The 55,757-nt window shown below is 47.0% G+C and carries 61 protein-coding genes and 1 pseudogene (2 of these 62 running past the window's edge); 18 read left to right on the forward strand and 44 right to left on the reverse strand.

Annotated elements, in window-relative coordinates:
* A protein-coding gene (locus tag DWZ44_RS10615) for an ABC transporter ATP-binding protein (RefSeq protein WP_055219157.1) crosses the window boundary here: on the forward strand, positions 1-614 show its 3' end. Its footprint begins 1,189 nt before the window's first position; 614 of the gene's 1,803 nt are visible here — the last part of the coding sequence; the start codon falls outside the window, past its left edge; its stop codon occupies positions 612-614.
* The gene (locus DWZ44_RS10620) at positions 614-2,434 is read left to right on the forward strand and encodes an ABC transporter ATP-binding protein (protein WP_117804831.1); all 1,821 of its coding nucleotides are present in this window, start codon (positions 614-616) and stop codon (positions 2,432-2,434) included. Before DWZ44_RS10615 ends, DWZ44_RS10620 begins: the two co-directional genes overlap by 1 nt.
* Before the next feature lie 109 nt (positions 2,435-2,543).
* On the opposite strand, the gene DWZ44_RS10625 is transcribed toward DWZ44_RS10620, so the two are convergent.
* The 4 genes and pseudogenes from DWZ44_RS10625 to DWZ44_RS10640 form a co-directional block, all read right to left on the reverse strand.
* Positions 2,544-3,149, reverse strand: a complete 606-nt coding sequence (locus tag DWZ44_RS10625) for an NUDIX hydrolase (protein WP_055219153.1) — start codon at positions 3,147-3,149, stop codon at positions 2,544-2,546.
* 26 nt (positions 3,150-3,175) lie between these two features.
* Positions 3,176-3,433, reverse strand: a complete 258-nt coding sequence (locus tag DWZ44_RS10630) for a hypothetical protein (RefSeq protein ID WP_022461406.1) — start codon at positions 3,431-3,433, stop codon at positions 3,176-3,178.
* An 81-nt stretch (positions 3,434-3,514) separates the two neighbouring features.
* A pseudogene (locus tag DWZ44_RS10635) lies at positions 3,515-3,922 on the reverse strand (glycoside hydrolase family 3 N-terminal domain-containing protein); the annotation flags it as partial.
* Positions 3,923-3,952: 30 nt separating this feature from the next.
* Complete coding sequence (locus tag DWZ44_RS10640) at positions 3,953-4,591, reverse strand: bifunctional 4-hydroxy-2-oxoglutarate aldolase/2-dehydro-3-deoxy-phosphogluconate aldolase (RefSeq protein WP_117804832.1); 639 nt, start codon at positions 4,589-4,591, stop codon at positions 3,953-3,955.
* A 204-nt stretch (positions 4,592-4,795) separates the two neighbouring features.
* On the opposite strand from DWZ44_RS10640, the gene DWZ44_RS10645 reads away from it, so the two are divergent.
* From DWZ44_RS10645 to DWZ44_RS10660, 5 genes are all read left to right on the forward strand, one after another.
* Positions 4,796-5,671: an AraC family transcriptional regulator gene (locus tag DWZ44_RS10645; RefSeq protein WP_117802480.1), complete on the forward strand. Its 876-nt coding sequence runs from the start codon at positions 4,796-4,798 to the stop codon at positions 5,669-5,671.
* Positions 5,672-5,895: 224 nt separating this feature from the next.
* Complete coding sequence (locus DWZ44_RS10650; protein ID WP_117467743.1) at positions 5,896-6,420, forward strand: cysteine hydrolase family protein; 525 nt, start codon at positions 5,896-5,898, stop codon at positions 6,418-6,420.
* A 24-nt stretch (positions 6,421-6,444) separates the two neighbouring features.
* A complete protein-coding gene (locus DWZ44_RS18430; protein ID WP_165853157.1) occupies positions 6,445-6,609 on the forward strand; it encodes a hypothetical protein in 165 nt (54 codons plus the stop codon).
* 27 nt (positions 6,610-6,636) lie between these two features.
* Positions 6,637-6,810, forward strand: a complete 174-nt coding sequence (locus DWZ44_RS10655) for a DUF6440 family protein (protein ID WP_117467742.1) — start codon at positions 6,637-6,639, stop codon at positions 6,808-6,810.
* A 60-nt stretch (positions 6,811-6,870) separates the two neighbouring features.
* Positions 6,871-7,329, forward strand: a complete 459-nt coding sequence (locus DWZ44_RS10660; RefSeq protein WP_117467741.1) for a VOC family protein — start codon at positions 6,871-6,873, stop codon at positions 7,327-7,329.
* 146 nt (positions 7,330-7,475) lie between these two features.
* On the opposite strand, the gene DWZ44_RS10665 is transcribed toward DWZ44_RS10660, so the two are convergent.
* Positions 7,476-8,165 carry a helix-turn-helix domain-containing protein gene (locus tag DWZ44_RS10665; RefSeq protein WP_117467740.1) on the reverse strand — a complete coding sequence of 230 codons (690 nt, stop codon included), beginning with the start codon at positions 8,163-8,165 and terminating at the stop codon, positions 7,476-7,478.
* A 250-nt stretch (positions 8,166-8,415) separates the two neighbouring features.
* Between DWZ44_RS10665 and DWZ44_RS10670 the strand changes: the two genes are divergently transcribed.
* From DWZ44_RS10670 to DWZ44_RS10685, 5 genes are all read left to right on the forward strand, one after another.
* On the forward strand, positions 8,416-8,745 hold the full coding sequence (locus DWZ44_RS10670) for a hypothetical protein (RefSeq protein ID WP_117467739.1): 330 nt from the start codon (positions 8,416-8,418) through the stop codon (positions 8,743-8,745).
* Positions 8,746-8,809: 64 nt separating this feature from the next.
* Entirely contained in the window at positions 8,810-9,916 is a 1,107-nt protein-coding gene (locus DWZ44_RS10675; protein ID WP_173821263.1) for a replication initiation factor domain-containing protein, read from the forward strand.
* A 67-nt stretch (positions 9,917-9,983) separates the two neighbouring features.
* Positions 9,984-10,151: a hypothetical protein gene (locus tag DWZ44_RS18435; RefSeq protein ID WP_165853158.1), complete on the forward strand. Its 168-nt coding sequence runs from the start codon at positions 9,984-9,986 to the stop codon at positions 10,149-10,151.
* Positions 10,152-10,242: 91 nt separating this feature from the next.
* Positions 10,243-11,802, forward strand: coding sequence for a recombinase family protein (locus tag DWZ44_RS10680; protein ID WP_117804833.1), 1,560 nt, complete (start codon positions 10,243-10,245; stop codon positions 11,800-11,802).
* Position 11,803: 1 nt separating this feature from the next.
* Positions 11,804-12,067 (forward strand): hypothetical protein, encoded by a 264-nt coding sequence (locus DWZ44_RS10685; RefSeq protein ID WP_117804834.1) that lies wholly within the window; start codon positions 11,804-11,806, stop codon positions 12,065-12,067.
* 147 nt (positions 12,068-12,214) lie between these two features.
* Here the strand turns inward: DWZ44_RS10685 and DWZ44_RS10690 are convergent, their stop codons facing one another.
* The 3 genes from DWZ44_RS10690 to DWZ44_RS10705 form a co-directional block, all read right to left on the reverse strand.
* Positions 12,215-13,171, reverse strand: coding sequence for a D-2-hydroxyacid dehydrogenase (locus tag DWZ44_RS10690; protein WP_117804835.1), 957 nt, complete (start codon positions 13,169-13,171; stop codon positions 12,215-12,217).
* A gap of 175 nt (positions 13,172-13,346) precedes the next feature.
* Positions 13,347-14,132 (reverse strand): hypothetical protein, encoded by a 786-nt coding sequence (locus DWZ44_RS10695; RefSeq protein ID WP_117804836.1) that lies wholly within the window; start codon positions 14,130-14,132, stop codon positions 13,347-13,349.
* A gap of 340 nt (positions 14,133-14,472) precedes the next feature.
* Entirely contained in the window at positions 14,473-15,171 is a 699-nt protein-coding gene (locus DWZ44_RS10705; protein WP_117804838.1) for a 5'-methylthioadenosine/adenosylhomocysteine nucleosidase, read from the reverse strand.
* A gap of 304 nt (positions 15,172-15,475) precedes the next feature.
* On the opposite strand from DWZ44_RS10705, the gene DWZ44_RS10710 reads away from it, so the two are divergent.
* A complete protein-coding gene (locus DWZ44_RS10710) occupies positions 15,476-15,718 on the forward strand; it encodes a TIGR03905 family TSCPD domain-containing protein (protein ID WP_022461364.1) in 243 nt (80 codons plus the stop codon).
* 184 nt (positions 15,719-15,902) lie between these two features.
* Here the strand turns inward: DWZ44_RS10710 and DWZ44_RS10715 are convergent, their stop codons facing one another.
* The 3 genes from DWZ44_RS10715 to DWZ44_RS10725 form a co-directional block, all read right to left on the reverse strand.
* Positions 15,903-17,525, reverse strand: a complete 1,623-nt coding sequence (locus DWZ44_RS10715; protein ID WP_117804839.1) for an MBL fold metallo-hydrolase RNA specificity domain-containing protein — start codon at positions 17,523-17,525, stop codon at positions 15,903-15,905.
* Between the two features lie 652 nt (positions 17,526-18,177).
* A complete protein-coding gene (locus tag DWZ44_RS10720) occupies positions 18,178-18,675 on the reverse strand; it encodes a DUF6147 family protein (RefSeq protein WP_117509957.1) in 498 nt (165 codons plus the stop codon).
* Positions 18,676-18,733: 58 nt separating this feature from the next.
* A complete protein-coding gene (locus DWZ44_RS10725) occupies positions 18,734-19,660 on the reverse strand; it encodes a DUF4367 domain-containing protein (RefSeq protein ID WP_158565878.1) in 927 nt (308 codons plus the stop codon).
* A 110-nt stretch (positions 19,661-19,770) separates the two neighbouring features.
* Here DWZ44_RS10725 and DWZ44_RS10730 point away from each other — a divergent pair, with 110 nt between their 5' ends.
* Positions 19,771-20,838 carry an undecaprenyldiphospho-muramoylpentapeptide beta-N-acetylglucosaminyltransferase gene (locus DWZ44_RS10730; RefSeq protein WP_055219136.1) on the forward strand — a complete coding sequence of 356 codons (1,068 nt, stop codon included), beginning with the start codon at positions 19,771-19,773 and terminating at the stop codon, positions 20,836-20,838.
* Positions 20,839-20,841: 3 nt separating this feature from the next.
* Here DWZ44_RS10730 and DWZ44_RS10735 read toward each other — a convergent pair whose 3' ends face one another.
* Positions 20,842-21,366 (reverse strand): RNA polymerase sigma factor, encoded by a 525-nt coding sequence (locus DWZ44_RS10735; protein WP_158565880.1) that lies wholly within the window; start codon positions 21,364-21,366, stop codon positions 20,842-20,844.
* Positions 21,367-21,425: 59 nt separating this feature from the next.
* On the reverse strand, positions 21,426-21,842 hold the full coding sequence (locus DWZ44_RS10740) for an HIT family protein (protein WP_172680766.1): 417 nt from the start codon (positions 21,840-21,842) through the stop codon (positions 21,426-21,428).
* 203 nt (positions 21,843-22,045) lie between these two features.
* On the opposite strand from DWZ44_RS10740, the gene DWZ44_RS10745 reads away from it, so the two are divergent.
* A complete protein-coding gene (locus tag DWZ44_RS10745) occupies positions 22,046-22,729 on the forward strand; it encodes a two-component system sensor histidine kinase NtrB (protein ID WP_158565882.1) in 684 nt (227 codons plus the stop codon).
* Here DWZ44_RS10745 and DWZ44_RS10750 read toward each other — a convergent pair.
* The 16 genes from DWZ44_RS10750 to DWZ44_RS10825 all read right to left on the reverse strand — a co-directional run bounded on the left by DWZ44_RS10750 (position 22,704) and on the right by DWZ44_RS10825 (position 36,960).
* Positions 22,704-23,378, reverse strand: a complete 675-nt coding sequence (locus DWZ44_RS10750) for a rhomboid family intramembrane serine protease (RefSeq protein ID WP_243002061.1) — start codon at positions 23,376-23,378, stop codon at positions 22,704-22,706. The two genes, DWZ44_RS10745 and DWZ44_RS10750, sit on opposite strands and share 26 nt — an antisense overlap.
* A gap of 307 nt (positions 23,379-23,685) precedes the next feature.
* Positions 23,686-25,179: a DUF6382 domain-containing protein gene (locus tag DWZ44_RS10755; protein ID WP_117804843.1), complete on the reverse strand. Its 1,494-nt coding sequence runs from the start codon at positions 25,177-25,179 to the stop codon at positions 23,686-23,688.
* Positions 25,180-25,195: 16 nt separating this feature from the next.
* Positions 25,196-25,621 carry a TadE/TadG family type IV pilus assembly protein gene (locus tag DWZ44_RS10760; RefSeq protein ID WP_226906365.1) on the reverse strand — a complete coding sequence of 142 codons (426 nt, stop codon included), beginning with the start codon at positions 25,619-25,621 and terminating at the stop codon, positions 25,196-25,198.
* Between the two features lie 2 nt (positions 25,622-25,623).
* Positions 25,624-26,055, reverse strand: coding sequence for a prepilin peptidase (locus tag DWZ44_RS10765; RefSeq protein ID WP_022461943.1), 432 nt, complete (start codon positions 26,053-26,055; stop codon positions 25,624-25,626).
* Between the two features lie 100 nt (positions 26,056-26,155).
* Positions 26,156-27,106: a TadE/TadG family type IV pilus assembly protein gene (locus tag DWZ44_RS10770; protein ID WP_147342475.1), complete on the reverse strand. Its 951-nt coding sequence runs from the start codon at positions 27,104-27,106 to the stop codon at positions 26,156-26,158.
* Positions 27,060-28,592 (reverse strand): DUF5702 domain-containing protein, encoded by a 1,533-nt coding sequence (locus tag DWZ44_RS10775; RefSeq protein WP_117804845.1) that lies wholly within the window; start codon positions 28,590-28,592, stop codon positions 27,060-27,062. The genes DWZ44_RS10770 and DWZ44_RS10775 overlap by 47 nt, the downstream gene beginning before the upstream one ends.
* Before the next feature lie 156 nt (positions 28,593-28,748).
* Positions 28,749-28,916 carry a Flp1 family type IVb pilin gene (locus tag DWZ44_RS10780; RefSeq protein ID WP_022461946.1) on the reverse strand — a complete coding sequence of 56 codons (168 nt, stop codon included), beginning with the start codon at positions 28,914-28,916 and terminating at the stop codon, positions 28,749-28,751.
* A 50-nt stretch (positions 28,917-28,966) separates the two neighbouring features.
* Positions 28,967-30,265, reverse strand: coding sequence for a type II secretion system F family protein (locus DWZ44_RS10785; RefSeq protein ID WP_055219115.1), 1,299 nt, complete (start codon positions 30,263-30,265; stop codon positions 28,967-28,969).
* A gap of 71 nt (positions 30,266-30,336) precedes the next feature.
* On the reverse strand, positions 30,337-31,137 hold the full coding sequence (locus DWZ44_RS10790; RefSeq protein WP_022461948.1) for a type II secretion system F family protein: 801 nt from the start codon (positions 31,135-31,137) through the stop codon (positions 30,337-30,339).
* Complete coding sequence (locus DWZ44_RS10795; RefSeq protein ID WP_117804846.1) at positions 31,134-32,312, reverse strand: CpaF family protein; 1,179 nt, start codon at positions 32,310-32,312, stop codon at positions 31,134-31,136. The genes DWZ44_RS10790 and DWZ44_RS10795 overlap by 4 nt, the downstream gene beginning before the upstream one ends.
* A complete protein-coding gene (locus DWZ44_RS10800) occupies positions 32,309-33,346 on the reverse strand; it encodes a hypothetical protein (RefSeq protein WP_226906364.1) in 1,038 nt (345 codons plus the stop codon). The genes DWZ44_RS10795 and DWZ44_RS10800 overlap by 4 nt, the downstream gene beginning before the upstream one ends.
* Positions 33,343-34,011: an A24 family peptidase gene (locus DWZ44_RS10805; RefSeq protein ID WP_147341999.1), complete on the reverse strand. Its 669-nt coding sequence runs from the start codon at positions 34,009-34,011 to the stop codon at positions 33,343-33,345. Before DWZ44_RS10805 ends, DWZ44_RS10800 begins: the two co-directional genes overlap by 4 nt.
* A gap of 198 nt (positions 34,012-34,209) precedes the next feature.
* Positions 34,210-34,692, reverse strand: a complete 483-nt coding sequence (ybaK, locus tag DWZ44_RS10810) for a Cys-tRNA(Pro) deacylase (RefSeq protein WP_055219087.1) — start codon at positions 34,690-34,692, stop codon at positions 34,210-34,212.
* Positions 34,692-35,564: an alanyl-tRNA editing protein gene (locus tag DWZ44_RS10815; protein WP_117804847.1), complete on the reverse strand. Its 873-nt coding sequence runs from the start codon at positions 35,562-35,564 to the stop codon at positions 34,692-34,694. The genes ybaK and DWZ44_RS10815 overlap by 1 nt, the downstream gene beginning before the upstream one ends.
* Positions 35,565-35,583: 19 nt before the next feature.
* On the reverse strand, positions 35,584-36,111 hold the full coding sequence (locus DWZ44_RS10820; RefSeq protein WP_055219083.1) for a cysteine hydrolase family protein: 528 nt from the start codon (positions 36,109-36,111) through the stop codon (positions 35,584-35,586).
* 27 nt (positions 36,112-36,138) lie between these two features.
* Complete coding sequence (locus DWZ44_RS10825; protein ID WP_022461955.1) at positions 36,139-36,960, reverse strand: alpha/beta hydrolase; 822 nt, start codon at positions 36,958-36,960, stop codon at positions 36,139-36,141.
* A gap of 207 nt (positions 36,961-37,167) precedes the next feature.
* On the opposite strand from DWZ44_RS10825, the gene DWZ44_RS10830 reads away from it, so the two are divergent.
* Positions 37,168-37,428 carry a DUF1292 domain-containing protein gene (locus DWZ44_RS10830; RefSeq protein ID WP_022461956.1) on the forward strand — a complete coding sequence of 87 codons (261 nt, stop codon included), beginning with the start codon at positions 37,168-37,170 and terminating at the stop codon, positions 37,426-37,428.
* A gap of 321 nt (positions 37,429-37,749) precedes the next feature.
* Here the strand turns inward: DWZ44_RS10830 and DWZ44_RS10835 are convergent, their stop codons facing one another.
* Positions 37,750-38,202, reverse strand: coding sequence for a GNAT family N-acetyltransferase (locus DWZ44_RS10835; RefSeq protein WP_117761906.1), 453 nt, complete (start codon positions 38,200-38,202; stop codon positions 37,750-37,752).
* 16 nt (positions 38,203-38,218) lie between these two features.
* The gene (locus tag DWZ44_RS10840; protein ID WP_117804848.1) at positions 38,219-39,553 is read right to left on the reverse strand and encodes a carboxylesterase/lipase family protein; all 1,335 of its coding nucleotides are present in this window, start codon (positions 39,551-39,553) and stop codon (positions 38,219-38,221) included.
* Between the two features lie 326 nt (positions 39,554-39,879).
* Between DWZ44_RS10840 and DWZ44_RS10845 the strand changes: the two genes are divergently transcribed.
* Both DWZ44_RS10845 and DWZ44_RS10850 read left to right on the forward strand, forming a co-directional pair.
* Entirely contained in the window at positions 39,880-40,938 is a 1,059-nt protein-coding gene (locus DWZ44_RS10845; protein WP_055265516.1) for a benzoate/H(+) symporter BenE family transporter, read from the forward strand.
* 26 nt (positions 40,939-40,964) lie between these two features.
* On the forward strand, positions 40,965-41,534 hold the full coding sequence (locus DWZ44_RS10850; protein ID WP_055265514.1) for a phosphoribosyltransferase family protein: 570 nt from the start codon (positions 40,965-40,967) through the stop codon (positions 41,532-41,534).
* A gap of 87 nt (positions 41,535-41,621) precedes the next feature.
* Here the strand turns inward: DWZ44_RS10850 and DWZ44_RS10855 are convergent, their stop codons facing one another.
* From DWZ44_RS10855 to addA, 13 genes are all read right to left on the reverse strand, one after another.
* Positions 41,622-41,945: a branched-chain amino acid transporter permease gene (locus tag DWZ44_RS10855; RefSeq protein WP_055265512.1), complete on the reverse strand. Its 324-nt coding sequence runs from the start codon at positions 41,943-41,945 to the stop codon at positions 41,622-41,624.
* A complete protein-coding gene (locus DWZ44_RS10860; protein ID WP_055265510.1) occupies positions 41,900-42,478 on the reverse strand; it encodes an AzlC family ABC transporter permease in 579 nt (192 codons plus the stop codon). Before DWZ44_RS10860 ends, DWZ44_RS10855 begins: the two co-directional genes overlap by 46 nt.
* Positions 42,479-42,606: 128 nt before the next feature.
* A complete protein-coding gene (locus DWZ44_RS10865; RefSeq protein ID WP_117804849.1) occupies positions 42,607-44,301 on the reverse strand; it encodes an AAA family ATPase in 1,695 nt (564 codons plus the stop codon).
* Positions 44,302-44,368: 67 nt separating this feature from the next.
* Complete coding sequence (locus tag DWZ44_RS10870) at positions 44,369-44,887, reverse strand: VanZ family protein (RefSeq protein WP_055226594.1); 519 nt, start codon at positions 44,885-44,887, stop codon at positions 44,369-44,371.
* A 395-nt stretch (positions 44,888-45,282) separates the two neighbouring features.
* Positions 45,283-46,572 carry a glycoside hydrolase family 125 protein gene (locus DWZ44_RS10875; protein ID WP_055219311.1) on the reverse strand — a complete coding sequence of 430 codons (1,290 nt, stop codon included), beginning with the start codon at positions 46,570-46,572 and terminating at the stop codon, positions 45,283-45,285.
* A 111-nt stretch (positions 46,573-46,683) separates the two neighbouring features.
* Positions 46,684-48,135, reverse strand: a complete 1,452-nt coding sequence (locus tag DWZ44_RS10880) for an ABC transporter substrate-binding protein (protein ID WP_117509974.1) — start codon at positions 48,133-48,135, stop codon at positions 46,684-46,686.
* Between the two features lie 95 nt (positions 48,136-48,230).
* Positions 48,231-49,163 (reverse strand): carbohydrate ABC transporter permease, encoded by a 933-nt coding sequence (locus DWZ44_RS10885; protein WP_117509975.1) that lies wholly within the window; start codon positions 49,161-49,163, stop codon positions 48,231-48,233.
* A 12-nt stretch (positions 49,164-49,175) separates the two neighbouring features.
* Entirely contained in the window at positions 49,176-50,063 is an 888-nt protein-coding gene (locus tag DWZ44_RS10890) for an ABC transporter permease (protein WP_055265684.1), read from the reverse strand.
* A gap of 55 nt (positions 50,064-50,118) precedes the next feature.
* A complete protein-coding gene (locus DWZ44_RS10895; RefSeq protein ID WP_117804850.1) occupies positions 50,119-51,174 on the reverse strand; it encodes a LacI family DNA-binding transcriptional regulator in 1,056 nt (351 codons plus the stop codon).
* 390 nt (positions 51,175-51,564) lie between these two features.
* A complete protein-coding gene (locus tag DWZ44_RS10900) occupies positions 51,565-51,792 on the reverse strand; it encodes a hypothetical protein (RefSeq protein WP_117509977.1) in 228 nt (75 codons plus the stop codon).
* A 475-nt stretch (positions 51,793-52,267) separates the two neighbouring features.
* Complete coding sequence (locus DWZ44_RS10905; RefSeq protein ID WP_117804851.1) at positions 52,268-52,834, reverse strand: hypothetical protein; 567 nt, start codon at positions 52,832-52,834, stop codon at positions 52,268-52,270.
* A gap of 118 nt (positions 52,835-52,952) precedes the next feature.
* Positions 52,953-53,654 (reverse strand): ATP-binding protein, encoded by a 702-nt coding sequence (locus tag DWZ44_RS10910; RefSeq protein ID WP_117509979.1) that lies wholly within the window; start codon positions 53,652-53,654, stop codon positions 52,953-52,955.
* Positions 53,655-53,761: 107 nt separating this feature from the next.
* Positions 53,762-55,757, reverse strand: the 3' portion of a protein-coding gene (gene addA / locus DWZ44_RS10915) for a helicase-exonuclease AddAB subunit AddA (RefSeq protein WP_117804852.1). The gene runs 1,700 nt beyond the window's last position; only the last 1,996 of its 3,696 coding nucleotides appear in the window; its start codon lies beyond the right edge, outside the window — the gene reads right to left on this strand; it ends in the stop codon at positions 53,762-53,764.

Genomic DNA, 55,757 nt, shown 5'->3' on the forward strand with positions numbered 1-55,757 from the left:
GGCTATATCAGCCAACGGAAGGGAATATCACCATCAACGGCATTCCCCTTGGCAGTCTGAATCCGGCACAGTATTACAAAGCAATCGCGGCGGTCTTTCAGGACCCGTTTGCACTCTCGTTTTCGATTGCAGAAAATGTGAGCTGCTCCCCACTGGAAGAGACCGATCGTAACCGTTGCCGAGAAGCACTCATCCGCGCCGGACTCTGGGAAAAAATTGCAAGTCTGCCGCAGAAAGAAGAAACCTATCTTGGCAAGGATATGGCGGACGACGGCATTACGCTTTCCGGCGGTGAAATGCAAAAACTGATGATGGCGCGGGCACTCTATAAAAATTGCCATCTGCTCCTGCTCGATGAGCCGACGGCTGCGCTCGATGCAATCTCGGAAAATAAAATGTACGAAACCTACAGCACACTGCTGAAAAATAAGACTGCGCTTTTCATCTCGCACCGTCTTGCATCGACACGCTTCTGCGATACGATCCTGTTTCTCGAAAACGGAAAGATCAAAGAATGCGGAACCCACGATGAGCTGATTGCCCTTGGCGGATCGTATGCGCATATGTTTGAGGTGCAGAGCCAGTATTATCAGGAAACGGAGGAAGATATCTGATGAAAATGAAAGAACGGTTTCATGCCATCTGCCGCTTTTTAACTATGGTGAGCCAGGGCAATCACCGCGTGCTGTTCTGGCTTCTCGGAAGCGCTTTTGCAGCTGCAACGCTGCCGTATCTCTCCTTGTTTTTCTCGGCGCGAATTTTGAATTTACTGCTTGCAAAGTCGTACCGCGCCTGTCTGTATACTGTTGTCGTCTTTCTGCTTACGCAGTATGGGCTGGGATTGTTTGAAAAAATCTGCCGCCAGTATCTCAACGGCCAGAAGGAGCTCTGTCTTGCACGCACGGAACAGAAAATCACCGCAAAGGCGCTGGAGCTGGAGTTTGAGAAATTCGAAAAAACAGAGACGATGGATGCCATCCGGCGCACCAACGTCTCCTCCATGGGATCGGGAAATGTGGGTGACCAGCTCATTGTCATTCATACGCTGATCACTTCCCTGCTCTCGGTTCTCTATGCCCTGTTTTTCCTGCTCCGTCTGTTTCTTCTGTCCGACAGCAGCAGGAATAACTTTTTCACCTCGTCGTTTTCGATGCTTGCACTGCTCCTGCTCTGTGGTGTGCAGCTTGCACTTTCCTCCCGCATCAACCGCAGGAGTACGCAGAAAAAGATAGAGCTGAACCAGTGCAACGACCATTCCAACTCGGTTGCCAATTATCTCGTTAATGTGATGCTTGAAGAACGGCGCGCGGACGATATCCGCATCGGTCATCTCGATCATTTTCTCGACGTACAGTTTGGAAAAGCCATGGAACACTTTCTGCCGATGTACCTCGACTTCGCCCGCTTCTCCGCCATCACAGACGGAAAAAACGCGCTGCTTTCGCTCCTTTCCAATTTCGCTGCGTACCTTGTGATCGGCGCCAGGGCTCTGTACGGCGTTCTCCCCATTGGGGATGTTCTTCTGTATGCCGGTTCCGTGACACGCGCCATGAGTGATCTTCAGACATTTCTCGCAACCGGATCGGAGTTCGACTATATCAATTCCTATCTCTCGACCTATGAGGATTTCATTGCGCAGCCGTCTATGGCCTACGACGGTACACTGCCGATTGAGAAACGCGACGACGGCCAGTACGAATTTGCGTTCCACGATGTCTCATTCTCTTATCCCGGTACGAATATTCCGGTACTCGAACATGTGACACTGTCCTTTGCCGTCGGCGGAAAAACCGCCCTCGTTGGCCGTAACGGAGCCGGAAAGACAACACTCATCAAGCTGCTCTGCCGCCTGTATGAGCCAACTTCAGGTTACATCACCCTGAATGGCATTGACATCCGCAAATATAGCTACAAAGAGTACACGCAGGCATTCTCCGTCGTTTTCCAGGATTTCCACCTGTTTTCCCTCCCGCTCGACGAAAACATCGCCGCCGGAACCGAGATTGATGAAGCTGCTTTGCAATCCTCTCTTGCAAAAGTCGGTCTCACCGACCGTGTACAGCAACTCCCGCAGGGCGTCCGCACCCGCCTTTACAACAACAACGGCTCCGGTGTCGACCTTTCCGGCGGCGAGGCCCAGCGCACCGCCATCGCCCGCGCCCTCTACAAGGATGCCCCGTTCGTCATCCTCGACGAGCCGACCGCAGCCCTCGACCCGATCGCTGAGGCTGAAATCTACGAACAGTTCAGCCAGATGACCGCCGGCAAAACCGCTGTCTACATCTCCCACCGCATGAGCAGCTGCAAATTCTGCGACCGCATCATCGTCCTCGACCACGGCCGCATCGCCGAAGACGGAACCCACGACACCCTCCTCGCAAACCACGGCATCTACGCCAATCTTTACGAAACCCAGGCCCAATACTACACCTGAGTCCTCACCATCCCGTCCCCCACAACGTAAATGGGAGTCAGAAAAACACAACCCCTGGCAGTTCGTGCTAAGAACTTCCAGGGGTTGTGTTTTTCTGGCTCCCCTCCACTTATTTCAGGAATGCAAACGGCTCCTCATCATGAATAAAATGCATCAGATGATAAGAACACATAATTGCTACATTTTCTTCCTTTAAGATTCTCTTTGCCTCCTCGCGGTCAGCAAGGACAACTTCGATCACTTCGCTCTCTTCGAGGTATTTGCGGCTGATCTCGCCCTCGCACCAGCCGTAAACGGCAGAGCATGCTTCATCGGTCAGGCCGATTGTGGTGAAGAACGGTTTCTCGTAGCAGGGATCTACTTTCAACGGGTGAAACGTAAGACCGGTCTCCTCATGCATCTCGCGCACGGCAGCCTCATGGAACTCCTCGCCCGGTTCCACCAGGCCTGCCGGGAATTCGTAGATGTAGTCATCAATGGAAACGCGGTACTGGCGCACCAGGACAATTTTGTCGCGTTTTTCCCCGTACAGACTGTACATCAGCACACCGTCCGGCGTATTTTTCCTTGTTTTAATCTTCATCTGCTCGATGGATTTTGCGCGGGAAGCCACGTAATAGCGGAAGTGATGGTTTACTTTGTTTGTCCCTTCCACCAGGTAAAGATTTACGAACGGATTTTCCGTCTGTTTTGTGATTTTTTCAACATTCGGCATAAGTAACAACCTCTTTCTTTTCTCTTTTACTGGTCAAAATCAGCCTCAAACACGCCCTCCGGGGTGCGCATCGTCAGCACGCCGAGGTTGAATTCATCATCCATCACCGTGATGTGGTACTCGAAAATCACATCATCATCAAATTTCGATAATACCACATAGGAACCGTTCTCTTTTCCCTCGATCTGGTCGCAGATGTCATCGTAAACATCGCTTCCCGAAATCGGCCGCGGATAGCCGGATTCTTTGATTTTCTTTTCAATCATTTCATATAATTCGTTCATGTTCTGCCCTCGTTTTTCTTTTTATCGGTTATGTTTCATTGTACCACGAAAAGACCCGCGGGGACAATCCATTGCGGCGATTCACCGTGAACTTTTTTTATTTTCATACATCTTCTGGTCCGCCTGTTTCATGATGACGGATTCCGAGATTTCCATGTTTTCCCGAACCATTCCGCCGACGGTGCCGTTGATTCTGTTGTACGCCGTCATGATGCCCTCTGCGCCGCTCTCCTCAATACATCTGCGGAACGGCTCGAGATACAGCTCATATTTATTCCGCGGGTCAATCGAAGAGTTCTTCCAGCCGCGGCCGACCTCGGTGTTGTTTCCATAGAAGTGTTTCAGGGTTGATGCACAGCGCAGATATTTTGGATCGTCGCCCTGCATTCCCTCGATGTAAGCGCCGGCCATTTTTCCGGTCAGCACAGGGTCCTCGCCGTAGCACTCCTCGTTTCTTCCCCATCTCGGATCACGCTCGAGGTCAACGGTCGGTGCCCAGCGGCTGCGGGAAGGATGTCGTCACGTCCGGCTTTCCTTTACGATCTCAACCGCCTCTTTCACCAGCTCTTCAATGCGGTCGAATTCGTTGTTTTCAATTATCGTATTTTTTACCATCCAGCTTCCGCCGCATGCTGCGATGCGGTCGTATGCCAGGTATTCTCTTACATTCTGCGGGTTGATGCCGCCGGTCGGCATGAATTTCATCATGGTGTACGGTGCTGCGATGGCACGGATGTATTTCAGTCCGCCTGCCGGTTCTGCCGGGAAGAATTTCACCATGGTGAGCCCAAGACCGATCGCCTGCTCCATCTCAGTCGGGGTCACGATGCCCGGGATCACTGGTACTTCGTGTGCCTGACACCATTTTACTACCTCCGGGTTGAGACCCGGGCTGACGATAAATTTTGCTCCGGCTTTTACGGCGCGGTCCGCCTGCTCGGTTGTGAGCACAGTTCCGGCTCCCACCAGCATCTCCGGGAATTTTTCACTCATAATGCGGATGGATTCTTCTGCCGCATCGGTGCGGAAGGTCACCTCGGCGCAGGCAAGTCCGCCCTTGCAGAGAGCTTCGGCAAGCGGCTCTGCTTTTGCTGCATCCTGTAAAACGACAACCGGCACAATGCCGTATGTTCCAAGCTGTTCGAGAATCTGATTCATGATAGCTGTTCCTCCGTTTTGATCTTTATCTGAAATTTATTCTGCATTCTGTTTTTATTTTATTCCCTTGTATCGTAACTGGACAAGTTGTTTTTTTCTATTGTGCGGATTGCCGAATACATTGTAAAACTTGCTGTTTTGTGATATGCTGGGAATTGTTGTTATGGTTCAAAAATATCATTTTTTTGCAAGGATGCTTTTATTATGAAAGAAAAACTGCAGACGAAATTTGCCACCCGGCAGTACATGATTTCGGATACGTTTGAGTTATACTATTACAGCACCGACGATGTGCCCGGCGTAAAAGAACATACGCATACGCATTATGAGTTCTATCTCTTTCTCGAAGGGGCGATCTCACTGGAAATCGACGGAGTGCTCTACACACCGACGCCCGGCGATCTTCTTCTGATTCCGCCCGGCGTACCGCATCATCTGGTGATGCACGACCTGTCTGTGCCGTACCGCCGCTTTGTGTTCTGGGTCAGCACCTCTTTTGCAGAGCAGCTCCGCGCCCGTTCCGCCGACTACGTTTACCTGATGGAATACGCTGCCGAAAATCAGAAATATCTGTTCCCGCTCGATTCCGTCGAGTTCAACACGATCCAGTACCGCACCATCCGCCTGATCGAAGAAATGCGGTCCGATCATTTTGGAAAAGAGACGCAGATTTTTCTCTACGTCAGCGACCTGCTGATGCAGATCAACCGAACGGTGTATGAGCAGCATCACCCGCTCACCCGGAAAGCACAGCTCTCGCTGTATGAACAGCTCTGTTTCTATATTGATGAGCACCTGTCCGAGAATCTGTCGCTCGAACGGCTGGCGGCGGAACTTTTTGTGAGCAAATATCACATTGCACACGTTTTCAAGGATGAAATCGGCATGTCGATCCACCAGTACATTTCCAAAAAGCGGCTGGCAAGGTGCCGTGAAGCGCTGCTCGGCGATGTACCGGTCACAAAGGTGTATCTGCTGTTCGGATTTCACGACTATTCGAGTTTTTACCGCGCGTTTAAAAAAGAGTACGGGATCTCGCCGAAGGATTTTAAAGAACTGCATACCGTTACCAGCGATTAACACGGTCGTTCCAAATGCACTGTTCATATGGCAGTAACAAAATAGAAAGATTTCTGATCGAGATAATATAAGAGAAAAAATGGTCGTGTTGTGTAAGTACAATATGCCCGTTTTCATTATAAAAAATAGAACTAACAATGTACTTAGGACTAGTTGGCGTGCTAACGATTTGGTATAATGCAAATAAAGATAAATATTGGAATTTATTAAGGAGTAGTGGAAGAATGGTATTATTGGTTGTAGACACGCAAAAGGCACTTGTTAACGATGAATTATATAATTGTAATGAGTTTATTGACAATATTCAACTGCTAATTAAAAAAGCACGAGAAAACAATGTTGAAGTCATTTATGTTGTACATGATGATGGTGTTGGGAGCGGTTTAACAAAAGGTACTGATGGTTTTGAAATATTTGAAAAATTTAAGCCACTATCTAATGAAAAAGTATTTGTTAAAATCGTGAATAGTGCGTTTAAAGATACTGGTTTAGTTGAGTATTTAATGAAAAAAAATGAAAAAGATATAGTTGTTGTTGGACTTCAAACCGATAAATGTATCAATGCAACAGTAATAAGTGGATTTGAATATGGCTTTAATTTGATTGTACCTGCATTCGCAAATTCGACGGTAAACAATAATTATATGAATAACAAAAAAAGCTATCGGTATTATAACGAATTTATGTGGCATGAACGGTATGCTGAATGTATTTCTATAGAGGAAACTATAAAAAGAATGGAGGACTAAAATTTAGTTGATGAGGAGATTATTATGAAAGATAAAAGTATTTTAATCAGTATGGGAATTATTCTTTATATTATTATGGCTGGAGTGGATAGATTTGTTTATCGCATACCTAATATTGTTTATATTCCAGTAGCAATTTTAGGTATTGCTTTAATGTTGATTGGATTTTTCAAGAATAAATCAAAATAAAAAATTAAAAATCAGAGGTGATTTGAAATGAGTAAAAATAATAGGTTTGAAATAGTGTATCAAGAAACGGGTTTAAAAAGTGAGAAAACAATATATGTTGATAAAGAAACAGGAGTAAATTATCTTTTTATTGCAAATGGATTTGGAGGTGGTTTAACTCCATTATTAGATGTGGAGGGAAAACCTATTATTACGAAATGATCCATAATACTAAGAACTAATAGACGAATATATAAACTAGGACTTGTGGAGGTAATGGAAATGAAATTGAAAAATCCTATGCTAGTGGTAACAGATATAGAGAAATCAGTTGAGTTTTATAAAAAAGTTTTCGGGCTTCATGTGATTATGGATTTTGGAGCAAATAAAACTTTAACAGGCGGTTTGGCTTTGCAGACGGTTGAAACATATAAAGACTTTATCGGGAAAAGTGGTATTTCTTTTGGTGGCAATAACTTTGAAATTTATTTTGAAGAAGATAATTTCGATGAATTTGCGGATAAGCTGAAAGAATGTAATGTTGAATACGTCCACCCCATTGTAGAACATTCATGGGGACAGCGTGTTGTTCGTTTCTATGACCCAGATAAACATATTATTGAAGTTGGTGAGAACATGAAAATAGTATGTAAGCGTTTCTTAAATAGTGGAATGACACCAAAACAAGTATCAGAACGCATGGACGTACCTATGAAATTTGTCAATGCCTGTATGCGATAAATCCCAGTTTGCCTATACCTAGTGAGGTCAAGGAACAAGGCGAAGCCGATACGCCGTAGGGCAGTCCTTGACGGAACGGACACAGCCAACAGCACCATGATACAGCAGAGGACTTGTAAGGTCAGAAACCTTGCAAGTCCTCTTGTTTATTGTTGGTTGTGATATTTTAGGTATAGTGCTTCTTTTTCAATTTCTTTCTCAAATGCCTTTATATGGAATCCATATGGTTTAGTATTGATTTGAAAACAATCATCAGTTGGTGAATAGGAAAGCATGGTAACTTTCGGTTCAAACGTTTTTGTGTCAATTCCGTAATAATATATAGTAGCAGTTATCAGTACCATGTTGATACTTTCAAAATCTTTTGTAAAAATAGCGTGCCTGTCAGAGTGGAACAGGTCTGATGGACATTCGTAAAACTCGGAGCAGTCCTCTTTTAAAAACAAGGGGAGCAGGTGCATTGCATTGGAACTCCTGTCTACAAGAACATAGAAACGGGGAATCATGGCGGCATACTGGGGCATCATGGCAATATACATATCATCTAGCTTGTCAAGAAGATATTCCGAGCAGTCATTATTATAAAAGACATAAGGAAGTGCCTGTTCCTGCCCTTGTGAGCCAGTCTGCATGGGTACGTTCTCTCCGTAAAGCCACCGCAAGTCCACATCTAAAGAATCGGCAATCTGTTCCATTTTATCTGCTTTGGGATTGTACTGTCCTGAAAGATAGGAACTGAATGCTCCTTTGCTGATACCTGTATCTTTTACAATATCAATCTGTTTCTTATTTTTAGCTTTCATAGCAAATCGAATCCGTTCTGCGATGGTATTCATCTGAAAAAACCTCTCTTTCTATATCTCGTTATAACTTGTTATATCTTATCATCTAAATCCACTATACCACAGGTGCAGAAAAAAGAAAATAAAAAGTTCATAAAAAACTAAACTTTCTCTTGCGAACTGAAAATCTGTGTGCTATGATACAAATGGGTTCAGAAATAACTGAACTATATGACGTCATATCAAAGGAACTGGAAATAAAAGAAAGCTGTCCTATCGGCAGGACGGGGAGAAAGGAAGATGTATGCAGATTACATTGACAAAAGAACAGGTCAGAGAAGCCTTTGGAGAACTTCGATTTATGGGTGCAGACGCTTGTTACCATTATGATAGGGAGAACAAGAAGAAAACAGAGGAAGTGGAAGCCTTAAAACTTCATCTTGGAAGCATGAAGTTAGGAAACAGCGTGGATATTCGTCTGGAAGCAACGGAACTTCCGAAGATTGAGCCTTATGCGGTGGTAGAACTGGAAGAAGCAGTATACTCGCCTTATGTACAGAGAGGGAATTTCCCTGTGCTGGTGGAGAGGATTACCTGTAAAGGAATCCGCAGTATTTCAAGCAAACAGGTATAGGCAGTCAAAGTTCCTGTCCCCGTTCTGACGTACCAAACGGCAGGTTGGGGGCAGGGCAACGGCAATGCCGTTGCAGATAGGAGGTTTGATAAATTTGGAAGAAAGAAGCGGAAGTCTTCTTTCAGAACTCCCCTACACTAACAGGGGAGTAATACGGCAGAAAGAAGAATTAAGCGCGTTGATAGACTGGTGTCAGATAACCATTAAGGAAGTTCCATTAGAAGCAGTCATAGAAGATGTGCTGAGAATACCTTTGGAACTTATGACGGTCACAGGCTATGAAAAGGGGATTGCAGGACATGAGGTTGTAGCAATCTTCGATAATATCAAGGTGCTAAAGCCAACAGGAAACGCACAGTATCAAGGCTTTCAGATTTTAATGAGTGGGAAAGGCTGTCGCAACTATGAGATTTTTTTACAGCTCAATGAGGAAACATGGTTTGATTTCTTAAACAGAGTTTGCCAGTATCACATCAACTTTCCTCGGATTGATTTGGCGATAGATGATAGAAAACCATATTTGAGTATTCCCGATTTGATTGTAAGGACAAAAGAGGGATTGCTTTCCACAAAGTTACGGGAGATAGATTTTCACGATTCGGGAGAACTAAAAGAGGAAGTCTTTCAGAGTAAAGGTGGAAGTCTTTATCTCGGCAGTTCAGCCAGTAATTTAAGATTGGTATTTTATGAAAAAGGATATGAACAGAATAAAAAGTATGGAACGGAACTGGATGAAAATTGGAATCGATATGAATTGAGATTTCGACAGGAAATGGCAGTAAGTGTCGTACAGGAATTATTGAGATACAGAGATGTGGCAGGACTGGCAATGGAAGTATTGAACAGTAAAATACGATTTTTAGAAAAGCCGACAGACAGCATGACAACTCGAAAAAGACTTTATCCCACTTATCGCGCGTGGGCGGAACTGATGAAAGACATAGGTAAGGTGAAACTTACCATGCAACCACAGAAGAAAAGTCTGCAAAAGGTGTGGGAATGGCTGGAAAAATATGTTGCACCATCTTTAAAGCTGTTTGCAGAGGTGGGAAAGATAGAGCAGAGAGATTATATTGGGAATCTCATAGCAAATGGAGAAATGAATATCACACAGAAGCAGTTGTATGAGGACTACTTAAAATCCTTAAAGTTAAGTGAAAAGAGAAGTTAAGGTAAAAGGGAATAATCGTTCAGACTGGACATATAAATGCAGAAAGGACTTTTAGGAGTGAACATATTTGAAAAAGACGAAACTGAATATACGTTTTCATAATCCGAATACGGAGGAAGAAACCGTTCAGTACATAGCAAAGATTTTCGTAGCAGTAGGTGTCCAAAGATTAGAAAAAGAAGTAGAAAGTGCTATACAGAAGAAAGAGTATGAAGAAGTAATGAAAATAGTATAGTAAGTTGCAAATTCATCTTGAGAAACAGAAGTGACTATGATAAGATAAAGAAGTAACAGAAAGATGATTAGTAAATAGGTAGGTGTTGGAGATGAATATAGCCGCTTATTGTAGAGTATCAACAGATAAATCAGACCAGTTAAATAGTTTAGAAGCACAGAAAAAGTTTTTTGCAGAGTTTACAGAGCGTAATGGACATAATCTTGTAAGACTATATGCAGATGAGGGTATTTCGGGAACAAAGATTAAAAATCGAAAAGAATTTCAAAAACTCATGCGTGACGCAAAGCAGGGGTTATTTGATATGGTTGTTGTAAAGGATATTTCAAGATTTGCCCGTAATACCGTTGATTTCTTACAAAGTATTCGTGCATTGAAAGCACTAGGAATTGAAACAACATTTTTAACAGCGAATATGACAGTATTGGGGAACTCGGAATTTGTTCTAACCATTTTCGGAGCTTTGGCACAGGAAGAAAGTGCAAACACTTCTAAACGTGTGAAATTCGGAAAGAAAATGAACGCAGAAAAAGGACGAGTTCCTAATATTGTTTATGGGTATGATAAAACGATTGGAGATTATTTCAATCTTGAAATAAATAAAGAAGAAGCTAGAAATGTAAGGCAGATTTACAAATGGTATATTGACGAGGGATATGGTGCGGCTAAAATCGCAAATATGTTGAATGAACAAGGGATAAAAACAAAACGTAATTGTGCGTGGAGTCAAAATGCGATTTGCCGTATTCTTACAAATGAACTCTATACGGGAAAAATCATCAATGGAAAAGAGGAAGTTGAGGACTTTCTGACTGGGGTAAGAACCACAAAAGAAGAAAGCGAGTGGCTGATTACGGACAAGCCGGAACTTAGAATCATTGAACCGGAGATATTTGATAAGGCACAAGAAGTATTAAAAAGCAGGCATAAGGCATTTAAACTAAATAAAGAACGACAGAGTAACAAATATATTTTTAGTACCTTAATTAAGTGTAAAGAATGTGGCTGGTCTTTTAGAAGAACAGTCAGAACCTATAAAAATACTTATATTCGTTGGGTTTGTTCGGGACATAACGGAAAAGGGGTAGATAATTGCCCGAATGCAGTCACGATAGATGAAGCGGAACTCATACAGGCATTAGATGAATATTTTAAAGAGATTTTAAAGGATAAGAAGAATATCATAAATCGTATTGTAAAAGAGTTTAATCGGATATATAAGAAAAAGGAAGATAATGAACAATACGAAAATGAACTAATGACAGAACTTGCAAAGTTGAAAAAGACAAGAGAAAAGTATATGGATATGTACACAGATGATTTAATCAGCCGTGAGGAACTGAATGAAAAAATCGGAGGTATGAAGAAAAAGATTGAGAAACTGGAAAACGAGTTAAAACTGGTAGAGTATAATCTGAATAAGGGCGACCAGTTGGAAGAAATCGTACAGCATACGTTCAAAAACATTGAGGGCATTACTTCAGTTGCAGATATGACAAATGAGCAGTTGAAACAGATTATACAGAAGATTGAAGTAGATAAAGAGGGGAATGTGGACATTTACCTTAGAATATTTGGTGATTTAGGTTTAGATGATAGCGTTCTAATTAGTTACGACCATACACTTTGTACTTTTCAGGAGGATTTTTAATATGTTTCAGATGTGGGGAAAATTAGTGGAAAACAATCATATTCTTCAGGATCTTACCGTCTGCATCGACGATGAGGATACCAGAACGCACAAGGTCTTCCGTGCGCTCGATGAAATCTGTGATGCCTGGAATCTGGCGAAGCCGATCTGGCTCGATACGAATATTTCGGAGTTTAAACGGAGATCGAAAACGCAGTTCACACAGGATAATTTTATTGAATCGCTGGAGTTTGATTATCTGGAAATTCAGATTACAGAGGAATAATGTTCTCTCGTTTTTGCAGCGAATAAAGCAAATGTAAAAGCCGGGCATCCGGCGGAACTTGGGAGCGGCTGTTCTTACAGCCCCCTCTGCGGTTCCGTCGGATGTCCGGCTCTTTTTATGTATTTTGTCCCTGGCTTTGTATCCCTTTTATACCACGCGGTTTTCCATGCCGCCTTCCAGGTACGAAGCAATATTTTTCTGCACCAGTCCGATCAGGCGCGTGCGGGCTTCCTTCGATGCCCAGGCGATGTGCGGCGTGATGTACAGGCGGTCGTCGTCCGCCATTTTCAGCAACGGACTGTCACTGCGGATCGGCTCGCTGGAAAGTACATCGAGCGCTGCTCCGGCGATCAGGCCTTCGCGCAGGGCACAGCAGAGGTCACGCTCATTCACGATCGAGCCGCGGCCGACGTTGATCAGAATTGCGTTCCGCTTCATGTTGGCAAACGTTTCGATATTCATCAGGTTCTCGGTCGCCTCATTTAACGGGGCGTGGATGGAAACCACATCAGAATCCTTCAGCAGACGATAGAGATCGACCCGCTCGTAGTCCGGATCGTCGTGTGCACCAGAGGTGGAGTAATAGATCACACGGCAGCCGAATGCCTGTGCAATCGAAGCCACTTTTCTGCCGATCGCGCCAAGGCCGATGATGCCCCACGTCTTGCCCTCCAGCTCGGTGAACGGTCTGTCCATGCAGGTGAAAAGGCTGCTGGCGGCGTAGCTGCCGTTTTTTACGTAATCATCGTAATAACGGAGTTTTTCTGCCAGATAGAAGTACATCGCAAAGGTGTGCTGGGCCACGCTGACGGTGGAATAGCCGGCGACGTTCGTCACGGCGATGTTGTGGCGCTTCACATAATCGAGATCGATGTTGTTGATGCCGGTCGCGGTGACGCAGATCAGTTTCAGGTTCTCCGCACCGGACAGGGTGCGGCTGCACATGCGCACCTTGTTGCAGATGACAATATCCGCCTCCCACACACGCTCCGGGCATTCCTCCTCCGTTGTTTTTTCATATACTGTCACTTCTCCAAAACGGGAAAAGCCGGACAGATCCATGTCCTTTCCCAGTGACTCTGCCTCAAGAATTACAAGTCTCATGTTGGTTCCTCCTTTTGCAGATGATGATTCTGCTTTATCCGGGAAAGCAGTGCCGCCTGTCTGTTTTGAAAGACGGCACTGCCTGAAATATTTTTATCTTAGATACCTGCGGACTGCCGATTCGGAAATATGGTCATGTCGATATGCCATGCTCCCCGGCCTGATCCCCTGGTATTTACACGTATTCGCTGATAATCTCCCTCATCAGCTTCTCTTCCTCGGGCGTCAGCATTCCGGCAAACCTGCTCTCGGCCGCGGCGGTCTGGCGGATGCCCTCCCTGACTTTCGAAATCCTCGCTTCTTTTTCCGGATCTGCGAACAGTTCATTCCTCTCTTTGGCGGACTCGCTTCCCGCAGTCTGCGCTTTTGCTTTCGCCGCTCCGGTTCCTGCCTGTGCCATGGTTTCCGCCTGCACCGGCTGCCGTTCGGTCTGCTGTACGGTTTCCAGCACCGCACTCTGTTTCGTCGCTGCAAACTCATTTTCCAGATAGTCTGTCCAGCCGTTCAGCAGAATTTCCTCTTTTCCGCCGAAATCCAGACAGAGCCGGAAAAAGACAAGGCATCCGGCGAGCGCGGTGCCCGTTCCGAGGTAGCGCATCAGCTCCGCCTCTCCATAACGGTATCGGTAGATCGCCCACAGCGAAAGAATCGACAGCGCCAGAACCGTGAGGATCATATTCTGGCTTCCGCGCAGAAGCGTCGGGACTGCCATTCCCGCTGACCTGCCCTGTGCAATCTGGCTGCGCATAAACGCCCCGGCATTCGAAAAGGGATGCGCTTTTCTCTGACACGTTTCCAGCACCGACCTGGTCCATTTCGACTTTGGTTCCTTCAGCCTTCCGAGATCGCGGATGGCCCGGGTGTAGAAACGGTTATTCCAGAACAGGCACCACACACCGGCGATTCCTGCTGCTATCATTGCGTATAAGAACACATTTTGTTTCACACAAAACTCCAGCATTCTTATTCCCCCTGATGATTTTTGAATTTGCCTGTCATGATCATATGCCGGTGCTTCCGTTGCGGTGCATCGGCGGATGCCGCGGCAGAATTTGCGCGCACAGGATTCTTCCGCTGGCATATCGGACAGAAGGACGTCTCCTCCTCCGATGTGCCACAGTATAGCACCGCCGGAAAAATTTGGAAACAAAAAACGTTCGTCAAATTCTTTGTGATTCTGTGCTTTTTCACGTGAATTTTTATTTTTCGTTCCTTCAGGGGACTGCTTTCGTGCCGGTTCGCGTGGTTTCGCTGGTTTTCGCCTGCCCGTTTGTCGATTTTTTCTTCTTGCTTTTTTTAGATTACAGGCGTTTTACCATTTCCTGCAGCAGGTTGACACAGTGGCGGGCTGCCTCACTCTCAAAGGTCGGATAGTCCATCGTTGCGCTGTCGTCTGCTTTGTCGGAGATGGCGCGGAGTACGACGTATGGAATCTTGTTCAGATAAGCGCCCTGCGCAATCGCAGCGCCCTCCATCTCGGCGCAGGAACCGTTGAATTCTTCGATCAGACGGTTTTTCACTTCTTTGCTGGAAATAAACTGGTCACCGCTGACCACGCGTCCGCGGAATACCTGGATTTCCGGATTGACTTCCTTGCAGACTTCCTCTGCCACCTCTGCGAGGTGCTCGTCTGCCTGGAAGCTTAAAACACCCATCTGCGGAATCTCGCCGAGCGGGTATCCGAAGATGCGCACATCCATGTCATGCTGAACAGCATCGGTCGAGATGACGATATCGCCGATGTTGATTTCATTCCGCAGGGAGCCTGCAATTCCGGTGTTGATGACACAGTCCACGCCGTAATCATCTACAAGAATCTGGGTGCAGATACCGGCATTTACTTTGCCGATTCCGCTACGCACAACAACCACTTCTTTTCCGTTCAGGTAACCGTGGTTGAACTCCATGGATGCTTTCGTGCGGATTGTAACATCCGTCATCATTTCCTTTAAGCTTGCAACTTCAACTTCCATTGCACCGATAATTCCGATTAACTTCATGTTTATGATATCCTCCAATAACTTTACATGTACTCCCCGATTCTTTCTGTTCTTGCTTTTATGAAATCATTTTTGTCAGCGGTCAGCTGCTAAAGTAAGAACGGAAAACTCCGGGAGTCCATTTTCTTTTCCTTCTGGTTTCTTTGTAATTCCTGTTACAGTATACAATAAATTTTGGATCTGTGGTATCTTTTTTCTTTGCTGTTTTCGTAATCTATGGTATAATAGCAGGAACCGAAGAATTATCGTGGCTGAAGTTCACGATAATGTTCTAATTTTTTATTCACAAAGGAGGATCTTATCGATGGAATATACAACAAAAGGTACCTGTTCCAGAAAAATTCTGTTTGAGGTAGAAGACGGTAAAGTACACAACGTACAGTTCGTAGGCGGATGCAACGGAAACACACAGGGTGTTGCAAGACTCGTTGAGGGCATGGACGTAAACGAAGCCATCTCCCGCATGAAAGGCATCGACTGCAACGGACGCGGAACATCATGTCCAGACCAGCTTGCAAAAGCACTGGAACAGGCTATCCAGAAATAACTTTTTTTACGCTTGCTCTTTTTTATTATAATAACTCCCCGGGGAATGCTCACCCCGGGGAGTTTGTAATTTATCCACTTCTGTTTTTTCTTTTCTGATGCAGCACAGCTTCCCTGCCGCCTGCTTTCTTCCGGTTTTTCTTCTATATTAATAGCACAGTCTTTCTTCCAGCCACCGGACTGCTTTATCTGTCCCATTTGTCGCAGAGACTGTTGATCTGATCGGCAAATTTCGAAAGGTCTTTGTTAGCACCGCCTTTGTTTCTTGTAATGACGGTGAGCAGCCGCTGACCAGCCGCAACGAGACGATCGAAGACGGCATTTCCGCTGCTTCTCGTGCGCAGTGTTCCTGCGTTTGCCGTTGTTTCCTTCTGGATCGGAATGCCAACGGTTTTTTCGATGAATTCATTTTCTTTCAGGTCAAATACCGTGCCGGAGAACGGAGCCATCGCCGGGTAGCGGAATTCGTCCCACAGTTTTTCTGCAAAAATTTCCGTCACTTTATCTTCGCCGTGCGTTACGAAAACGCGGTCCGGTTTTGCCTGCAGACTGCCCGCCCATTTGAGCAGTCCTTCCTGATCTGCGTGGCCGCTCATGCCCGGAAACTGGATGATGTGCGCGTTCACATGAACCTCTTCCTGGAACAGTTTCACCTTCTTCGCGCCTCCGATCAGCGCCCGTCCCAGTGTACCGACGGCCTGATAGCCGACGAAGAGAACCGTGCTCTCCTGCCGCCAGAGGTTGTGCTTCAGATGATGCTTGATTCGTCCTGCATCGCACATGCCGCTCGCGGATATGATGACCTTCGGGGTTTCGTTGAAGTTGATGGCTTTCGACTCATCGGATGTAATCGAGAGCTTTAAGCCCGGAAACAGAATCGGATTAATGCCCTGCGCAAGGAGCGCAGCTGCATCGGAATCGTAGCACTCTTTCTGATGATCGCGGAAAATATTGGTTGCCTCAACGGCAAGCGGACTGTCCACGTAAACCGGGAATTCGCCGTGGCCGTGAACCAGATGTTCTGCCTTAATTTCACGAATAAAGTACAGCATCTCCTGCGTTCTTCCAACAGCAAACGACGGGATCACGAGGTTGCCGCCGCGGTCGAGCGTTTCCTGAATGATTTTTGCCAGCTCCGGTACATAATCCGGTTTCGGACCGTGGCTCCGGTCACCGTAGGTGGATTCCATAATCACGTAATCAGCGCTCTCTGGGTACTCCGGGTCGTTGATCAGCGGCTGATGGATATTTCCGATATCGCCGGAGAAGAGCAGTTTTTTCGTCACACCGTCCTCTGTCAGCCACAGCTCAATGGATGCGGAGCCGAGCAGATGACCGGCATCGAGGAAACGGATCTGAATGCCGTCCGATAGTGTCACACGCTGATGATACGGAATGCCCTCCAGTAAGCGGATCACGCCGAGGGCGTCCTCCATTGTGTACGGCGTGACGTAATCTTCTTTTCCCGCCCGGCGGTTTTTGCGGTTCCGCCACTCGGCCTCGGCGAGCTGAATGTGTGCGCTATCGCGGAGCATGATGTCCGAAAGCGCTACCGTCGCCGGGGTCATATAGATTGGACCGCGGAAGCCGTGCGCATACAGCAGCGGCAGATTTCCGGTGTGATCGATGTGCGCGTGCGTGATCAATACAAAATCAAGCTGGGATGCCGGGACCGGAATCGGCTTGTTTTCATAAATATTCGGTCCCTGCTCCATACCGCAGTCCACTAAAAACTTCTTTCCGGCAGCCTCCAGATAATAACAACTGCCCGTCACTTCATGTGTTGCTCCAAGAAATGTAAGACGCATAAGATGCCTCCTGTTCTCCCGTGTTTGTTCGGGGACAAAATGTTGTCACTGCGGGTCAAAACACGCGTTATACGTTTGGCCCGTTATCGCGGCCAGCAGTCGTCAAGTTCCCATGCCAGCATGGTCTTTGACGCGTTGTCCGCGAAAATAATCTGAAATTCCTTTTGTATTTTATGCTTATTCTCTCTTTTTTGATTATTATAGCATAATATCTGGCAGATTCCAACGGAATTTTAAGGCAGATTGCACAACAATCTTGATATTTTTGTTCAATTATGGGCATCGGCCGCCGGAAGTGCATAGAAAAGAGGCACCGGTATTCCTGCAGTAATACCGATGCCTCACTTATCGGGGCCAGCCGATGTTCCGTATGATCACTCACACGCTGAACATAGTAACACATGATGACTCAGATCTGTGTTGTGGTTGGAAAAAGGAATTTCGACGCGTTGAAAATCCTGAAAGATCTGCGTTTTCGTCTTAATATATTCATTGTTATAAGGTTTCTATAGGGGACTGGCCCCGGGATTTTTAAGGGGTGAGGGAGTTGCAAATTGCTGGGTTAAAAATCATTTCCGTTCATTTATGCTACTCTCTTGTGCTTGTATACATGATATTTCTTTTACTCGTTTTACTAATTTAAAAATAATGATTATCCAATGTAAATACCATCTGTTACACTACCACCATTTTCAGTAACACCGCTCTTGGTACAAGAATGGTATCCTCTTAATCGATAGTAATAACCTTTTTCCACCTTAACTTCTTTACTCATATACAACGATGCTTCATTGTAATCTACATTTTCCCATTTTTTGTAACTATAAAAATTTCCGTCACCGCTTGAACGCTCTAAATAGACATTTAATTTTATGGTATTACAAAGAACATTGCATTCTGTTCCTCCAGCTATCCCAACATATCCATTTCCATTATTTGTGATTCTCACAAATCCTTGATGTAAATATGTACTTCTTGCCACACTCTGGTAATTTCCAAATGCTTCTGTTTCATTCGTCAAGACAGATCCATCTACTGTATTACCTAAGTTATCTAACGGTGCTGCCTGCGCACTTACTGTGCTTAAAGCAATTGATAAAGCGAGCATTGCACAAAAGAGTAAGTTTTTCAAATTAATAACCTTTTTCATACTTCCTCTTTCCCCTCGTCTTCATCTACATTATATATACGTACAATACTTCAACTAATTACAAGTTATACTGCATTTCACTTAAAATCTTCATCAACTCTTCTTTTTCTATTTGACCACTTAATTGATAATACGAATCTTTATATTTCCATTTTGCATAATAATTTTCTTCATTATTTTCGGACACGCTTCCCATTTCAACATCAATTACATCATCAAGCGTTTCTATTTGAACTTTTTCTTTATCTTTCCAATCACCTTGTGATAATTCTTTTTCATTCGCTGCCAAATGAAAATACACAAAATGGTCATTATATTGATATCGAATTATAGCCATTTGTGCTTCTTCCAATATTTGTACCTTATCATATTTCATTCCTGTTGGTATATAGTAAAATTCTGGCACTGCAATATGCAATATTTGACTTATTTTTTTTGTTTCTTCATCTAATTCACCTGATGAATATTCTCGATCCTCACCATTATTTGTTTTTACCACATCACCCGAATTCCGAACCCCACCAATCGTCTCCACCAACCGAATCCGATTCGCCTCGCTCGTCATACTCGCCCCAAAAACGCACGCTCCCACAACCAACACAACACCAGCCGCCTTTGCCGTCCGTACCCAGTGTTTTGTTGTTTTCGCTCTCTTCGCAATCTTCTTCTGTCTCTCCGCCTGCTTTTCGCGTTCTGCCTTTCTCTCCACGATCTGGCGGCGGATCTCCAGTGTTTTTTCTGTCGGGTTGCCTTCCGCGTCCGCGAGTCCTTCCTTCTGGAGGCGCTGCTGGAAGCGCTCGTACATTGCGTTCAGTTCTTCCTCTGAAAGCGCAGGCGCAGCCTCCTGTTCTGTTGCTGTGTTTCCTTCCTCTGCCTTTACAACTGCCGATTCCCCTTCCACCGTTTTCGAATCCGCAGCCATTTTTTCTTCCGTCGTCTGCTCCAGTTTCTTTTTCAGCTGTTCTTCTTTTTCTATCTTTTTCATCTTCTTCCGTTCCTCGGCATTTTCCATGTTGTAACCGCTCTTGACTTTTTTTCTTCTTGAGGGGATAATAAAAGCCAAATGATATTATCAAATTCCAGGGAGGAATTCTCATGAAGCATATTGTTCTGACAGGCGGAGGTACCGCCGGCCATGTTACCCCGAATATTGCCCTGATTCCAAAATTAAAGGAAGCAGGTTATAAAATCTCTTATATCGGTTCCTACGACGGTATGGAGCGCAAGCTGATCGAAGATCTCGGCATTCCGTATTACGGAATTTCATCCGGAAAGCTGCGCCGCTACTTCGATCCGAAAAACTTTTCCGATCCATTCCGCGTCGTAAAAGGCTACTTTGAAGCAAAAAAACTGCTCAAAAAGCTGAAACCAAACGTTGTCTTCTCCAAAGGCGGCTTCGTTTCGGTACCGGTTGTCCTTGCCGCCAAAGCATGTAAAGTCCCGGCGCTCATCCATGAATCAGATATGACGCCTGGCCTGGCAAATAAGCTGTGTATTCCGTCCGCTGCAAAGGTCTGCTGTAATTTCCCGGAAACCGTCAAATGTCTCCCGGAAAACAAAGCCGTTCTGACCGGAACGCCAATCCGCCAGGAACTGCTGTCCGGCGATGCACGGGAAGGCCTGAAGTTCTGCGGATTCAATGCCGCAAAACCGGTTATTCTCGTCATCGGAGGAAGCCTCGGTTCCGTCGCTGTCAATCATGCGGTCCGTTCTATTTTACCAGAACTTCTGAAAGATTTCCAGGTGATTCATCTCTGCGGTAAAGATAAACTGGATGCATCCTTAAATGGTACCGAAGGTTACGTTCAGTTCGAGTACATCAAAGATGAGCTCCCGGATCTCTTCGCCGCAGCAGATCTGATCATCTCCCGCGCCGGCGCAAATGCGATCTGCGAAATCAGTGCTCTGGCAAAACCAAACATTCTGATTCCGCTTTCTGCCAATGCCAGCCGCGGAGACCAGATTTTAAATGCGCGTTCCTTTGAGCGTCAGGGTTACAGTAAAGTTCTGGAAGAAGAATCCGTGAATGCGCAGACTCTTCAGTCCGCAATCCGTGAGGTTTACGAAAACCGTCAGACCTACATCAATGCGATGAAGAAGAGCAGCCACACCGATTCCATCGGCCGCATCCTTTCCCTGATCCAGGAATGCGAACGCAAATAGTAACTACAGAAATCCCCTTTCTCTGGCTTTGTCAGCAAAGTGCTGGCAAAGCCATTTTTTCGTCCGGGTCATTTTCACCCGCAGATTTCCTATGGTGATACCCATTTCGGATGCTACTTCCTTTTCCGAACGCTCATGCACCTTGATTTCACGCGTAATATAATAACCCGATTCATCATGATCTTTCAGTGCATCCATCACTTCCTGAAAAAAATGATTTCTCTCCTGCTTTTCTTCCTCTGCAAGCGTCGGAAGTTCCATCTCTTCCGCCCGAAGATCCTCATCCAGTTCGTTCCAGTCAAAACGTTGTGCTTTTCTTTGATAATCAATTCCCAGATTCTTTGCAGCGACACGGACCCAGCCTTCTACTCTGTCTTCATCCAGCGCATCAATATTCAGGTACAGTTTCACCATCGTTTCCTGTGCGATATCATCCGCATCGGCTTCATTGTGTACCACCTGCATTGCGGCTGAATAGGCTGTCATTACATACTTTTTATATATTTCTGAAAAGTTATTTTTGTCCATTGTTCTCCGCCCCTGTTCGTCTGTCATTGATTCTTTTTCTGGCTGCTGCCAGCCTTTTCTCAGGCTTTCAGCTCTGCCGTCACGCTCTCAATGATCTGCTCTTTTACCGCATCCTCGAGAGTTCCCTGCTTCCATGCAGCAATACCGGCATTGTCACCTTCATATCTTGGAATCAGATGCATATGGAAGTGGAATACCGTCTGTCCTGCTGCCTCACCATTGTTCTGTACCAGATTGAAGCCATCGGAATGAAGCGCTTTCGTCATGGCCGTCGCCATTTTTTTGCCGAGAATCATTGCTTTCGCTGCGGTTTCATCCGGAATTTCATAAATGTTTGCAAAATGCTGTTTTGGAAGAATCAGCGCATGTCCTTTCGTTGCCGGTCCCTGATCCAGAATGACACGGAACTCATCGTCCTCATACAGTGTCGCGGTTGGAATTTCTCCGTTTGCTAATTTACAAAAAATACAATCCATGATCTTTTTCTCCTTTACTTTTTTTAATTTTTCTGTTGTTCAGAATCCCGTTCTGCACGGTTCCGAACAACTCTATTTTCTCACTATTTGTCGAAAAATGTCAAATAATGCAGAACGCTTTTTGTTGCGCGCTCCCCCTTTTCAATGCTAAACTTTTGCCTAATCAAAAATCATTACCTACGCATCATAAGGAGGATACGGCTATGTCAAAAGAACCAACAACCAATTCACAGGGCTTATCGGAAGAATGTCACGCTATGATTTCCCGGATTTCACATGAGGTTCGAAATCCTGTTGCGGTTATCCACAGCTTTCATCAGCTTCTTCTTTTAGCGCATCCGGAGCTTTCCAACGATCTCTATTTTCAGAAAATCCAGGAAAATATGGCTTTTCTGAACTCCCTGCTCAATGAGCTCTCCTGCTATAATCATTCATATCGGGCGGTACGCGCTTACGTGAATCCTTATCTTCTGCTCCAGAATCTCTGTGCCGATACCGGCGTTCTCCTCGAAAAACAACAGGTTTCCATTGAACTTGTCAAGGAATCTGCCATTCCGCGCTTTGCCCTTGATACCACGCAATTTCGTCAGCTTTTTCTGAACCTGATCCGAAATGCGGCGGAAGCAATGCCTTCCGGCGGAACGATCAAAATCTCTCTCTGTTTCGACGGTGACTTTCTGACCATCCGTGTGCAGGACACTGGCTGCGGAATCCCCGCCGAGGATCTGCCGACTCTCTTTGACCTTTTTGTCACACATAAGAAAAACGGAACCGGCCTTGGACTTGCCATCTGCAAGGAAATTGTAACTGCACACGACGGCACGATTTCCGTTTCTTCCGTGCCCGGGGAAGGAAGCACCTTTACGGTCGTTTTCCCCTTTTCCTGATCCTTGCCATTCCCGGATAGAGAACCGCCATCAGGACTGCACCTGCCAAAAAACCGCCGATGTGTGCGAAGTTGTCCACATTTGAAGACTGGAATCCGACCAGCAGCGAAAGGACAGCCATGACGGCCATCCGCCGGAAGGTGAGATCCTCCAGCCTTCCTTTCCGAAATGCCAGAAGAACAAGCATCGCTCCGACTGCAGAAAAAATCGCTCCCGAAGCGCCGGCGGAAACTGCCGGTGCTTCCCCTGTTTTCATCAGGAACAGTTCATGCAGATACGAGCACAGATTTCCGACGAGTCCGCCGCCCATATAGATGACCAGATAACGGATCTTTCCAGCTGCGCGTTCCAGGTAATCCCCAAGGAACAAAAGAAGCAGCATGTTGTTGATCAGATGCTGGATGCCAAAGTGAAGAAACATACTCGTAAACAGGCGATAGTATTCTCCGCTCTCAATCAGCGGCGCATACGCCGCACCGCAGTCCATCATATGTCTGGAGCTCTCTGTCCCTCCGGTCAGTGTGACTGCAAGGAATACCAGAATATTGCATACAACGATGACCAGATTGATGCTGTTTTTTGACCTCTTCCACATACGGTCCACGATATCTTCGTTCGGATCGTAACTGTTTTTCCTTTGTTCTTCCATTACATCATTTCCTTATCTGTGCTATTTTTTTATTATAATTTAATTCACTTGTAAATGCAAGAAATCGTCAAATTTTTTTCTTTTTTGATAAACGTTTTTCGACAATTATTGACGCTTCACGACGGCTTTCGACGTTTTATGACATTATTTTTTACATTATTTCTTTTTTTAATTTTATGCATAATTTTCTTTTCTATAATATTTTTGTTTCATTCGCATAACTTTTTTCTTTGATCATTCTGCCATATTAAAAATAACGCATCCAGCGCTTTCTCCAAATCGAAAAAGTGTAATGCGTCATTTTTCTCTAATTTCTGTTTTTCTCTCCCGCCTTATACCGGTATTTCTTCCCGGCAAATGAGATATCGTCTCCATCCTCCAGCTTCTTTTTTGTCTCGCCCATCAATGGAACGCCATTCACCGTTGTTCCGTTCCGCGAATTCAGATCCAGCAGATAATCTCCCTCTTCTGTACTGACCAGCTTTGCGTGAAGGCGGCTTACCGTACGGTATGGCAGAATTACATCTGCCGCCGCTGACAGTTTTCCAATCAATGTGCTTCCGCGTTCAATCGGAATCAGCGGAAGATCAATCGGATCTATCGGAATCAGATATGCCCTTCCCTCATCCTCCGGGCTGGTCAGCAGTTCCGTTTTTCCAAACAGATCCTCTTCATGCCCCTCCAATTCCATCAGGCTGTGCATCTTTCTGTTTTCCTGTTCTTCATTCTTTTCCCATGTTTTCTCTTTTTCGACTGAGGAATCCCTTTTCCATCCCTGCTGTTCTGTATCGCTTTTCGGATTCCATGTTCCATCTTTCTGTTTTAAGCCCTTCCGATTCTGATATTCCGAAAATACATCTCCTGTTTCTCCTTGTTTCCGGATTCCTGCGGCCTTCCCATAGCTTCCTGTTTCTGTTCCCGACTGCCGCTTTTTCCATCGGCTGGCAAGTTCCAATGCCAGACTTACAATTCCCACAACAGCCGCCGCTCCTCCCAGCACCAGATACCAAACAGTTTCGGCCTGTGTCCACCGCAGTGCCAGCACACCTCCCAGAAATCCGATGCAGATCACTGCTTCCACAATATTTTTCCAGCGTCCTTCATCCTTTTCTTCCTCCGCTTCCACAAAAAAATTTTCCGCCGCTTCCGCTTCTTGTTCTCCCCAAAGTGTTTCCTCCATCTGTACAGGCGGATTTTCTTCCCTAGGACGCTCTTTTCCCTCCTGCTCCGTCGTTTCTTTCTTCTCTTTCCCTGTCTGATATAAGAGTGCCTGAATCATCTCAACCGAAAAGATCTCCGCCGAAATCTCCCGATACAGTCCATACCCGAGTACTACCGCATCCTGCTCCTGGTGATCCAGCTTCGGCAGCAGATATTCCATCAGCTCCCGGATCTGCTTCTGAAAACAGCCTGTGTGTCCCTGCTTTCCCGGCAGATAACAGAAGGAAAAGTTCTCCAGATTTGCATCTGCAAAAACCAGCTCCGGCTGCAGAACGAGGCCGTCCGGTGCAAGCAGGTACTGCCCCAGTTCTTCGAGAAGATCCAGCAGCTGTTCAAATAGTTTCCGCAGCGCCTCCGCCCCAATCGAGCGCTGTTCAAACACACTCTGAAGCGACTGCCTTGATGTCACCTCATAGTAAAACAATGTTTTATCATCCATTTTCCCGATTTTGCAGTCCAAAAGCCCTGGGATTGTGTTTGTCAGCAGCATACGGATCTGATACGACGCCGTGTCCGGCTCTTTTTCCTCCTGTAAAATAACATATGTATGATTCAAATCTCTTTTATAATCAATCTGCATTTCTCCGCTTCCGTCCTTACTTCTGGTTCCAGATCTGTTTTACTGCCCGTATCTTCCGGATCGTTTTCACCGGATTGTTTCTCCTGCTTTCACTCAAAACCGAATATTCCCACGCGTTCCGGCTCCAGATTGGCAGAATGTTTCCTTCTGCTTTTATCTGAATCTCTTTTTCTCTGCATTCCGTCTGTACGGTCACCGGTTCAGCCGGAAGCGGTATCTGGGAAATCCACCATTCCATCCGGCTTTGGGCGGCTGCCTCTCCTTTTTCCACAGACAGACGGCCTTCACTGGCGGCAAGCATTGTGCTTTCATATGCCGCAAATGTATACCAGCTCCGTGCGTGTACAAAAAAGGTCAGCGACAGCAGAAGAAAAATCACCATCAGAACAAGCGGCACGACCAGAACTGCCTCTACCGTAATACTTGCTTTTCTCATTTTCACTTTCAAAGCATTCCGCACCTCCCCACAAATCCAAGCAGCAGAAACGGCACCAGCGGTATGGAATCCTGTTTCCGTATTTTCTTCCGCATCAGAAGGACTCCGCAGAGTACCGAACAGAGAATGAGTCCCAGCGTCAGAACGCCGAATGTCTGCCCAAATCCCAGCCAGATTCCAACCGTCAGAAGCAGAAGGCCGTCCCCGTATCCCACCTGTTCCCGTGATATATAACTGAGCGTCAGAAATCCTGCTCCCGGCAGCAGGGACAGCAGCCATTCCAGCCACGATGTCTGTTCCACCAGAATCTGCCATCCAATGCCTGCAAGGAATAAAACACCGGTCAGGACAAGGCTGATCTGCCGTTTCCTCACATCCATTCCGGCAAGAATCCCCAGATACAGCAATATAATTGCACTCTTTACTTCTTCCTGATACACAGCCGCGGCCTCCTTTCCGCAAACCCGAGTTTCTGTTTACCGTCCTTCTTTCCAGTCTCACCCGGAAAGAAGACACCTGCTCTGCTCATATCCGGCTTTCTTACGCCGCCTTTTTCGCGCATTTCGAGCACTGCGGCAGTCCATCCGTCTGTTCCAGTGCTACAAGTTTTACTTTACGTTTCAGCCCTTTGCAGGAAAGACTGTTATGATACCGGTTTCCGTATTTCGTATAGTAAACTTCCGCACCCGCAGCGCCATTTCCCACGCACTGTTCGCATTCCTTATATTTTTCTCCATCCTGATTCCGTTTCCACGCAAGCGCACCCGGTGAGGAAACCTGGATCGAAAGATTGATATGACTGCACGACGAATCGGTATGATACACACTGCCGTTCTCAGTCACCCACACCATCTGTTTTGCTTCGCCCTCTTCTTCATCCGCCTCCTCTTCTGTCTTTCCGCAGAACAGATGCACTTTCGCACACGCTGCAATTCCCCGGTTCCGCACCGGAACGAGGCGGTTTCCCATTTTCGGCCAGTAAATCGCTTTCAGTTCCAGCCATCCATTTTTCACACGGCTTCCTGCCAGTGTCACCATTCCATTTTCGCGGATTTCTTTTGGAATCTTTGCTTCTGCATAAGCAATGCACGCAGCCGTTTCTGGTATTTCATACGTTTCTTTTCCCGTCTCATCCACCGCGTAGGCACAGACGGAAAGATACCGCGCGGACTCCTGCAGAGATACCGTCAGCATTCCATGCAGCCGGTAAAGATCCACGATTTTTAATAACACAAGAACCGCGATCAGAAAAACAGGAAGTGCCAGTGAAGCTTCCACCGTCAGGCTTGCCCTGTTCCATTTTCGTTTTACAAAAGGCTGCTCTCCTGATCCGGATTTATAAAAATTCCCGGAAGAGTGGATAAGTTTTTTGATAAGGTTCCAGAAATAAATGTGCCGTTCAGAAGAACACCCTTTTGTATCCCTGCCGGAGTCATCCCATTTTTCAGGCTGCTCCCTGCATCTCATATCCATAATTTCTCGTAATCTCATACTCTCGTTTCCCAATTACCGCCGTAAAACCGGCTTCCAGTTCATCGACACAGCAATCCAGTCGGAAACCCGGCTGCTGCTGTTCTGTCCGCATATTGTATTCCACCAGATCCATCGCTCCAAACGTTACCGCTTTTCCCGATTTCTGCATCAAAAGCAGCCGCAGATAATCGGAATACTCCATGCCGCCCGGTGCATTTTTTCTGCTCTGATCCCCTGTTTCCAGCAGTTTCGGAAGCTGTTCCAGAGAAAGCTGCCACGATTCTGCCGTTTTGAACAGTGCTACTTTTCCACCATCCAGCAGTTCCCGCAGATCCAGAATGCTTTCTGCAAATGCCCAGCACACGGCAAGTGCCATTTTCACAACCGGCATCGCCGCCGGAACTCCAAACGACGCGGCAATTACCCCCGCCATTGCTTCCATCTCGCCCTGCTTCTGCGCATCTTTCGCCAGATACACCAGATTTGCCGCCTCCCGCAGCGCCAGCAGACGGTTCACGGTTCCCGCCAGATTATCCTGATCACTGTTTTTTCCGCAGAGCACATATTCCACCTGGCACTGCAGCCCTTCCTTCTTCTCCTTGCTGGTATAGCACGGAAATTTCCACAGAATATATTCGGACGAAAGTATCTTATCCACAAAGCTCAGTTCTTTTCCACACTCTGCCATGCCAAACCCGCTCTGCAGCTCCCGTTTTGATGCAAGAAACGATACATCCGTTTCCCCCTGCGACAGTGCCTGCCCTTCCGGGAGGACCAGTCCTAAAATTCCCATTTTCATTACTTTTTGAATGACCTCAATCGGATTCACAAAATCTTCCGGTACCGGCTGCTTCTGATCCGGTTCCGAAGGCGTGCCGTTTCCAGATTCTCCTTCACCTTTTGTTTTTTCTGTTCCCTCTTCTGACTGTTTGGATTCTTCATACTGTTTTAAAACCTCCTCTTCCTCGTAACCGCTCTGTCCGTCCTCCTGACGTTTCACGGTTTCCTGTTCTCCTCTTAATTTCTGGGAAAGCTGCTGTATTCCATAAGTTCCAAGGCTGGCTTTCATTGCCTCACAGATCTGACGGGAGAAAGCACTTCCCTCCTCGTCTGTCGCAAGACGATAGCCGCCGAGATAAACTTCTGTAACCTGTCCGCCAGATAAACTGCCTGATAGAATTCCCATCCCCGATGCAGTGGGGGACAGAACTTCTCCCGCAGTTTCTGCGACTTTTCTGCTCATGGTTTCAGGTTTCCAGACACCGCTCTTATCCCCGCCGTTATAAAAAAACAGCTCGTACTGTCCCAGCAGTGTTCTGTCATACCCGGCAAACAGAGAATACAGTCCCTGTTCCATTGCGCAGGCCGTCATCACCCGTGCATGGGCATTTCGCACCGACGCAATTGTCCCGGAAATCAGGGAAAGCATCAGTATCAGAACGAGACACAAATATGCTGTTATGCTTCCGGCTGCCCATCTTTTCTGTCTTTCTCTTTCCCTCATGGGATACAGCTCCTTCCACTTTACTTTTACTTTTTCGAACTTTAGATGCCGTGGATCGGATAAAGGATATACCGAGACACAGATATGCAAATGACATATAGGTCCGTACCGGCTTCTAAATTTTTCTTTGGAGTTCCGTATTGGACATTTTCCCGTTTATACGGTGTTGCTCTGGTTTGTGACCTTCTCCATCAGACTGTTGACCAGACTCACAAGCTGCTTTTTAAAGATTAGTACGAGTCCGATCAGCACAACGAGAATCAGAATCACTTCCACAACACCCACCGCATCTTCCTCTTTCCAGAACTCCGATATCAGCTTCATAATTCCCACCTCCCTCTCTTTACCAGCTGTTGTGGGGATAAAAACATCCCCTATGCATAAAAGGACAAAAATGCCGGAACCGTGAGTATGACCAATACAACCGCAAGCATCATGCCCATCGGAAGAAGAAGCTTTGTCGATGCCTTTTCTCCTGTTGTTTTCGCCTGCCTTCTTCTCTCCTCAAAGGCCTCCTGCGATTCCTGTTTCAATAATTCCAGCAGTCCTTTACTGCCTTTTTTCAGATTCTGCGTCAGCAGAACAGCAAGGGAACGATACGCTCCGGTTCCCATACGCATTCCCATGCGCTGGTACGCTTCCTGCTCGGAAACACCGTTTTCCATCTCCTGGCAGGTAAATACAATCTCTTCATAGGCAAAACGTTTCTGCCCGCCAAGCGCCAGATTTTTCCGGTAATCCACTGCAATCCGCTCGAGTACTTTCCGCATCCCAAGCCCGGCACCCAGAAGAAGAACCATTTTGCTGACAATTTCGGGATAATCCCGCAGCATCTGTTCTTCTCTTTTCTGCCTTTCTTTTTCTTGTTCCCTTCCTTTTGCCGCCCAGCAGACTGCTCCTGCCGCCGCGGCAAGTGCCATAAGTTCCAGACCTGTCAGATCCGGCACTTTTGACCATGTTACAGTTTCTCCGTTCAGTGTCTCCGGCAGATAATAGGCTGTTTCTTCGGGATGCGCTTCGTTTTCTTTTTCCACTGCTTTTTTCAGTGCCCTAAGAACCGCATCCCGCCCTTTTATCTCCGGTGGATAGACCTGAACCTTCCGTATATATTCTGTTGTTTCCCCCTGAAGTTCCAGTTCCGCTTTCAGCGTAACCTCCACTCCTTCTTCGGGAATCTCGTCTGACAGCAAACCCCGGCTGTCAATCAACAACGGCCTGTCTGTTTCCCAGCTAAGCGCCACCGGGCTTCCCGGTATTTCCGTAACCAGATCCATGTTTCTGTTTACCGTATGAAAAGACAGATTCTCACCTAAGATGATTTCATCCAGCGCCTCTATCGCCGCACTGAACGCCTCTTCTATCTCTTCTGCGCTGTAAGCTCTTGCAGGTACAGACAGTGTAATTCTTTCCGGTTTCTGATTTCCAACAGAAACCTCAAGTTTTTCCTCTGTCGGTTGGCTGCCTAAGGCACCCCGTTCCAGTTGAAGTTCCGCTTTTTCATCTCCTGAAACTTTTCGCACTCCGATCGGAAGGCAGAGTGCAGTGCCCGCTATAAACCCTGTCGCTGCAAGGCAGAAAATCCGTCTCACCAATTTGTGATCTTCCGCCTTTTTTCTCATCCGGAAATACCAGATGAACAGCCCCGCCCATGCGGTCAGACAAATCCACAACATTTGATTCCTCCCCTTTTTTGCGGACGAATCGTTATGATTCGCAGTCTTACTTTTTAAACTTCAATTGCTTCTTAAAATTCAATGTCCAGAATCTTCTTTCCAAGCACCCATGCCGCCAGATACACGGCAAGGCATCCGCTCATGAAGAAAACTCCGATTACATTCCCATACATCACACTTAAGAATTCCGGAAAGGAAAGCTGTACATATCCCAGAATTCCAAACGGCACAACACTCATAATATTCTGCTCGAACCGCCGGGAAGAAACGCCCGCACGGATTTCCCGCATCGTGTCAATTCTCGTACAGAAAATATCCCACGTATTCTGAAAGATCTCGCAGACATTTCCTCCTGTCCGCTTCGCAATCACCAGTACACTTGCAAACGTCGCAATATCGTCAATGCGGCTTCGCACCGCAAGATCCTGAAACAGTTGTTCCACCGGCACGGAAATCATCATTTTATGACGCATCCGGCGCAGTTCCTGTACCAGAATGTTTTCTTTTCCCAGCGACTGTTCCAGCTGTCCTGCCGCCTCCAGCACTGCATTTTCCATGGAATAGCCGGAACGCAGTGCCGTGTGCATCCACGCAATCAGATCCCGGAAGCTGTCGTACAGCTCCTCTTTCCGTCTCTGAATCCGGTTTTTCCGATACGTGTGAAAACATACGATTCCAACCGGAACCACAGCAATGCATGCCCACCACGCCCGGTAACAGAGCAGGTTCACAGCGGCGGCAATCCCAAGACTGATTCCCGCTATTTCGAGATATTCCCGACCGGTAAATTCCCAGGTCTGATAGTCGATCCCCTTCGTCTCCTTCTCCTCTGCCATGCCCGTCTTTGCCTGGCTTCCCTCACGTATTCTCATCCTGTTTTCCCCTCCAGTTTTTCTCTGTGTACCAGTTCGCCTGTCTTTTGCAGGCCTCTCCCATATTCTCTTCGAAACAAAGAAACCGTTTTGATTTCGTCCTCCTCCATCCCTGTGATCTCTGCGATCTCCTCCACCCGACGGCTTCCATCCTCTCCGCGTCCTAAATGCACGAGAATTTCGATTCCCGATGCAATCTGGCGGCGGATTGCTTCCAACGGGAGCTGCACTCCCATCAGCACCATCGTTTCCAGACGGGAGATCATATCTTTCACGCTATTTGCATGTGCCGTGCTCAAAGATCCCGCATGCCCGGTATTGAGTGCGGATAATAATTCAAACGTTTCCGCTCCGCGCACTTCACCGATAATTACGCGGTTCGGCCGCATACGCAAAGCTGCGCGGATCAGATCGCGGATCGTAATTTCTGTTCCTGATTCCAGATTTGCCTCTTTTGCTTCCAGCCGCACCAGATTCTCCACACCCTGGATCTGCAGCTCTGCATTGTCTTCGATGGTTATGATGCGCTCGCCCTTTGGAATGTAGGCGGAAAGCGCATTCAGAAATGTTGTTTTGCCAGATCCGGTCGCCCCGCCGATCATCATGCTGTAGCGGGTCCGGACGAGAGCCTGCAGAAACTCTGCCGCCTCTTTTGTAATACTCCCGATGGAGACCAGAAATTCCATCGTCACCGCCTGCTCCGGAAAGCGGCGGATGGTCAGAATCGGTCCGTTTAATGCGACCGGTTTCATGACAACGTTGACGCGGTCTCCATTTTCCAGCCGTGCATCCACAATCGGATTCTGTTCATTCACCACGCGGTTGCACCGGCCTACAATCTGCTGAATCACATCCTCCAGCTTTTCCGCGGAGGTAAAGCTTTTGCCGTATCTCTCGATTCTGCCGTTCCGTTCCACGAAGATATGCTGATAACCGTTTACCATAATTTCGGTAATTCCCGCATCTTCCAGCAGCTCCTGCAGGACATCGAGCCTCCGCACACTGTAGAACAGCTGTCTGCGCAGCTCCGCCTTCTGTGCCACCGGAAGATACCGTGTTTCTTCTTCCCCTAAAATCAGACGGTCAATCTCTTCGAGAACCTCTCCGTCATCCGGTTCGGATGCGATATCGATCCGCTCCATCAGTTTTCTCCGCAGAATTTCCGGCATTGTCATGTTTCTTCTCCTCTTCTGCCGTCCCGCAGAATCTGACGCACATAGTCGCCCAGCTCACTCCAGACAAGCTCCTCAAAGTAGGCTTTTCCCGTCCGGTTTGCCGTGTGGAACGGAACGTGGATTTTCCGCATCTTGTCCAGCACCGACTGGCAGTCCCACCGGCGCAGCAAATTTTCAAACTGCTCCATTTTTGCCGCAGAAATCACATCATTCCTTATCGGAACGTAAATTTCATTGCAAAAATCCAGGATCTGATACAGATCCGCCACGCCATCCCCGAGGTCGAGAATCAGCACTTCATAACTGCTGTTCTTCTCAATCTCCTGAAACAGCCATTTCCATTCTTCGTATTTTGCAGTCTGAATGTCCATCGGCGATGCGGCGGGCGGCAGATAATCCAGGTTCTGCATCGACTGGACCATTCCGCCCAGTTTGTAGATGATGCCCTGATTTTCCTGTCTCGCATAATACAGAATATCGCTCATCCCCCTGTCGTAACTGCATTCCAGCAGCCGTTCAAATCCGGAATAGCTCTCCATATTGAGATACAGCACTGCCCGCTCTTTTGCCAGAATCTGCCCCATCGTCAGGGCAAACGAGGTCTTCTGCGTCCGTCCGACCGGCGAATAAATGCCAATGATGCGCATTTCCTTTTTCGGCAGCAGTGCAGGCGATGTATCGACACCATTTTCTACGCCGTAGCACGCCATGACCTCGCGGATCACCTTTTCCGACGACTGGTATTTGTAGACCGCCGGATACTGATCCAGCACCGGACTGTGTACGCCCTCAGACAGAATGATAATCTGACGGATCGGATACCGGCGGATCTCTTCTTTCATCGCTTTATCCGAAATCAGAAGAATCTCTGTTTCGTTATTCTTTGCGAACTCCAGGAACATCTCCGCACTGGAAAACGCATGCACTTCGAACGGAATATTTCTCTTCTGGTTCAGATATTCCATAAAATTGCGTGCATATTCCATTTCCGTGTCACAGACTGCAAAAACACTCTTTTTCTTTGCAGTATTCAATAAAATCCCCCAATCCAGAGCAGCACTCCCATCAGCACGGGAACGGAAAAATGGATGCACTCCATGCCCCACTTCCCATCGTAATAGGGAACCGGCTCTGTTTTTTTCTGGTATTTTCTTTTGGTAAAATAAGTTTGGAAATAATTGAAAAATTTGGTAAGACGCTGCGGTAAATTTCCGCAGACGAGAATAATTCCGATAGATAAGACCGCTCCAGACAGGAACGACACAATCATACATTTCAGGATCGCTGGCACACCGAGAAAGCCTCCAACAGCGGATAGGAGTTTGATATCTCCCGCGCCCAGCATATGAAAATAGAACAGAATGTAAAGTGCGAGTATCGGGAAAAGCATCCCAAAAAGAAAAATACCCGCTCCCGCGGCGCCATAGCGGATGAGCTGTGTAACCAGCCCGGCGATCCATGCGGTGATAATCCATTCATTTGCAATTCTGCGTGTTCTTAAATCCATCCATACCGCCCCTGTCGCAACTGTCAGTACCAGACAGTGCTGCAAAGACATTTTGTCTCTCACCTCCCGTTTCGTTTGGGTCAACTTGATTGTGAGGTCATTATAGTTGCCTCTTTTCGATTTGTCCAGCGGTTTTCGGCAACTTTTTCCGGTTTGTGAATTGCCTCCAAAAACGGGATGAAAATTTCTCACACCAAAAAGAAAAATCGTGTGAAAGGTTTTCCGTTTTTCGCGGATTCGTAGAATCGTATCGCAATTTCACCGCTGCTTTTTGGCTATTATTTTATGATCCTTTTTTGAAAGAAATTTTCCAGCCGCATCACAGCAAAAAGAAACAGACCAGAACTTTTTTCTTCGTTCTGGTCTGCTTCCATACAGTTTTTTCTGTTTTTACTGAATAAAATCCGCATACTCCGCTCTGCTGACCTTTTTCAGATCCTCCGGCGCCATGCACAGCGTGGTTCCGATTCTTCCCCCGCTCACGTAAACTTTATCAAATTGTGCCGCACATTCCTGAATCACGGTCGGATACTGTTTTTTCATTCCGATCGGGCTGCATCCGCCGCGGACGTATCCGCTGACTGCAGTGATATCTTTGACATGGATCATCTCGATGGATTTCTCCCCCACCGCTTTTGCGGCTTTTTTCAGGTCTACTTCCTCTGCAATCGGAAGCACCAGCACATAATACTGCTTGCTTTTTCCCTGTGCCACAAGCGTTTTAAACGACTGCTCGACCGGCGCGCCGGTTTTCTCTGCTGTGTGAAGCCCGTCGATAAATTCATCGCATTCATATTGAAGAACTTCGTATTTGATTTTCTGGCGGTCCAGAATCCGCATTGCATTTGTTTTGATTTCTTTTTCTTTTGCCATTATTTTCTCTCCGGTGCTCCCTGCAGTGCATACAGTTCTTTTTTGAGCTGTTTGATTTCTTTTTTCATCTCAATATTTTTCTGTTTCAGCCGTACGACAGCATCCCCGGCTTCTTCCGGTTTTACAGAAAGTAAACGTGCAATGCCGAGGGTATTGATGTGGTTTAAGCAGTAATCCGCATACGCTTTTTCACCGGAAAGCATGGTCACGCGGACGCCGCCTTTGTATTTCTGGGCACTTAAGATTTTGATCAGACGGATTTCCCCTGTTTTTGCAACGTGGGTTCCGCAGCACGCACATCTGTCGTAGCCTTCGATCGTCACAATCCGCACCTGGCCCTCGATCTCTTTTTTGCTCCGGTAATCCATGGTTTCCAGCTCTTCCTTTGACGGATAACTGATCGTAACCGGAACATTTCGAAGCACGGCTTCGTTTGCCTCCTGCTCCACATCGTAGAGCTGCTCCTCGGTCAGAACGCCGTCAAAATCAACGGTAATGACATCACTTCCCATATGGAATCCAACGTTGTTGAAACCGTAAATCCGATGCACGATACCTGACACGATATGCTCTCCGCAGTGATTCTGCATATTGGAAAAACGTTTTTCAAAGTCAAGTTTTCCAACTACCGTTTTGCCCGGCTCGAGCGGTGCTTCCACGGTATGCCAGATTTCGCCGTCGATTTCCTGTACATCCGTTACAAAAATTCCATCCAGCGTTCCCTCATCTGCCGGCTGGCCGCCGCCCTCCGGGAAAAATGCGGTCTGATCCAGCAGCACGCGGTACATGCCGCCCTCGCAGACGCTCCGTTCTACGGTTGCCTCAAATTCACCCAGGTACGCATCCTGATCAAATAATCTTGTTGTGCTCATAATTTTTCCTCTTTTCCGTCTATTCGTTTACAATGTCAATCTGGCACATTTTCATAGCTTCCAATGCATTTTTATGACTCTGCGGCGTTACGCCCGCGCACGCGGATGCATCGACAGAAATCGGCACTTCCGGATAAAATGCTTTCAGCAGCATGGAATTGGAAATCACGCAGATGTCGGTGCAGAGTCCCACGAGTTCAATGAATTCCGGCACGCCGCCTGCCAGTTTTTCGATCTCCTCCGGCAGATTTTTTGCACCGAAGGTGATTTTATTCATCACCACGGCCTGTTTTTTCTCCGCCATTTTCTGAATTGTATCCTGCAGTGCATGACCCTTCGTTCCTTCGATACAATGCTCTACCGGAAGTTTTCTGCCCTCGGACGTTTCCAGATAATCCGCAAAATGGGTATCTCTGGTGCAGATAACAGCTCCGTCAAACGAATCCATCACCTCTGCAACGCGGTCAACAATCCCGACCGCCTCTTTCGTGCCGAGACTTCCGTCGATAAAATCATTCTGCATATCTACTACAATTAATACTTTCATCTTTGTTCTCCCTTCTGGGACATTTTTTTATAAATGCTGCATCCAGCTCAGTGCCAGTGAAATCCAGCTCTGGCACTCTTCGCGTACTGCGTTCTGGTATTCATAGCTCTGTGTCTCCTCGCTTGCAAGGCCAAGGCCGTGGCCGCCGACCGGATAAATATGCATTTCTACCGGAATCTCTAGTGCATGCAGTGCAGTAAAGAACAGAATGGAGTTTTCTACCGGCACGCAGTCGTCCGGCGCGGTATGCCACAGGAAAGTCTTCGGCGTATCGAGGCTGACCTGATTCTCGAGAGACATCTCGTCTACCAGCTCATCATACCGGTCTCCCAGCAGATTGGTGAAGGATCCGCGGTGCGCTTTCGGACCGGATGTGATAACCGGGTAGGATAACAGCAGACCGTTCGGACGAAGCTGCTCTGCGTCTACGCCAAGTTCTTCTGCAAGGAATGTTTTCTTTTTCCAGAACACACCGTACGATGCTGCCAGATGGCCGCCTGCGGAAAATCCCGCTACTACTACTTTGTTCGGATCAATATGATATTCTGCCGCATGCTCCCGCAGATGTGCAACGGTCCAGGCAAGCTGGCGGAGTGCCGTCGGATAGTGAGCTGCCGGAGCAACACTGTAATGCAGAACAACAGCGTGGTAACCGGCTCCGACAAACTTCAGCGCAATCGGCTCTGCCTCACGCTCGGACACCCATTCATAACCGCCGCCCGGGCAGATCACGATGACCGGACGCACGCGTTCCGGAGCAATCTCACGCGAGTTGTCCAGAAAATACGTATATAATTTTGCAGTTTCTTCTGTATCTTTTACTTTGACATCTAATACCTGATAATTCATAAGTTCTTCCTTTCACCCAATTTTTCCGGGTACGGCCACAGCCGCCAGTTTTTACTCTGTTGTCATTATACCGTATCGGCGCAAAATATCAAGCGTATCGCACCAGACACTTTTTTCTTTTCAAATCCAATTGCTCATAGTATAATAAATTTATATTTGCATGTTTTTGAGCGGCAAAAATAACACACAAAGGAGTATATTGCAATTATGGATTCCAACCTTATTGTCCTTACCGATCAGGACGGAAATTCTGTCCGTTTTGAGCTTCTGGATATCGTAGAATACAAGGAGGATGAGTACGCCGTTCTCTATCCGGCCGACGGCGGCGATGACGAACCGGTACACATTCTGCGCATCATTTCCGAGAATCTCGATGTCAACGAAGCCGAGTTCGAAGGCCTCGATGACGATGAACTGATCGACACCATTTATCAGATCTTCCGCGAGCGCAACGATCTGGACGACTGATTCTGCCACGCAAAAAGAGCAGCATTTTTACCTTTCACACGTCGGTAAAATGCTGCTCTTTCTTTATTCTAATTTTTCCTCTTTCTTTGTTTCAATCCACAGTCGGTAATTTCACAGAGTCTGACATGTCAGCAAAATGCTGACTGTGGTTTGCCTCATGTCAGTGGGGGATACCGATTTCTCTCCGCCCGCCACTGCCGTTAACTTTCTTATTTGCAATTCATCTCACCACCTATAGAGGTGAGAGAATCCTTGCTATTATTTGTTGAATATTTTTCCAATATCGCAGCCAGTGGAGAGAATATCTCTTTCTGAGGGACATTACAATTTATACTGCATAAAATTCCCATTGTGCACAAATCCAAAATCTGTATACAACTTAACGCCCATATCCGATGCCGTAATCTGTATTGTTCCGCATCCATATTCTTTTGCATCTTCTATCACACGGGACAGCAATTCTTTTGCAATACCTCTTCTTCGATACGCCGGATCTGTAAACATACTGGACAGTAATCCAATTCTGCCGCTCGGGCATCCAAAGTATGGAGGTTTTTCTACAAATGACATTCCACTTGTTGCGATGATGCTCTCTCCGTCAACAGCAATCCAAGATACAAAAGTACCATCCGCCATATGACGTTCATAGTAATCTTTTAACGCAGGTGCTAAATCAATTTCTTCTTTTGCCCCCTCTTCGCGAAGCTGATGGATTCTCATCTGAATGAAAAAATCCAGTTCCTTTTGGGTAAGTCTTTTATATTCGATTGCCATTTTTATTTCCTTCTGCTTATTTTCTCACATCCAGCACCTGCACATACGGGTCGTCCTTTGTGCATGGTTTCCAGTCGTCTTTTCCCTCTGCGTTCGGGTTTCCGGTTTTCATGAAATTGGTCCAGTCGTCCATCATTTCTTTGCTGAGGGCATAGTCGCCTTCGGTTTTCGGGCGCCAGCTTCGGCCCAGGGTTCCGAACATGTACCAGAGTTCGGAGGAATGGAACGCTCCGGCGTCGTCACCTAACAGGGCACGGGTGAAGTAGTAAACGTAAGCCGGTTTTCTTCCGAGTTTTTCCAGCGCAATGCTCCAGTTGATGCATCCCTTATAGATGCCGCCGTGCTCGCCTTTTTCTTTCATCTCCGGGAACACACCGATGTCGTCTGCAGTTGAACCGAGCATATATGGGATGTCCTTGATTTTTCCTTCGGTTACGGCATCGTTATAGCCGCAGGTCAGCAGATGATTGTCGATGTTCGGTACGAAGCTCAGCATTCTCGATGGATTTACGCGGCCAAACTCCTCCTGCAGCTCCACAATTTTCTCAGCCGGAATCGCACGCAGTTCTTCCAGCGATTTTGCTCCGCTAAGCTCTACAAATTCCTGGCCGATGGTTTCTGCCTCGGAAAGCGGCATATCGCGGTTCAGTCCGGTGTCGTAGCCGCCGGCGCTCTGGAAAATGGCTTTGCTGATCCAGTTTTCAGTCAGCGGAGAACTGACGAGTGTCTGTACGCTCATACATCCCGCGGACTGGCCGAATACGGTGATATTTTCCGGGTCGCCGCCGAATGCTGCGATATTTTCTTTTACCCATTTCAGTGCTGCGATCTGGTCGAGAATCGCGTAGTTTCCGCTTCTTCCGGCACCGCTCTCCTCGGACAGCCACGGATGTGCCAAAAATCCGAAAGCACCGAGACGGTAATTGATCGCAACGAGAATCACTCCGCGTTCGCAGTAAGCAGCTCCATCAAATTCGGATTCGTGGCTGAAGCCGTGCATAAACGCGCCGCCGTGAATCCAGAAAGCAACCGGCAGTTTTTCATCCACTGTATTTGCCGGTGTCCAGATGTTTAAGTACAGACAGTCCTCACTCTGCTTCATGCCGAATTCCGGGTCGAGATAAAATTCTTTTCCATAGAAGGAGTCCGGCTCATGCTCGGTCTGCGGGCAGACGCATCCGAAATGATCCGCCTTATAAACGCCCTCCCAGCACGCCGGCTCTTCCGGCGGGCAGAATCGTTTTTCGCCTACCGGCGGCTTTGCGTACGGAACGCCGCGGAATACCGTGTAGCCGTCTTTTTGCACACCATGAACCTGTCCATATTTTGTTTTTGTCTCTGTAATTGCCATAAGTAAAAATCCCCTTTCCATTTCTTATAACTGTGATAAAAACCCTTATACAGATTTAGTATAGCAAATCTTTTTCTTCGCTTCTATATGCACAATTCCAAATAATGGCACCCAGTTTTGTAACTATTGATTATTGGTTATGCAGACATTTAAAAATCCTCTTGATTTATTAGCACACAGAAATAATAATATTTTGTATATAAGATTGACTTATTATCACTGACAAAAACCTTTCATGACTGATCTGGTTTACTTTGACCGGTTTTGGTGCTACACTTTTCTTTGCTTCAAAACGACATATTTCATAGTGAGGAGGAGTATTTAGTATGAAAGCCATTTTAACAGATCTTTTGGCAATCATCGGCGTTGTGCTGAATGGTCTGCCGCAGGGTCTTCTTGCTCTGACGTTTGGATTTGCATCGGTTCCGACGGCGCTGGCATTCTTTGTTGGTGCGGTGGGCAATACGATTACGCAGAGTGTCGCACCAATTTCCTTCCAGGCGGAGACGATCACTTACGCCGGAACGGCTGGAAAAGACCGTTCGGAACGCTGTACGATGATTTTTATCGGCGGTGTGATTATGGCTCTGATCGGAGTGTTTGGACTGCTGACAAAAATCGTAAACTTTGTAGGTGAGGATGTTGCCTATGGAATGATGGCCGGTGTCGGTATCATTCTGGTAAAGGCCGCGATCGATATGATCAAGAGTGATGCCATTTCCGGCGGTGTTTCCCTGGCCGCAGCACTGATCACCTATTACTTTACCAAAGACAGTGCCAATACCCTGGTTTATACCATCGTCATTTCCGTTGTAGCATCCTGCATTGCCAATGCATTTTTCAACAAAGAGAAATCCAGCATTGTCGTAGAGGATGATAAATTTGTCCGCCAGAAATTTACAATCAATGCCAACGTAATTCTCGGCGCACTCGGTATGGTCTGCCTGAACATTGGTTCCAACATTTCCTTCGGCGGAATTACCGCAGGAATGGCAACCGGTGGAAATTACAACGTCGATAACCTGACCGTGATTTCTTCCCTGGCCGATATGTTTTCTTCCTTTTTCGGAGGAGCCCCGGTTGAGGCAATCATTTCCGCAACTGCCAATGCACCGCACGCTGTATGGGCTGGTGTCATCATGATGGTTGTGATCGGTGTAATTCTGCTTCTGAAACTGCTTCCGAAAATCGGAAAATTTGTTCCGTCTTCTTCGATCGCAGGTTTCCTGTTTGTACTCGGTATCTTCAAAACCGTTGTACTGGATGCGCCGTCTGCCTTCGCTATCAATGCAGCCGTCGGCGGAACCACAATGGTTGTCACTGCAGTAACAAACCCGTTCCTCGGAATGCTGGCCGGTGTTGCTGCAAAACTGCTTGGATTATAAATTCAGTAACATAAGAGGAAAATCGTATGAAAGAATACAGCATGGAGCTCTGCGGAGTGAAAAGAACACTTCCATTTATCCCGATCAGTGAGGAGATGGCGTTTGCAAGCTTTGTTGTCCTTGGTGACACCGAGCTGGTAAGTGCATGTGCGCCGGAGCTGGCCGCAAAAATCGGAGAAGTCGATGCCATTGTCACCGCAGAAGCGAAAGGTATTGCCCTAGCGTATGAAGTAAGCAAAGAGCTGGGCCATAAAGAATTTATCGTTGCACGAAAAAGCACAAAATCCTACATGAAAGATGTGGTTTCCGCATCCGTTCATTCGATTACAACAGCGGGTGAGCAGCATCTTTGTCTGGATGGAAAAGACGCAGATAAAATCCGCGGCAAACGTGTCTGCCTGCTGGATGATGTCATTTCCACCGGCGAGTCCCTGCACGCACTGGAATGCCTGATGGCGAATGCCAGTGCAGAGGTTGTAAAAAAAGCAGCGATCCTTGCTGAGGGCGATGCTGCTGATCGAAAAGATATTGTATTTCTGCAGAAGCTTCCGTTATTCAAAAAGACGGGCGACGGAGAGTACGAAGTCATCGAATAATTGCCAATCCTTCTAATGCATATAGAGAATAGAAAAACGGTGCAGTTCTGAATTTCTGCCATGAATTCAGAACTGCACCGTTTCTTTTTAAAAGAGACGCAGAAGCATCATATACGAAATGGTTCCAAGAAGGATGGAGACGAGGGTCTGGTGTTTCCATTTGTAGGTGATAAAAACGACCGCTGCTGCGAGCAGTTTCGGTACTGCGGCAGAGATACCGCCGGTGGGAATATCTTTCATACAGTAAATGATCAGTACCGCCATGATGGCAGACGGCAGTGCCTGGCCGAGTCGTTCGAGTGATGCGGGCATTTTACGGCTGCCGGAAAATGCAAGAAACGGGAGTGCACGGAGTCCGAAGGTGATCAGAGCGGAGACAGCGCCAGCGTGTGCTTCTCTGCTTTTTCCCATTGGTCAATGAAGATAATGAGAAACAGGGCTGTCATACAGAAATCAAGGCCCGTCAGGTCAAATGGAACGATCTGGCCTAAAATGCCGCCGAGAACCGAACCAACTATCCAATAGTAGCGGCTGAACAGAGCGACGAGGAACATGGTGTCCTCTTTTTCTTTTTTCGGAAGATCTAAGGTACAGTTTACGGCGTATGTCTCATCGGTCATCGTGTGAATCATGTACAGCTTGCGGCGCCCCATCTGTTTGAATTCCTTCAGGAAGGTAATGCTGTAAAAACTCTGGCGGCTGTTCATCAGAAGTGCAGTGAGCGCAATGGTGATGAGGGAAGCGCCGCTAGAAAGAAACGTAATCAGAACGAACTGGAACGCGCCCGTATAGACCGTCAGACTTACCAGCAGTGAATCATACCAGGGAAAGCCGGCGGATGCCATCATCATGCCGTAGGCCATGCTGACGAAAACGTAGCTGCAGAAAATCGGGATGGATTTTACGAAAGCAGTTTTTAAGGTAGTGGAAGAAAATCGTTTCATAGATAAAATATCCTCACGTAAAAATAAATTTTAAAAATTAAATTTATCATACTATCTATATCATAGTGAGTCAATAGGAATACCATTTTACGCCAAAAGAAACGGATGACCTTCATCACCCGTTTCTCTCATTCTGCTCCAATCAACACATTCTTCCCCGCAAATGCAAACCCATAATGCCGGATCCTTTCCTGCGGCACGCCAAGGGCCACCAGTTCTGCGTCGTATTTTTTATCCACGATCTGTTTTAAAGCCTCCTGCACCGCATCTTCCAGTGTCTCCTTTTTTACCCGGCTGCAGACTTTAAATTCAATAATAATCGCCGGATCTTTTTCTCTATTCTTCGGAATCATCATCACATCATACCGTCCAAATCCACTTTCCCGATTCGACCGGATCTGATAACACTCTGCGCGTTCTGCCATCAGTCCCAGGACGAAGCCATGATAGAATCGTTCCGGCTCCAGGCTTTCATTTGTTTCCCCGCCGACATCAAAATGGCTGAAGGTCGCAAGGGACACTTTATTCATATAATAATTCATCGCTTCCAGATCGCCCTGCATCAGTGCTTTCACAAAGCTGCTGTACCCAGCTTCCGATGCTTCAAACCATCCGCGGAACATATCATCAAACATGCTCACCGTTTCCAGATTGGTGATACGGAGCTGATACCACGGCTTCAAAGTAATTCCGCGATACTCCACCTCTTCCGCTTTCAGATAACCGCTCGCGAGAAGCAGACTCCAGATTGCATTTTCATTGTAATCCAGCTGTTCAAACACCATCTGCTCATCAAAGTTCACCGTGACTGCCTGTCCGTTCAGTAGATCTTCCATATACTCTTTGATTTCCGGCGAGGCGGTGCGGATCAGCTTTCCTGCCAGACCGTTCGAACTCGTATCTGCCCAGTACGGGCGCAGTTTCTTTTCTTTTAAATAATTGGTAATCGACCATGGATTGTAGATATCGCGGTGTCCGCCAAAGATAAATCCATCATACCACTGCTTCACAACGTCCTTTTTGTCTCCCATTCCGAACTCGTCCAGAGATGCAAAAACTTCCTTTTCGGTAAATCCAAAACAGTCCGCATACAGATCCGATGTCGTCGTCACCACACGCAGATTATTTAAGTCAGAAAAAATACTTTCTTTCGAAACCCTCGTGATTCCGGTCATCATCGCACGTTCCAGATAAGGATTCGTTTTAAACGTCGCATTAAACAGACTCCGCACAAACGTTGTAAATTCCGCCCAGTAGCCATGGACATACGCTTCCTGCATCGGCGTGTCGTACTCATCCAACAGAATAATCACTCTTCTGCCGTAATACCGCGCCAGATACATACTCATATTATTGAGTGCCGCTGCGGCCTCCGCATCGCCCATATGCAGATTGACCTCGTTGTATGCTTTCTTCTCATTTCCGCTCAGCAGATCCCCATCCAGAAGATACCGGTTTTCTTCATATACTCTCGCAATCTGCTGTTTGATCTGGATTTTCGCTTCCGAAAGCTGATCTGCTTTCACGGCTGCAAAACTCAAAAAGATCACCGGATACTTTCCCTGCAGTTCCCGATATTTTTCTTCTTTCCAAACGCCAAGTCCTTCAAACAGATCGCCCCGGACGGCATATTTATTAGAGAAAAAGCAGTCCAGCATGCTCATATTCAGTGTCTTGCCAAAGCGGCGGGGGCGGGTGATCAAGGTGATTTCATCCCCGTTTTCCCACCAGTCCTTGATGAAGTGAGATTTATCCACAAAGAAATAATGGTTTTCCCTTAAGGATGCAAAATTCTGTTTTCCTATACTGATTACTTTTTCCATCCATCACACCTGCTTTCGGAATTTGTCCTTTTCTCGATTATACACTATCCTTTCCTGAATTCCAATCTTAAAACATCCTATTCGCCGCAAACGTAAAAAACAATAACGCCAGAAACAGCACTTCCAGCACCGCTCCCAGAATGGTAATGATCTTTCCCGTCTTCTCTTTCCAGATTTTTTTCATCCCCAGATACAATAGAATTCCGATCACCGCGCCAAGCGTATTATCGATCACATCCGTAATATCACTCGCGCCGATCGCAAAAATATACTGCGTCACCTCAAAAAACAGGCTCAGTCCCGATGCAAGGAGAATGCGGTTCTGGATTTCGCTGTCCGGATAGAAGGCTGAGATGCAGAGGCCGAACGGCAGAAAGACCAGCATATTTTCGATAATTTCACTAATCTGCACTTTCCCGTTCACCACAACCGACGCCGCATACGGAATCAGATTAATCCCCCGCAGGTGCGGAATTTCTTCCGGGCGCAGAGCGAATTTGAATAAAATGCACCAGACAAGTAGCGCCAGGTAAATGCCGAATACCACAAGTAATGCTTTTGATTTTTTCTCGTTTTTCCAGGTCATGTTCTTTCCTCTCTCATCTTCACTTGATAAGAGGATTCTACCAAAACATTCTTAGGATTCCGCTTCTTCTTTTCCAAAGAAATCCCTATAGATTTCCTAAGATTTTCTGATGCTCAGATTCTTTTACATTTCTTCATCATGCCAATTTATTATATCTTTCATATCAATTATATCTTTTACATATCGCAAAAAACTGTGTATAATACCCCGTGGGCAGAGAAAAGAAGCGGGATGAAAATCCCATATTCCCCTGGGACAGCAGTATTCTCCCCACTGCTGTCTCTCCTTTCAGTGAAGGCTGTCGCAGACAGTTTTCTGTGGTGTAGGTAAAAGAGGAGGCCGTGCACTGAGCACAGCCTCCTCTTTTCGTGTTTTTCATCTTTATTTTTTCATCTTTATTTCTTAATCTCATATCCGCAATACTGCATCACCAGCTCACAGAACATTGCGTTTGCCCAGGAGAACCACTCTCTGGTGTAAACGGTCGGATCATCTACGAAAACACCCTCGTGCATCAGTCCTGTACCGCCGTCGGTTGCCATCAGTTCGTGGATCATCTGATGTTTCTCCTCTTTTGTCGGTGCGGTCAGTCCCTCGATGGCTTTGGAGATGTGCCATACGTAGCGGACCGGTGTGTGCGGGCTTCCGATACCGGAAAGCTTCGTTCCTGCATAATAGAACGGGTTTGCCTCGCTTAAGATCAGCTTTCTTGTGTTGTCAGCCACTTCCTGGCTTTCCGGCTCGTAGCCGAGATAGCTCATAGCCAGAAGACTCGGTACATTGGCATCGTCCATCAGATTATACTGGCCAAAGCCGTCTACCTCGTAAGCATAAACATCGCCAAGTCCCCAGATATGGGTGGTACCGTAAGTCTCAATGGCCTGTTTTACGGTCTTTGCCATCTCTTCTGCTTTCTTCGCAATCTCCTCTTTTCCGCCGACGAAATCTGCGATCTCCTTCAGATAATTCAGAACGACAACCGCAAACATGTTGGACGGAATCAGATAACCGTAACGGCAGGAATCATCGCTTGGACGGAAGCCGGACCAGATCAGGCCGATGCCGGATTTTACCTGCGCACCTTTTCCATCGCGGGAAAGCGTATCGGTGTAGGAGCAGTTTTTACGGATGAAGCTGTACGGGGATTTCTCCTCGTGGTTCATTTCAGTCTCAAATACAGTCAGGATTTTGTCAACACCTTCCCAGAAAACCTCGTCAAACTGATCCGTTCTTCCGGTGTTCTTCCAGAACAGATAGGAGAACTGCAGCGGATAGCAGAGAGAATCGATCTCATACTTTCTCTCCCAGATCCACGGTCCCATATCGGTCTCGTCCTTCTCCCAGCAGTTGCCGTTCGGTCCTTCGTTGAATGCGTTTGCGTATGGATCAATGTTGATGCACATAAACTGGCGGCGGATCAGGCCTGCGATCAGGTCAGCCAGCTCCGGGTCGTTCTGCGCCGGAACAAGGTACGGGCGCAGCTGTGCTACCGAGTCACGCAGCCACATGGCCGGGATATCTCCGGTGATGACGTAGGTGCTGCCGTCCTCCATTTTCTTTACGGTTGTGTCGAGGGTATTGGAGTAGCATCGTTCAAACATATCAACGATTTCCGGCTCGTCTTTCAGTTTTTCTCTCAGGCTTAAAATCAGCTCCTGAATGGACTTTGGTAAGGTCTCTTTCATTCTTTTTTCATCCTTTCGCTCAATTTTTCTCATTTCCCGTTATTCTACAACAGGGCATCTCCGCAATCGAAAATGCCCTGTTGTAGTTCTTATAAAATTAATGTATCAGACTTATTTCTGTGCGTCAATCTGTTTCTGAGCTTCTTCGCGGATGGTCTCCCAGCCTGCGGTCTCAAGCTCTGCATCGATTGTTTTTACAAGCTCTCTCGGATCCTGTGCGCCGGTGAATAACTCAGAATAGTATTTCTCATATACGGCACGGCAGTTTGCAAGCTCTGTTTCGATGTTGGAGGTATCCAGGTTGAATCCAAGCATCTCAGACGGAGTTGCTTTCTCGTTCAGCTCTTCTACTTCATCCCACTGGTTGAAGTCAACATCGTCTGTCTGAGTTACGTTGAAGAAAGTACCCTGGGTATATCCGGCCATACCCCAGTCAGTGGTCAGGCGGTGTACCTTATTGTCATCGGTGTACTCGAAGTCTTTTCCTTCTGCTCCATAGTAGAACCAGTCACGTACTTTGGAATCCGTATTTACCAGGTTCAGAAGCTGAAGTGCTTTGTCCGGGTGCTTGCATCCGGAGTAAATACCATTGATGGAACCACGTACAGTTGTGTTGGAAACGACTGTGTTGCCATACTGTACTGCTGAACAATTGGCGATACCATTGTTCGGACCCCATGTTGTTTTTGCAGCGCCGCTCCATCCCTGTGCAACAAAGAACATTGCGTATTTGCTGGAATCATCTGCTGTCGGAGCGTCTCCGTTGATGATGCCCTCCTGATACATTTTACGAACGATATCCAGGTTGGAAAGGATTTCTTCGTCATCCAGCGGATTGACAACGGTCTTGCTGTCATCGCCGTATTTAACGCCGATTGCCGGAAGTCCGGAGCTTAAATCATCGTAGTTCAGGTTCAGCAGGAAGTTTGCACCATTTTTGGACATGAAGTACGGAGATCCGCCTTCGCCCTCTTTTACTGTCTTCAGAGCATCGTACAGAGTATTGAAATCTGTTACAGAATTTACATCAATGTTATATTTGTCTGCAATATCCTGATCCCATACAAAGTACTCGGAAAGGGAGCTGTCTTTGTAGGTCGGTACGCCGTAGATTTTTCCATTTACTTCTACTGCTTTCCAGTAATCTTCCGGAATCATGTCATACAGCTCGGAAGCGTTGTCTTTGAGCAGATCTGTAATGTCCATCAGTGCGCCGGTGTTCACCTCAGAAGAGTAACGGTTCTGGTCGGTGAACAGGATATCGAAATACTCGCCGGAGTTTGTGATAACGCTTCTTCTGTTATCCCAGTCACCCCACGGAACGATTTCCATGTCTACATTAACGCCGATTTTCTCCTCCAGATATGGGTTGATCTGTGCAAGCCACTCATCATAATCCTTCGGCATTCCGTTACCAACCTGAATCCATTTCAGTGTAACAACTTCATCTTTTGCATCACTCTTTGAAGAGCTGCTGCTTCCGTTGCTGCTTCCGCAGCCTGCCAGCATGCCACCGGCCATAACAGCAGAAAGTGCAAGAGCTAAAAACTGTTTCTTTTTCATTGTAGCATCCTCCTGATATAAAATATAGAATGTTGAAATTATCCTTAACCGAAGCCTTTTGCTTCAGTATGAGATCCATAAAGGTAAATGGTCGATCAGCCTTTTACCGCACCGACCGTCAGACCGGAAATGAAGTATTTCTGGAAGAACGGATAGCAGCATGCGATCGGGATGATGATGATGATTGCCATCGCCATACGGGCGCCCTCTTTTGGCATCGAGTTCATGTACTGTGCCGTGGTAACGCCAAGAGACGGGTTGTTTGCCATCACCTCAATATTTCTCTGTACGTGATCCAGCAGAGCCTGCAGGGAATACAGCTTGGTATCGCTGATGTACAGGGAAGACTGGAACCAGTCGTTCCAGTAACCGAAGGTGAGGAACAGGGCGATCGTTGCCATCAGCGGTTTCGACAGCGGCAGGGCGATCTTTCCGAAAATCTGGAACTGGGTTGCTCCGTCGATCTGTGCCGACTCAATGATGGATTCCGGAATGTTGGTCTTGAAGAACGTTTTACAGATAACAACGTTGAACGAAGAAACACAAAGCGGAAGGATCAGCGCCCAGATACTGTTTTTCAGGTTGAGGAACTGTGTGTTAACTACATAAGAAGAAATCATACCACCATTGAAGATCATTGGAATAAAAACGACCATGGTGAAGAATCCGTTCAGTTTGTAGGTGCTTCTGGAAAGAACGTAACCCATCAGCATCGTAAGGGCAACTCCGATTACCGTACCGATAACCGTTACCGCAACGGAAACGCCAAGTGCAGTCACAATCATCTGTCCTTCCCGAAGAAGGAATTTGTAGGAATCCAGCGAGTATGCACTCGGGATAAACTGGTAGCCATTCATCTTGATCGAATGCTCGGAAGAAATCGAGATCATGAAGATGAATACCACCGGGATAATGCAGGCCAGGGCAAGGATCACAAAAATAACATTGAAAATTGCATTTGTAGATCCCTGGATCTGATTTAAATGTGAAGAGGAAGCCAGATCAAGATCTTTTTTCTTTTTTGCCATTTTTGTACCTCCTTAAATAATCGCGCTGTCTTCATCAATCTTCTTCACAATGGCATTGGCAAGAAGGATGGTGATGCAGCATGCAACAGACTGGAAGAATGTTGCCGCAGAAGTCATTCCGATCGGAGTGGAAGACTGCAGTGCGTTGTATACATATGTGTCGATAGTTGCTGTCGTTTTGAAGATCGAACCGCTTGCTCCCTGAGAAAGCTGGAAGAACAGTCCGAAGTCGGAGTAGAAGACCTTTCCGACATTCAGGATGAACATCATGATGATGACACTCTTTAAGCAAGGCAGGGTAATGTGCCATACCTGCTGTCTCTTATTGGCGCCGTCCATAACGGCTGCCTCGTACAGTGTGGTATCAATACCGGAAATGCTGGACAGGTAGATAACCATGTTGTATCCGGTAGATTTCCACAGATACATGAAGATCAGGATAAATGGCCATACACCGGCACTCATGTACCACTGAATCGGTTCCTTGCCTGCATTTCTCATTATACTGTTGATCAGACCGTTGTCCTGGTTCAGGAATGCATCCAGGAAGTAGGAAGCTACAACCCATGACATGAAATATGGGAAGAACATCATCGTCTGATATACCTTCGACGCTCTTTTGTTGTGCAGCAGGCTGATCATGATAGCCAGTCCTACGGAAAATACCATACCAAGAACGATAAATGCAAGGTTATACAGGATTGTGTTTCTCAGGATGACGAACAGGTCGTTGGATCTGATCAGGAACGAAAAGTTTTTGAAGCCGGCCCAGTCACTGTGGAGCAGGTTATAAATGAAACTCTTTCCGCCGGTGATTTTGTAATTCTTGAACGCAATGATCAGACCGAACATAGGCAGGAAGCAGAACAGAATATACCAGATGGTGGTCGGCAGCGCCATGACGGTCAGCTCCGTGTCATTCTTGGTCCAGCGTCCTTTTTTCTTTTTGCTTGGTTTACTCAAGATTTTTTCCTCCTTCTCCCGATTGCTCGGGCTTATCACTTGATCCGTTTATCTTACAAACGGAATCCCGGTAAATAATCTTTCCGGGAATGCGGTATACCTCGCCGCTCTTTTTCTGCGGTTCATTCATATGTTTGATCATACGTTTTGCCGCAAGACGTGCAATCGCGTCGGTGTCAACCGCAACCGTGGTGAGCGACGGACTGCACAGTTGTGCATAAATGGAATCATCAAAACCGGTCACGGAAACATCCTCCGGTACGCAGATTCCACGCTCTTTTAATGCCTGCACTAATTTGAATGCGGTGGCATCGCAGTTACAGACAAATGCGGTGGGCAGCTTCTCCGGTAGCAAAAGCGGAATGGCAATGCCTTCATCGCTTCGGTCCGGGATTCTCCACTCATTTTTCGGGGAAATTCCCTCCTCCAGCATTCTCCGCAGATATCCGAGATATCGGTCGGAAATACTGGTTGTACTTCCTACGGTTCCGACAAATCCGATGTCTGTGTGGCCCTGCTGGATCAGGTAATTGGTCAGCTCATAGGAGCTGTAAATATTCTCGGTGATGACGGAATCGGATTTGTGGGTTCGATCGTAGATGTCCACATACACCTTCGGGAGATCAATCTGTGCAATCTGCTCCCGGACACCCTTATCGAGAATACCAAGAAAGATCAGGCCGTCGAACAGCCCTCTGGTCTGTATCGTGTTCATGTCCGACGGGAGTGTTGCTGTTGTCGGAGAAATCATGATACTCGAACAGGATGCTCTCTGCAGCTCGTAGATGATCCGCTCGTACATTGCCATATAAAATTTTCCTTCGTCTCCGGAGCTGAACCGCGGACTCATGATGATACCGACTTTTTTGCTCTTCCGTTTTCCGTAGTCCGGAAGGACATAACCGGATTCTCTCGCAAGCGCAAAAATCTTTTCTTTCAGTTCTTCTCCCACGCCGTCTTTTCCGTTCAGCGCCTTGGAAACTGTTACTTTACTGATGCCCAGCTTATCTGCCAGGTCCTGCATGGATACTGATTTTCTCTCTGCCATGTTACCAACAGTCCCTCTATTTGTTTCTTAACTTGTGTTTAGATGTTAACATCTTTTAGAAAGATTGTCAATAGCCTTTTCGTTATTTTGTATATTAAAATTCTTATTTTCCAGTCCTAATTTGTATAGATCGAGGAGTATTCTTCTGTTTCTTTTGATTTTTTAGACAGAAAATCTGTGTTCTTGTGTTAAGTCACATAACATCTTAATATTAACGCAGTACTTTTTCGCCTGTTTTCATTTTTAACGAAAAAGCAGCGGAAAGTCTGACTTTTTCGTCTAATTGTCATACTCCCCGCTGTCTTTTTTCATCTTCTGCTGTTTTTCATACTACCGCCAGACAGCCATGGCCTCATTGCCTGACACCGCCGTAAAACCGCGGAACAATGATTACCCGCAAATAAAGGTAACCACACCCTTGTCATTATCTGACAGGCTTTCCATATCTTTCTCTGCGGTTCCCTGCTCCACAATCTCCACTCCATAACGGAACTCACTGAATCCGGACAGGTCCATCTTGAAGTTTGTTTCCCATGTGTTATTCATAATCCAGCTGTAAACCGGCCGTTTATTATTCTCCTCTTTGTTATCGCACAGAAGGATTGGGTGGGATTCCATCTCCCCCATGTAAAGTAACGGTGTGTCAAAAGTATTAACCAGAATCGTCTGATCTTTTGTCCGGTAACGCGGTAAGAAAACTCAATTTTCGGAAGGTGCCGGTACATTTTCATCACAACACTGCTGTGATACGTTCCCTCCAGTGTAAAGATCAGTTCTACTTTGATAAACACCGGTCCGTGATCCAGAATTTTCACATTCGTAAGGTCACCCTGATACTGCTCTGCGTGAAGTCCGCGGATATTTCTTCTGATCAGACGGCGCTCCTCATAAACGCCTTTTCGGATCGTACGTGTTCACAATATCACGTACCGCTCTGCGCCTACCCAGGCAGTTCTGGTGAACAGGGTCCTGTTTTGCAAAACTTTGTGAAAACGCGATAATACGTTTTATGCACTTGGCGCAGAACGCAAAAAATCCCCTGTTTCCGGGGTTTTTTATACACTCCGGACAGAGGATTTTTCTTATTTTCTACTTATTTCAATACATTTTCCAATTTAACAAAAAGGGTATTCATCTCCTGCACCACACTCTGCAGACTCTTTTCCCCGACATAGTTTCCAATCGCAAACAATGCCTTATACAAAAAATTAACCGCCCCCTGCAATTCTTCGTTTTGCTCTTTTGTTTCTTTCCGAAGCTGCTGCAGTTTTTCTGCCATCGGAAACAATTCCGCAAGAATCTGCTCTTTTCGTGCCCGGTCCGACGGTTCATCTGTCTCCATTTCTTCGAGATCATAGTTATCTGTTCTGCCGCATTTTCCCTTGCACACTGCGCAATCCGGATTCAGACGGTTCTTTTCTGCCTCCACGCGTACAATCCAGGATTTCCCCTCTTCTTCCCTCAGCTCTTTTTCCGGATTTGCCGCACAAATTCCGCCAAGCAGAATCTCATGCGTGGCTTTGTCCGGGCGGTGACCATTGCTGTCACCGCTGGAAAACTCCTGCGATTCACCTTTTGCTGCTTCTCCTCTTCCATCTACCGACCGGGCCAGACCGATCAGCGCACCAAGAAGCTCCTTTTGTATCTTCGTCATACTCATTTTTCTAATACCTCTTACCGAGCTTTTCATTTTTTTCGTCTTACATATTCCACAAAGCAGAATGTACCAATTGTAAAAATACTTTTAAGGGCACACGCTAATTACTATATCTGATTTTCTACAAAATTTCCCCCTCCGTAGAAATCACCACGGTTTTCACCGGAATCTTCTTTCCACTCTCTTTCAGCGCCATCTTCACGGCACGCTCCATTCCTGCGCAGCACGGAACCTCCATGCGTGCAACCGTGATACTCTTAATATCATTCCGCATGAAAATCCGCGCAAGTTTCTCGGAATAATCGATATCGTCAAGTTTTGTACAGCCTACGAGAACGACATGATCCCGAATAAAATCCTGGTGGAAGTTTCCATACGCATACGCTGTACAATCCGCCGCAACGAGAAGGTCTGCTCCTGCAAACATCGAAGCCCGCTCCTGCACCAGCTTGATCTGCACCGGCCACTGGCGGAGCCGGGACGGAACTGCTGCAGAATTTTCCTGCGCATCTGCACGGTCAATCGCCCAGCTGTTTTCACCTGCTTTTCCTGCTCCGGTATTCTCCTGTCCGGCCGCCTCTTTTGCCTTCCGCTGGTTCTCTTTTACCGCCTCCTCATCATACGGCAGCGCCTCCCGCTCCACAAACGAAATCGCATCTGCTGGACAGACCGGCAGGCAGTCACCGAATCCGTCGCAGTAGTCATCCCGGATCAGCTTTGCCTTCCCGTCAACCATCGCAATCGCACTTTCATGACAGGCATGCGCACAAAGCCCGCATCCTGTACATCTGTCTTCCTCTATCTGAACAATTTTTCGAATCATCACTGAATCTCCTTTTTTCTCTTTGTTTCTCAATACCTGTTTGTTTCTCAACCATGATATCATACTTTATCCCTGTTTTGACAGTTGTTTTTTTTAGTAGTTTTTTCCTACAATACCAACTCTTCGTCCAAAGCCAGCGAATAAATAATCTTCTCTTTCACCTTTTTTCCTGTCGTCCGCTCCAGTGCCTGCTGGTAGTAGGCGAGCTGTTTTTCATACCGCTTTTTCAGCTCCCCGACTTCTTTCACACGGTCCGTTTTGTAGTCCACAAGAACAATCTCATCCCCCTCCGGGAACCATGCGTCAATGATTCCCTGCACGAGAATGGTTTCGTCTTCCGGATAGGACGGATCTGCCTCACTTGCCGGAACGGACATCACAAACGGCTGCTCCCGTTTCAGGGTTTCATTCAAAAAGGCATTCCGCATCCGCATTCCAACCGGACTTTTTGCGAAAGCGAGGATCGATTTGAAATAAATGCATTCCGCTGCTTCTTTCGTCATCTTTCCTTCTGCAATCAATTCCTCCGTCTGTGCCATCAGCTCTGTGATGCTGTACGCTCTGCGGTAATCGAGACATTCCAGCAGGCGGTGGTACGCCGTTCCGCGGTCAGAGCCCGTCAGAGCCGCAACATGATCCTTTTTCAGAAAGCCCGGCACAATTGGTACGAGTTCTTCCTGCGCAAACAGCTCTTTTCCGATCTCGGATTCCTCCATCCCGGCCTTCTTCAGCTGTGAAACGGTAACCTTTACCGGAATCTGTTTTTCCTTCTCATACGGATACTGGTAGGCAAACCGCTCCTCCACAAGTTCCTTCAGCGCTGCTTCTCTCGGCGGCTGCTTCGGAATTTCCATGATTTTCTGCTCATTCACCGCGCGCTCCATCTGATGCAGCACCTCTCCCTCAACAAGTCCTGCCGGTGATACAAGGCGGATCGTTACCGGAATTTTCTCTGCATACAGCGGATTGTCCACATTTCCTGCCAGACCGAATTGTTCATACAGCCCGTCGAAACACCGGTTTCTCGAAAATGCCGGCAAAATCCAGTCGAGATACCCGGATGCACTGCTCAATGTCTGATACGACAGCAGTTCCTCCTGCCGCCCCGCATGCGCCGCGCACTGCTTCACGCGGCTCTCCAGCTTCGACGCCATGCCCGTCATAATCAGCTTCTCCTTCGGTCGCGTCATGGCAACGTAAAGCACCCGCAGCTCCTCCGCCAGATTTTCCAGCTTCATGCTCTGCCGGATGATCTGCCGCGGCAGTGTCGCCTGACGGACGCGGTGCTCCGGATCGATCGCATCCGCGCCGATGCCCATCCGGGAATGGAGTACAAGCGCCGCACGGCTGTCCATCTGGTTAAACGATTTGCCCATGCCCGAGAGGAACACAACCGGGAATTCCAGTCCTTTACTCTTGTGAATACTCATGATACGCACCGTATCTGCGCTCTCCCCGTAAATATTCACCTCGCCGAAATCGACTTCATACTTCTGAAGCTGCTCGATATAACGGATAAAGTTGAACAGTCCACGGTAACTCGTCGCCTCAAATTCCACCGCCTTTTCCACCAGCATCTCCAGATTTGCCCGCCGCTGCACACCACCCGGCATTGCAGATGCATAGCCGCCGTAGCCCGTCTCCTCGAGAATCTGTGTGATCAGCTCATGGATCGGCGTATACGGCACGCGGCTTCGCAGCATTTCCAGCTGCTCCAGAAAACTTCCAAGCTTCTTCCGAAGCGCCTCATCTTCCCCTTCTGCCGCATATTTTCCACACGCCTCATAAATTTTTACGTCTTTATCCACACAACGCACCGCAGCAAGCTCTGCATCAGTGCATCCGCAGATCGGCGAGCGTAAGATTGCCGTAAATGGAATCTCCTGGCATGGATTGTCACACAGATGCAGGTAATTCAGCACCGTCACGATTTCCTGCGTGGAAAAGTATCCCGTTTTTGATGTGCTGTACGCCGGAATTCCCGCCGCCTGCAGTACGCGCGAAAACGTCTCCGCCCATCCGCTGACCGCACGAAGCAGAATTACGATATCGCGGTACTGAATTTTCCGGTATTCCCCGGTCTCTTTGCCCACGACTTCCTCA

Origin of the sequence: Blautia sp. AF32-4BH (assembly GCF_003460565.1) — a bacterium.
Taxonomy (GTDB): domain Bacteria; phylum Bacillota; class Clostridia; order Lachnospirales; family Lachnospiraceae; genus Fusicatenibacter; species Fusicatenibacter saccharivorans.

Excerpts from the sequence above, each read along its gene's own strand:
- DWZ44_RS10620 (WP_117804831.1), top strand. The coding sequence starts at position 614 with ATGAAAATGAAAGAACGGTTTCATGCCATCTGCCGCTTTTTAACTATG.
- DWZ44_RS10625 (WP_055219153.1), bottom strand. The coding sequence starts at position 3,149 with ATGCCGAATGTTGAAAAAATCACAAAACAGACGGAAAATCCGTTCGTA.
- DWZ44_RS10630 (WP_022461406.1), bottom strand. The coding sequence starts at position 3,433 with ATGAACGAATTATATGAAATGATTGAAAAGAAAATCAAAGAATCCGGC.
- DWZ44_RS10640 (WP_117804832.1), bottom strand. The coding sequence starts at position 4,591 with ATGAATCAGATTCTCGAACAGCTTGGAACATACGGCATTGTGCCGGTT.
- DWZ44_RS10645 (WP_117802480.1), top strand. The coding sequence starts at position 4,796 with ATGAAAGAAAAACTGCAGACGAAATTTGCCACCCGGCAGTACATGATT.
- DWZ44_RS10650 (WP_117467743.1), top strand. The coding sequence starts at position 5,896 with ATGGTATTATTGGTTGTAGACACGCAAAAGGCACTTGTTAACGATGAA.
- DWZ44_RS18430 (WP_165853157.1), top strand. The coding sequence starts at position 6,445 with ATGAAAGATAAAAGTATTTTAATCAGTATGGGAATTATTCTTTATATT.
- DWZ44_RS10655 (WP_117467742.1), top strand. The coding sequence starts at position 6,637 with ATGAGTAAAAATAATAGGTTTGAAATAGTGTATCAAGAAACGGGTTTA.
- DWZ44_RS10660 (WP_117467741.1), top strand. The coding sequence starts at position 6,871 with ATGAAATTGAAAAATCCTATGCTAGTGGTAACAGATATAGAGAAATCA.
- DWZ44_RS10665 (WP_117467740.1), bottom strand. The coding sequence starts at position 8,165 with ATGAATACCATCGCAGAACGGATTCGATTTGCTATGAAAGCTAAAAAT.
- DWZ44_RS10670 (WP_117467739.1), top strand. The coding sequence starts at position 8,416 with ATGCAGATTACATTGACAAAAGAACAGGTCAGAGAAGCCTTTGGAGAA.
- DWZ44_RS10675 (WP_173821263.1), top strand. The coding sequence starts at position 8,810 with ATGCCGTTGCAGATAGGAGGTTTGATAAATTTGGAAGAAAGAAGCGGA.
- DWZ44_RS10680 (WP_117804833.1), top strand. The coding sequence starts at position 10,243 with ATGAATATAGCCGCTTATTGTAGAGTATCAACAGATAAATCAGACCAG.
- DWZ44_RS10685 (WP_117804834.1), top strand. The coding sequence starts at position 11,804 with ATGTTTCAGATGTGGGGAAAATTAGTGGAAAACAATCATATTCTTCAG.
- DWZ44_RS10690 (WP_117804835.1), bottom strand. The coding sequence starts at position 13,171 with ATGAGACTTGTAATTCTTGAGGCAGAGTCACTGGGAAAGGACATGGAT.
- DWZ44_RS10695 (WP_117804836.1), bottom strand. The coding sequence starts at position 14,132 with ATGCTGGAGTTTTGTGTGAAACAAAATGTGTTCTTATACGCAATGATA.
- DWZ44_RS10705 (WP_117804838.1), bottom strand. The coding sequence starts at position 15,171 with ATGAAGTTAATCGGAATTATCGGTGCAATGGAAGTTGAAGTTGCAAGC.
- DWZ44_RS10710 (WP_022461364.1), top strand. The coding sequence starts at position 15,476 with ATGGAATATACAACAAAAGGTACCTGTTCCAGAAAAATTCTGTTTGAG.
- DWZ44_RS10715 (WP_117804839.1), bottom strand. The coding sequence starts at position 17,525 with ATGCGTCTTACATTTCTTGGAGCAACACATGAAGTGACGGGCAGTTGT.
- DWZ44_RS10720 (WP_117509957.1), bottom strand. The coding sequence starts at position 18,675 with ATGAAAAAGGTTATTAATTTGAAAAACTTACTCTTTTGTGCAATGCTC.
- DWZ44_RS10725 (WP_158565878.1), bottom strand. The coding sequence starts at position 19,660 with ATGAAAAAGATAGAAAAAGAAGAACAGCTGAAAAAGAAACTGGAGCAG.
- DWZ44_RS10730 (WP_055219136.1), top strand. The coding sequence starts at position 19,771 with ATGAAGCATATTGTTCTGACAGGCGGAGGTACCGCCGGCCATGTTACC.
- DWZ44_RS10735 (WP_158565880.1), bottom strand. The coding sequence starts at position 21,366 with ATGGACAAAAATAACTTTTCAGAAATATATAAAAAGTATGTAATGACA.
- DWZ44_RS10740 (WP_172680766.1), bottom strand. The coding sequence starts at position 21,842 with ATGGATTGTATTTTTTGTAAATTAGCAAACGGAGAAATTCCAACCGCG.
- DWZ44_RS10745 (WP_158565882.1), top strand. The coding sequence starts at position 22,046 with ATGTCAAAAGAACCAACAACCAATTCACAGGGCTTATCGGAAGAATGT.
- DWZ44_RS10750 (WP_243002061.1), bottom strand. The coding sequence starts at position 23,378 with ATGGAAGAACAAAGGAAAAACAGTTACGATCCGAACGAAGATATCGTG.
- DWZ44_RS10755 (WP_117804843.1), bottom strand. The coding sequence starts at position 25,179 with ATGCAGATTGATTATAAAAGAGATTTGAATCATACATATGTTATTTTA.
- DWZ44_RS10770 (WP_147342475.1), bottom strand. The coding sequence starts at position 27,106 with ATGAGATTACGAGAAATTATGGATATGAGATGCAGGGAGCAGCCTGAA.
- DWZ44_RS10775 (WP_117804845.1), bottom strand. The coding sequence starts at position 28,592 with ATGAGGGAAAGAGAAAGACAGAAAAGATGGGCAGCCGGAAGCATAACA.
- DWZ44_RS10780 (WP_022461946.1), bottom strand. The coding sequence starts at position 28,916 with ATGAAGCTGATATCGGAGTTCTGGAAAGAGGAAGATGCGGTGGGTGTT.
- DWZ44_RS10785 (WP_055219115.1), bottom strand. The coding sequence starts at position 30,265 with ATGTTGTGGATTTGTCTGACCGCATGGGCGGGGCTGTTCATCTGGTAT.
- DWZ44_RS10790 (WP_022461948.1), bottom strand. The coding sequence starts at position 31,137 with ATGAGAATACGTGAGGGAAGCCAGGCAAAGACGGGCATGGCAGAGGAG.
- DWZ44_RS10795 (WP_117804846.1), bottom strand. The coding sequence starts at position 32,312 with ATGACAATGCCGGAAATTCTGCGGAGAAAACTGATGGAGCGGATCGAT.
- ybaK (WP_055219087.1), bottom strand. The coding sequence starts at position 34,692 with ATGGCAAAAGAAAAAGAAATCAAAACAAATGCAATGCGGATTCTGGAC.
- DWZ44_RS10815 (WP_117804847.1), bottom strand. The coding sequence starts at position 35,564 with ATGAGCACAACAAGATTATTTGATCAGGATGCGTACCTGGGTGAATTT.
- DWZ44_RS10820 (WP_055219083.1), bottom strand. The coding sequence starts at position 36,111 with ATGAAAGTATTAATTGTAGTAGATATGCAGAATGATTTTATCGACGGA.
- DWZ44_RS10825 (WP_022461955.1), bottom strand. The coding sequence starts at position 36,960 with ATGAATTATCAGGTATTAGATGTCAAAGTAAAAGATACAGAAGAAACT.
- DWZ44_RS10830 (WP_022461956.1), top strand. The coding sequence starts at position 37,168 with ATGGATTCCAACCTTATTGTCCTTACCGATCAGGACGGAAATTCTGTC.
- DWZ44_RS10835 (WP_117761906.1), bottom strand. The coding sequence starts at position 38,202 with ATGGCAATCGAATATAAAAGACTTACCCAAAAGGAACTGGATTTTTTC.
- DWZ44_RS10840 (WP_117804848.1), bottom strand. The coding sequence starts at position 39,553 with ATGGCAATTACAGAGACAAAAACAAAATATGGACAGGTTCATGGTGTG.
- DWZ44_RS10845 (WP_055265516.1), top strand. The coding sequence starts at position 39,880 with ATGAAAGCCATTTTAACAGATCTTTTGGCAATCATCGGCGTTGTGCTG.
- DWZ44_RS10850 (WP_055265514.1), top strand. The coding sequence starts at position 40,965 with ATGAAAGAATACAGCATGGAGCTCTGCGGAGTGAAAAGAACACTTCCA.
- DWZ44_RS10855 (WP_055265512.1), bottom strand. The coding sequence starts at position 41,945 with ATGGGAAAAAGCAGAGAAGCACACGCTGGCGCTGTCTCCGCTCTGATC.
- DWZ44_RS10860 (WP_055265510.1), bottom strand. The coding sequence starts at position 42,478 with ATGAAACGATTTTCTTCCACTACCTTAAAAACTGCTTTCGTAAAATCC.
- DWZ44_RS10865 (WP_117804849.1), bottom strand. The coding sequence starts at position 44,301 with ATGGAAAAAGTAATCAGTATAGGAAAACAGAATTTTGCATCCTTAAGG.
- DWZ44_RS10870 (WP_055226594.1), bottom strand. The coding sequence starts at position 44,887 with ATGACCTGGAAAAACGAGAAAAAATCAAAAGCATTACTTGTGGTATTC.
- DWZ44_RS10875 (WP_055219311.1), bottom strand. The coding sequence starts at position 46,572 with ATGAAAGAGACCTTACCAAAGTCCATTCAGGAGCTGATTTTAAGCCTG.
- DWZ44_RS10880 (WP_117509974.1), bottom strand. The coding sequence starts at position 48,135 with ATGAAAAAGAAACAGTTTTTAGCTCTTGCACTTTCTGCTGTTATGGCC.
- DWZ44_RS10885 (WP_117509975.1), bottom strand. The coding sequence starts at position 49,163 with ATGGCAAAAAAGAAAAAAGATCTTGATCTGGCTTCCTCTTCACATTTA.
- DWZ44_RS10890 (WP_055265684.1), bottom strand. The coding sequence starts at position 50,063 with ATGGCGCTGCCGACCACCATCTGGTATATTCTGTTCTGCTTCCTGCCT.
- DWZ44_RS10895 (WP_117804850.1), bottom strand. The coding sequence starts at position 51,174 with ATGGCAGAGAGAAAATCAGTATCCATGCAGGACCTGGCAGATAAGCTG.
- DWZ44_RS10900 (WP_117509977.1), bottom strand. The coding sequence starts at position 51,792 with ATGGAATCCCACCCAATCCTTCTGTGCGATAACAAAGAGGAGAATAAT.
- DWZ44_RS10905 (WP_117804851.1), bottom strand. The coding sequence starts at position 52,834 with ATGAGTATGACGAAGATACAAAAGGAGCTTCTTGGTGCGCTGATCGGT.
- DWZ44_RS10910 (WP_117509979.1), bottom strand. The coding sequence starts at position 53,654 with ATGATTCGAAAAATTGTTCAGATAGAGGAAGACAGATGTACAGGATGC.